The 48,970-nt window shown below is 72.1% G+C and carries 43 protein-coding genes, 2 rRNA genes and 1 riboswitch; of the genes, 17 read left to right on the top strand and 28 right to left on the bottom strand.

The genetic code is table 11. The features are described 5' to 3' along the window. Positions 1-130: 130 nt before the first annotated feature. From ACIRQF_RS12940 to ACIRQF_RS12950, 3 genes are all read right to left on the bottom strand, one after another. Positions 131-877 (bottom strand): arylmalonate decarboxylase, encoded by a 747-nt coding sequence (locus ACIRQF_RS12940; RefSeq protein WP_376631912.1) that lies wholly within the window; start codon positions 875-877, stop codon positions 131-133. Positions 878-950: 73 nt separating this feature from the next. Then, positions 951-1,175 carry a tautomerase family protein gene (locus ACIRQF_RS12945; RefSeq protein WP_376631914.1) on the bottom strand — a complete coding sequence of 75 codons (225 nt, stop codon included), beginning with the start codon at positions 1,173-1,175 and terminating at the stop codon, positions 951-953. Between the two features lie 42 nt (positions 1,176-1,217). Beyond that, positions 1,218-5,129 (bottom strand): amino acid adenylation domain-containing protein, encoded by a 3,912-nt coding sequence (locus tag ACIRQF_RS12950; protein WP_389752749.1) that lies wholly within the window; start codon positions 5,127-5,129, stop codon positions 1,218-1,220. A gap of 273 nt (positions 5,130-5,402) precedes the next feature. Here ACIRQF_RS12950 and ACIRQF_RS12955 point away from each other — a divergent pair, with 273 nt between their 5' ends. Together ACIRQF_RS12955 and ACIRQF_RS12960 are read left to right on the top strand one after the other, a co-directional pair. Next, positions 5,403-5,999 carry a TetR/AcrR family transcriptional regulator gene (locus ACIRQF_RS12955; protein ID WP_404091624.1) on the top strand — a complete coding sequence of 199 codons (597 nt, stop codon included), beginning with the start codon at positions 5,403-5,405 and terminating at the stop codon, positions 5,997-5,999. 102 nt (positions 6,000-6,101) lie between these two features. Further along, positions 6,102-7,310: a Cmx/CmrA family chloramphenicol efflux MFS transporter gene (locus ACIRQF_RS12960; protein ID WP_404091627.1), complete on the top strand. Its 1,209-nt coding sequence runs from the start codon at positions 6,102-6,104 to the stop codon at positions 7,308-7,310. On the opposite strand, the gene ACIRQF_RS12965 is transcribed toward ACIRQF_RS12960, so the two are convergent. Then, positions 7,289-7,618 (bottom strand): ArsR/SmtB family transcription factor, encoded by a 330-nt coding sequence (locus ACIRQF_RS12965; protein ID WP_376631922.1) that lies wholly within the window; start codon positions 7,616-7,618, stop codon positions 7,289-7,291. The genes ACIRQF_RS12960 and ACIRQF_RS12965 overlap by 22 nt on opposite strands. 161 nt (positions 7,619-7,779) lie before the next feature. Here ACIRQF_RS12965 and ACIRQF_RS12970 point away from each other — a divergent pair, with 161 nt between their 5' ends. The 4 genes from ACIRQF_RS12970 to ACIRQF_RS12985 all read left to right on the top strand — a co-directional run bounded on the left by ACIRQF_RS12970 (position 7,780) and on the right by ACIRQF_RS12985 (position 12,592). Then, entirely contained in the window at positions 7,780-8,655 is an 876-nt protein-coding gene (locus ACIRQF_RS12970) for an NAD(P)-dependent oxidoreductase (RefSeq protein WP_404091631.1), read from the top strand. Between the two features lie 25 nt (positions 8,656-8,680). Beyond that, a complete protein-coding gene (locus ACIRQF_RS12975; protein ID WP_404091634.1) occupies positions 8,681-10,219 on the top strand; it encodes an FAD-dependent monooxygenase in 1,539 nt (512 codons plus the stop codon). A gap of 184 nt (positions 10,220-10,403) precedes the next feature. Continuing rightward, entirely contained in the window at positions 10,404-11,786 is a 1,383-nt protein-coding gene (locus ACIRQF_RS12980) for an ROK family protein (RefSeq protein WP_404091637.1), read from the top strand. A 125-nt stretch (positions 11,787-11,911) separates the two neighbouring features. Continuing rightward, positions 11,912-12,592 carry an adenosylcobinamide amidohydrolase gene (locus ACIRQF_RS12985; protein WP_404091640.1) on the top strand — a complete coding sequence of 227 codons (681 nt, stop codon included), beginning with the start codon at positions 11,912-11,914 and terminating at the stop codon, positions 12,590-12,592. 145 nt (positions 12,593-12,737) lie between these two features. On the opposite strand, the gene ACIRQF_RS12990 is transcribed toward ACIRQF_RS12985, so the two are convergent. Then, positions 12,738-14,183, bottom strand: coding sequence for a cryptochrome/photolyase family protein (locus tag ACIRQF_RS12990; protein ID WP_404091643.1), 1,446 nt, complete (start codon positions 14,181-14,183; stop codon positions 12,738-12,740). A 250-nt stretch (positions 14,184-14,433) separates the two neighbouring features. Then, positions 14,434-15,957: an SDR family oxidoreductase gene (locus ACIRQF_RS12995; protein ID WP_404091646.1), complete on the bottom strand. Its 1,524-nt coding sequence runs from the start codon at positions 15,955-15,957 to the stop codon at positions 14,434-14,436. A gap of 167 nt (positions 15,958-16,124) precedes the next feature. Between ACIRQF_RS12995 and ACIRQF_RS13000 the strand changes: the two genes are divergently transcribed. Continuing rightward, on the top strand, positions 16,125-16,583 hold the full coding sequence (locus ACIRQF_RS13000) for a Rieske (2Fe-2S) protein (protein ID WP_404091649.1): 459 nt from the start codon (positions 16,125-16,127) through the stop codon (positions 16,581-16,583). Here ACIRQF_RS13000 and ACIRQF_RS13005 read toward each other — a convergent pair. Next, positions 16,570-17,223 (bottom strand): cysteine hydrolase, encoded by a 654-nt coding sequence (locus tag ACIRQF_RS13005; RefSeq protein ID WP_404091652.1) that lies wholly within the window; start codon positions 17,221-17,223, stop codon positions 16,570-16,572. The two genes, ACIRQF_RS13000 and ACIRQF_RS13005, sit on opposite strands and share 14 nt — an antisense overlap. A 91-nt stretch (positions 17,224-17,314) precedes the next feature. Between ACIRQF_RS13005 and ACIRQF_RS13010 the strand changes: the two genes are divergently transcribed. Next, positions 17,315-17,782, top strand: coding sequence for a pyridoxamine 5'-phosphate oxidase family protein (locus tag ACIRQF_RS13010; protein ID WP_404091655.1), 468 nt, complete (start codon positions 17,315-17,317; stop codon positions 17,780-17,782). 37 nt (positions 17,783-17,819) lie between these two features. Here the strand turns inward: ACIRQF_RS13010 and ACIRQF_RS13015 are convergent, their stop codons facing one another. Continuing rightward, the gene (locus tag ACIRQF_RS13015; RefSeq protein WP_404091658.1) at positions 17,820-18,725 is read right to left on the bottom strand and encodes a LysR family transcriptional regulator; all 906 of its coding nucleotides are present in this window, start codon (positions 18,723-18,725) and stop codon (positions 17,820-17,822) included. 73 nt (positions 18,726-18,798) lie between these two features. Here ACIRQF_RS13015 and ACIRQF_RS13020 point away from each other — a divergent pair, with 73 nt between their 5' ends. Next, positions 18,799-19,926 carry a DMT family transporter gene (locus ACIRQF_RS13020; RefSeq protein ID WP_404091661.1) on the top strand — a complete coding sequence of 376 codons (1,128 nt, stop codon included), beginning with the start codon at positions 18,799-18,801 and terminating at the stop codon, positions 19,924-19,926. On the opposite strand, the gene ACIRQF_RS13025 is transcribed toward ACIRQF_RS13020, so the two are convergent. Beyond that, the gene (locus tag ACIRQF_RS13025; protein ID WP_404091664.1) at positions 19,917-21,248 is read right to left on the bottom strand and encodes an aminotransferase class I/II-fold pyridoxal phosphate-dependent enzyme; all 1,332 of its coding nucleotides are present in this window, start codon (positions 21,246-21,248) and stop codon (positions 19,917-19,919) included. The genes ACIRQF_RS13020 and ACIRQF_RS13025 overlap by 10 nt on opposite strands. 35 nt (positions 21,249-21,283) lie before the next feature. Between ACIRQF_RS13025 and ACIRQF_RS13030 the strand changes: the two genes are divergently transcribed. Together ACIRQF_RS13030 and ACIRQF_RS13035 are read left to right on the top strand one after the other, a co-directional pair. After that, positions 21,284-22,060 (top strand): pyridoxamine 5'-phosphate oxidase family protein, encoded by a 777-nt coding sequence (locus tag ACIRQF_RS13030; protein ID WP_404091667.1) that lies wholly within the window; start codon positions 21,284-21,286, stop codon positions 22,058-22,060. 14 nt (positions 22,061-22,074) lie between these two features. Next, positions 22,075-22,734, top strand: coding sequence for an FMN-binding negative transcriptional regulator (locus ACIRQF_RS13035; RefSeq protein ID WP_404091670.1), 660 nt, complete (start codon positions 22,075-22,077; stop codon positions 22,732-22,734). 221 nt (positions 22,735-22,955) lie between these two features. Here the strand turns inward: ACIRQF_RS13035 and ACIRQF_RS13040 are convergent, their stop codons facing one another. From ACIRQF_RS13040 to ACIRQF_RS13050, 3 genes are all read right to left on the bottom strand, one after another. Further along, positions 22,956-23,924: a DMT family transporter gene (locus ACIRQF_RS13040; protein WP_404091673.1), complete on the bottom strand. Its 969-nt coding sequence runs from the start codon at positions 23,922-23,924 to the stop codon at positions 22,956-22,958. A 176-nt stretch (positions 23,925-24,100) separates the two neighbouring features. Beyond that, on the bottom strand, positions 24,101-25,126 hold the full coding sequence (locus ACIRQF_RS13045; RefSeq protein ID WP_404091676.1) for an EamA family transporter: 1,026 nt from the start codon (positions 25,124-25,126) through the stop codon (positions 24,101-24,103). Positions 25,127-25,167: 41 nt separating this feature from the next. Beyond that, entirely contained in the window at positions 25,168-25,686 is a 519-nt protein-coding gene (locus ACIRQF_RS13050) for a Clp protease N-terminal domain-containing protein (protein ID WP_404091808.1), read from the bottom strand. A gap of 286 nt (positions 25,687-25,972) precedes the next feature. Here ACIRQF_RS13050 and ACIRQF_RS13055 point away from each other — a divergent pair, with 286 nt between their 5' ends. Then, complete coding sequence (locus ACIRQF_RS13055) at positions 25,973-26,194, top strand: hypothetical protein (protein ID WP_404091679.1); 222 nt, start codon at positions 25,973-25,975, stop codon at positions 26,192-26,194. A gap of 70 nt (positions 26,195-26,264) precedes the next feature. Then, positions 26,265-26,693 carry an SRPBCC family protein gene (locus ACIRQF_RS13060; protein ID WP_376631957.1) on the top strand — a complete coding sequence of 143 codons (429 nt, stop codon included), beginning with the start codon at positions 26,265-26,267 and terminating at the stop codon, positions 26,691-26,693. A 76-nt stretch (positions 26,694-26,769) separates the two neighbouring features. On the opposite strand, the gene ACIRQF_RS13065 is transcribed toward ACIRQF_RS13060, so the two are convergent. Next, a complete protein-coding gene (locus ACIRQF_RS13065) occupies positions 26,770-27,390 on the bottom strand; it encodes a PadR family transcriptional regulator (RefSeq protein WP_404091683.1) in 621 nt (206 codons plus the stop codon). 186 nt (positions 27,391-27,576) lie between these two features. Between ACIRQF_RS13065 and ACIRQF_RS13070 the strand changes: the two genes are divergently transcribed. Further along, positions 27,577-28,386, top strand: coding sequence for a PhzF family phenazine biosynthesis protein (locus tag ACIRQF_RS13070; protein WP_404091686.1), 810 nt, complete (start codon positions 27,577-27,579; stop codon positions 28,384-28,386). A gap of 81 nt (positions 28,387-28,467) precedes the next feature. Here ACIRQF_RS13070 and ACIRQF_RS13075 read toward each other — a convergent pair whose 3' ends face one another. Further along, positions 28,468-29,259 carry a CPBP family intramembrane glutamic endopeptidase gene (locus ACIRQF_RS13075; protein WP_404091688.1) on the bottom strand — a complete coding sequence of 264 codons (792 nt, stop codon included), beginning with the start codon at positions 29,257-29,259 and terminating at the stop codon, positions 28,468-28,470. Positions 29,260-29,323: 64 nt separating this feature from the next. Next, positions 29,324-30,841, bottom strand: coding sequence for a glutamate--cysteine ligase (locus tag ACIRQF_RS13080; RefSeq protein WP_404091811.1), 1,518 nt, complete (start codon positions 30,839-30,841; stop codon positions 29,324-29,326). 482 nt (positions 30,842-31,323) lie between these two features. Between ACIRQF_RS13080 and ACIRQF_RS13085 the strand changes: the two genes are divergently transcribed. Further along, positions 31,324-31,944, top strand: a complete 621-nt coding sequence (locus ACIRQF_RS13085; RefSeq protein WP_382487273.1) for a hypothetical protein — start codon at positions 31,324-31,326, stop codon at positions 31,942-31,944. 300 nt (positions 31,945-32,244) lie between these two features. Next, complete coding sequence (locus tag ACIRQF_RS13090) at positions 32,245-32,451, top strand: DUF5999 family protein (protein ID WP_365350442.1); 207 nt, start codon at positions 32,245-32,247, stop codon at positions 32,449-32,451. 83 nt (positions 32,452-32,534) lie between these two features. Here the strand turns inward: ACIRQF_RS13090 and gcvP are convergent, their stop codons facing one another. Next, the gene (gene gcvP / locus ACIRQF_RS13095; protein ID WP_404091691.1) at positions 32,535-35,420 is read right to left on the bottom strand and encodes an aminomethyl-transferring glycine dehydrogenase; all 2,886 of its coding nucleotides are present in this window, start codon (positions 35,418-35,420) and stop codon (positions 32,535-32,537) included. A gap of 178 nt (positions 35,421-35,598) precedes the next feature. Then, positions 35,599-35,698, bottom strand: a riboswitch (glycine riboswitch). A gap of 114 nt (positions 35,699-35,812) precedes the next feature. On the opposite strand from gcvP, the gene ACIRQF_RS13100 reads away from it, so the two are divergent. Then, on the top strand, positions 35,813-36,184 hold the full coding sequence (locus tag ACIRQF_RS13100; RefSeq protein WP_403522621.1) for a PRC-barrel domain-containing protein: 372 nt from the start codon (positions 35,813-35,815) through the stop codon (positions 36,182-36,184). Positions 36,185-36,296: 112 nt separating this feature from the next. Here ACIRQF_RS13100 and ACIRQF_RS13105 read toward each other — a convergent pair whose 3' ends face one another. The 12 genes from ACIRQF_RS13105 to ACIRQF_RS13160 all read right to left on the bottom strand — a co-directional run. Beyond that, positions 36,297-37,688 carry a DNA polymerase IV gene (locus tag ACIRQF_RS13105; protein WP_376631971.1) on the bottom strand — a complete coding sequence of 464 codons (1,392 nt, stop codon included), beginning with the start codon at positions 37,686-37,688 and terminating at the stop codon, positions 36,297-36,299. Between the two features lie 184 nt (positions 37,689-37,872). Further along, a complete protein-coding gene (locus ACIRQF_RS13110; protein ID WP_376631973.1) occupies positions 37,873-38,496 on the bottom strand; it encodes a MerR family transcriptional regulator in 624 nt (207 codons plus the stop codon). A gap of 203 nt (positions 38,497-38,699) precedes the next feature. Then, the gene (locus ACIRQF_RS13115; protein ID WP_365350453.1) at positions 38,700-39,173 is read right to left on the bottom strand and encodes a bifunctional nuclease family protein; all 474 of its coding nucleotides are present in this window, start codon (positions 39,171-39,173) and stop codon (positions 38,700-38,702) included. 53 nt (positions 39,174-39,226) lie between these two features. Continuing rightward, positions 39,227-39,973 (bottom strand): MerR family transcriptional regulator, encoded by a 747-nt coding sequence (locus ACIRQF_RS13120; protein ID WP_404091697.1) that lies wholly within the window; start codon positions 39,971-39,973, stop codon positions 39,227-39,229. A 28-nt stretch (positions 39,974-40,001) separates the two neighbouring features. Beyond that, on the bottom strand, positions 40,002-40,958 hold the full coding sequence (locus ACIRQF_RS13125; RefSeq protein WP_382487257.1) for an FHA domain-containing protein: 957 nt from the start codon (positions 40,956-40,958) through the stop codon (positions 40,002-40,004). A gap of 61 nt (positions 40,959-41,019) precedes the next feature. Next, positions 41,020-41,808, bottom strand: a complete 789-nt coding sequence (locus ACIRQF_RS13130; RefSeq protein ID WP_382487254.1) for a DUF881 domain-containing protein — start codon at positions 41,806-41,808, stop codon at positions 41,020-41,022. Positions 41,809-42,659: 851 nt separating this feature from the next. Continuing rightward, the gene (locus tag ACIRQF_RS13135) at positions 42,660-42,992 is read right to left on the bottom strand and encodes a small basic family protein (protein ID WP_015032176.1); all 333 of its coding nucleotides are present in this window, start codon (positions 42,990-42,992) and stop codon (positions 42,660-42,662) included. Further along, positions 42,989-43,918: a DUF881 domain-containing protein gene (locus ACIRQF_RS13140; protein WP_382487251.1), complete on the bottom strand. Its 930-nt coding sequence runs from the start codon at positions 43,916-43,918 to the stop codon at positions 42,989-42,991. Before ACIRQF_RS13140 ends, ACIRQF_RS13135 begins: the two co-directional genes overlap by 4 nt. 109 nt (positions 43,919-44,027) lie before the next feature. Continuing rightward, positions 44,028-46,523 carry a sugar phosphate nucleotidyltransferase gene (locus ACIRQF_RS13145; RefSeq protein ID WP_376631983.1) on the bottom strand — a complete coding sequence of 832 codons (2,496 nt, stop codon included), beginning with the start codon at positions 46,521-46,523 and terminating at the stop codon, positions 44,028-44,030. 117 nt (positions 46,524-46,640) lie between these two features. Continuing rightward, on the bottom strand, positions 46,641-47,249 hold the full coding sequence (locus ACIRQF_RS13150; RefSeq protein ID WP_376631984.1) for a CDP-alcohol phosphatidyltransferase family protein: 609 nt from the start codon (positions 47,247-47,249) through the stop codon (positions 46,641-46,643). 139 nt (positions 47,250-47,388) lie between these two features. Further along, positions 47,389-47,505 (bottom strand): 5S ribosomal RNA (rrf, locus tag ACIRQF_RS13155). Positions 47,506-47,578: 73 nt separating this feature from the next. Beyond that, positions 47,579-48,970: ribosomal RNA gene (locus ACIRQF_RS13160) — 23S ribosomal RNA — on the bottom strand; the annotation flags it as partial.

Raw genomic sequence — 48,970 nt, forward strand, 5'->3', positions numbered from 1 at the left:
ACGGGGGGGGGGGGGGGGGGGGGGGGGGGGGGGGGGGGGGGGGGGGGGGGGGGGGCGGGGGGCGCGGGGGGGGGGGGGGGGGGGGGGGGGGGGGCCGCCCCCCCCCCCCCCCCGGGCGGGTGGCTGCGGGTCAGTGCTCGGAGAGCAGCGAGCCGTGGCCGTGGACACGGTCCTGGATGCCGTTGCGGCGCAGGGCGTGCCAGTAGAGGACGGTGTTGTTGGAGATGACGGGCTTGCCGATCCAGAACTCGGCGAGGGCGGCGACGCGCGACATGGCGACGTTGGTGCCGACCTGGACGATCGCGTCGATGTCCGGTCCGTCGATCTCCTTGATGACGTCGCGGAGTTCGGCCTCGGAGACGTGCGAGATCTTCGCGGGGCTGGGCATTCCCAGGCCCTGGATGCGGACGACGTCGTAGCCGCTGTCCTTGAAGAAGCGGCTGACGGAGTCGTCGCCGACGGGCAGGTACGGCGTGATGACGGCGACCTTGCGGGCCTCGTAGGCGCCAAGCGCGGCGTTGATCGCGTCCGGGCTCATGATCACGGGCAGGCCCCCGGCGGCCTCGCCCATGGAGGCGAGGACGCGCTCGTGGGAGGCGGGGCCGTCCCAGTAGCTCTCCGGGGAGACGCCGATGACCACGGTGTCGGGGCTGCAGCTCACCACGCTCTTGATCGCCGGGTGGGTGGAGTTGCGGATGCTGTGCATCACGTGGTCGAACCCGGGCTCGTCGACCATCGAGTCGTCACCGATGACCATGCGGCCGATGTGGTTGGTGACCTGGTGCGGCCGCAGGGCCTCCAGCTCGGGCTGGGCCGAGGTGTTGGTGGAGGGGACGACGACGCCGACCTTGAGTCGGGGGCCGAGGGAGTCGGTCATTGCGGGTGCCTCTCAGAAGATCGCGTGGTGCGGTTACGGCCGGGGTCGCGGCCGTCGGGGTGGACGAAGGGGGTTACTCGGACCGGTAGTCGGGCGCCTTGATCAGCCGGTCCTTCTGGCCGGTGATCCGGGGCTCGAAGACCTGCTCGGTCCAGTCCTCCTGGTCCACGGGGTGCAGGGAGACGGAGACGGCTCCGTCGTAGGTCGAGAAGTGCTCGACGACGACGTCGGCGAGGGCGCGGCCCAGCCGCTCCTTCTGCTCGTCGGTGAATTCCCGGTTGTAGTAGGAAATGTCCACGTGCGGCACGATGGGGACTCCAAGTCCTGGTGAAGAAGTGGGTTATGCGGCGAGCCGGGCGCGGATGGCGGCGACCAGTTCGGCGATGCCGCGCTCCTTGAGGACGCTGTAGTGGTCGCCCTCCAGGTCGATGACCGTCACGGGCGCGGCGGAGTAGCCGGAGCTGCCCTCGATGAAGGCGTAGTCGTCGCCGGTCGCCTTGAAGAGGGTGACCGGGGTGTTCAGCTTGCGCTCGCTCAACTCGCGGAAGTTGTACTCGAATTCGTAGGTCTCGCCGACGATGCGGGTGATCCTTCGGATCAACTGCGCGTCCAGGGCGGGTATTCGCTCGTGGACGAAGGCGACGAAGCTGTCCTCGTCCCGGGCGGCCGCCAGGCAGGCCTCGACCTCGGGGCCGCTGATCGAGCCGGCGAAGACCGAGTGGAGGATGGTGACGTAGGCGGGGTTGGCGTAGGAGGCCTCGCGGCCGTGGCGTTCGGCCTCGGCGGCCCGGACCTTGGGGTTGCCGGGGCACAGGAGGAGCAGTTGCTCCACCTTCTGGCCGGCCTGCTCCAGCTGCCAGGCCGCCTCGAAGGCGACGCGGGCGCCGAAGGAGTAGCCCCACAGGAGGTACGGCCCCTCGGGCTGGATGCGCCGGATCTCGGCGACGTCGGCGGCCGCCATCTCCTGGACGGTCGGGTAGGGCTGCTCGCCCTCGTTGATGCCGTGCGCCTGGACCCCGTAGAACGGCCGGCCGAGGCCGGACTCGCGGCCGAGCAGCCGCAGGTTCATCGGGTAGCCGCCGAGACCGGGCCAGCAGAACACCGGACTCGTGATGCCCTCGGCGCCCTTGGGGGTGTCGTCGTGCAGCCGGACCAGACGCGAGACGGGCGCGCCGGAGCCGTCCGCGATCCGGGCGGCGAGGTCGCCCAGCTTCGGCGCCTCGAAGACGATCTGGAGCGGGAGTTCGGTGCCGAACTCGCGGTTGATCCGGTTGACCAGGGCGACGGCGATCAGCGAGTTGCCGCCGGCCGCGAAGAAGTCGTCCTCGGTCGAGACGTCCTCGTACTTGAGGGCGGTGCCCCAGACGTCGGCGAGCCAGCGCTCGTGGGCGGTCGCCGGGGCGACGTAGGGGGCGCCGCTGCCCGCGGCCCGCACCTGCTCGCTCGCGGCGAGGGTCTTGGCGTCGACCTTGCCGTTGGCGGTCAGGGGCAGGTCGTTCATGACCAGGACCCGGTTGGGGATCATGTAGTCGGGCAGGAAGCCGGCCAGCTCCTCCTTGATGATCTCGGCCGGTCCCTTGGTGTGGACGGCGTCCTCGTTCATGCCCTCGCTGAGGGCCTGCTCCTCGCTGATCCGGCCGCCGAGGAAGAAGTACGAGGGACCGGTCGGCGTGCCGATGGACGCGAGGATCTCGTCGATCCGGCGCGCCGCGGGCAGCGGGTTGCCGGACTTGGAGCTGTATCCGGAGGACATGAAGCCGAGCGCGAGGCCGTTGCGCTGGAGGTGGTGGAGCTTGGCCCCCATCGCGACGTACTCCAGCCAGGGCTCCTCGGCGCGGCTGATCGCGGTGATACCGAAGGAGGCCCGGTCGTAGACCGACTGGTTGATGGCGATCACGTGACGGCGCTGGATCAGCGCGTCCGAGACGCGCTCGAACTCGCCGTTGAGATAGCGGTAGTGGCCGCCCGGGAGGTCCGCGATCCGGCCGGGGTGGGCCTGGACGTAGATCTCGGTCGGGTCCTGCCGGGGCTCGCCGTCGTTCGGGTGGATCCCGAAGGTGCCGAGGTAGTGGTCCTCGTCGACGACGTCGAGCCGGTCCTTGACGGCCGGGGTGAAGCCGACGGGCCGGATGGTCAGTCCGTACTCGGGCAGCACCTCCTCGAAGACGCCGAGCATGTGGCCCGTCTCGAACTCCAGGACCTCGAGGATGTTGTTGGCGTAGACGGGCTCGATGGCCCGCCGCTTGCCCAGGAAGTGCACGTTCAGGGCGGGGCCGGCCAGCTCCGTGCCGGCGATCCGCACCAGGGTGTGCTCGACCGGGTGGTGGTAGTAGACGCCCGCCTCGATCCCGGCGACGCCGCTGATCTCCAGGTACATCTGGGTGGCGTAGAGAGCGCCAGGCGAGGCGTAGGAGTACTTCGGAAGGAGGCGCTCCTCGCTGCGGAACTGTCCGAACCAGCGGAGGATTTCCCCCAGCTGGTCGAGGGACAGTTCGTCAAGTCCTCGCGAAAGGCCCGAGACCGGCGGCGGCGCGAGCAGCTGCCGGATGTCCTCCCGGCCGACCTCGCCCCCGTCGTAGAAGCGGTAGGTCTTGCGGGCGAAGGTCTCCCGGCGCTGCCGTGCGGTGGCCACGCGGCCGGGCAGGCCGAGCACCGGCCGGCCGGCCAGCTCGTCGGCGTCGCGCAGGCCGGGGTTGGACAGCTGCGCCTTGACCTGGAGCTTGCTGGCCTTGGACTGGTGGTGGCCGCCGTGGTTGCCCTGGTCCATCAGGGCCGCCTCGCGCGGGTTGAGCTCGATGCAGGCCACCAGGTTCTGGAAGCCGGTGCGCGGGTCGTCGGTGACGACGGCCGCGGCGCGGCGGACCCAGGCGTGCTCCTCGATGGCCAGCGAGATCTCGTCGAGCTCGACGCGGTAGCCGCGCAGCTTGACCTGGTTGTCGGCGCGGCCGACGCAGGTGATGGTGCCGTCCTCGTTCCAGTAGGCGAGGTCGCCGGTCTTGTAGAGGCGCTCGGTCGGGACGAAGGGCGACGGGATGAATCGTTCCGCCGTGAGGTCCTCGCGGTGCAGGTAACCGCGGGCCAGCTGGACGCCGCCGATGTAGAGCTCGCCGGTGGTGCCGATGTCGACCGGTCGCAGCTCCTCGTCGAGGATGAAGCAGGGCGTGTTGTCGACGGGGACGCCGATCGGCACGGAGCCGGCGCCGTCGCCGAGCGCGTCCGGGTCCACCAGGCACGCCGTGGCGTTGATGGTGGTCTCGGTGGGTCCGTACAGGTTGACCAGCGAGATCCACGGCAGCTCGGTGAGGAGCGAGCGGGCCAGCCGCTGCGAGAGCGCCTCGCCGCCGGAGAAGACGCGGCGCAGCGTGGTGCAGGAGCGGAACTCGTCCAGGTCCACCAGGGCCTGGAGCAGGGTGGGCACGCCCTGCAGCGTGGTGATCTCGTGCCGGTTGACGGTGGCGACGATCGCCTCGGGGTCACGGTAGATGCCGGGCGCGCCGACGACGACCTTGGCCCCCGCGGCGGGGGCGAGGATCTCCCACTGCGCCGCGTCGAAGCTCATCGGGGTCTTCTGCAGGACGGTGACGTGGCTGCCGAGGTGGCCGAAGGAGTGCATCCAGCGCAGCTGGGACACGATGCTCCGGTGCTCGATCATCACGCCCTTGGGCTTGCCGGTGCTGCCCGAGGTGTAGATGACGTACGCGAGGGAGTCGGGGCGGGGCCCCATCCCTCTGGGATCGCGCTGCTGCGGGATCGGCGCGGCGGCGCCGGTGCCCCCGACGCCGCAGTGCGGAACGCCGTCGAGCGGGGCCTCCGGCACGTCCGCGAGCGTGACGATCCGGGTGCCGGCCGGGGCGATGGCGGCGAGCCGCTCCCGCAGGTGCTCCTGGGTGACGATCACCCCGGTACGGCTGTTCTCGATCATGTAGCGGAGCCGGTCCTCGGGATACTCCGGGGACAGCGGCAGATACGCGGCGCCGGCGAAGAGGATGCCCCATGCGCCGGTCATCAGGTCCAGCGACGGTTCGGTGTAGAGGCCGACGCAGTCGTCGACCGCCACACCGAGACCGTGGAGGTGGACGGCCAGCCGCCCGCTGGACTCGGCGAGCTGACGGTAGGTGAGGCTGCGGTCGTCGGAGACGACCGCGACGGCCTCGGGCCGCGCCGTGGCCTGCTGCTCCAGCAGGCCCGGCAGGCAAGCCCCGTTTTCCAGGCGTAAGCCGTAAATGGGCGCAACGGACTGAACGGGTGCCAAGGTGATCCCCCATGGAAATGATGTTGGTGCCCTGGTCAGAGGGCTCTCCCCCGCGTCCGCCCGGGTCGTTCGCCGGGCGGACCGGGTCTTCGCGGCGCACCTGCGACGGGGGTGGTCGGACTCCCGTGCCGGATGGGTCTACACGAATGCCCGGGAGGGTTCCCGGGACACTCAGTGCCGCGTCGACGACTTGAGGTAATCACACCTTCGAGGAGGCAGTCACGCCGGTCCATCGAATTTTAACAATCGTTCCAGAACTGCTAACCTGTCGACATGTCACCTCGCCCCCGAGGCTTCGACCTCGACCACGCACTGGACGCGGCGATGGCCACGTTCTGGGACAAGGGGTACGCCGGCACGTCGGCCCAGGACCTCGTGGACAGCACCGGTCTCGGCCGCGGCAGCCTCTACAACACGTTCAGCAGCAAGCGCGGGCTGTTCGAGGCGGCCCTGCGGCGCTACGACAGCGAGTGGACCAGCCGGGTGACGAGACTGCTCGAAGAGGGCGAGGGACCGGCGCGCGAGCGCATCCGCACGGTCCTGCTGAGCGTGGTCGACGAGGAGACCACCGAGACGCCCGAGCACCGGGGCTGCCTCGTGGTCAACACCGCGATGGAGATGGCCGGACAGGATCCGGAGATCACCGAGCACGTCCGCGACACCTTCACCCGGATGCAGACGGCACTGCGTGTCAGCATCGAGCAGGGGCAGCGCGACGGCTCGATGCCGGGCGACCAGGAGCCGCGCACCCTCGCGGTCTTCCTGCTCAACTCGATGTACGGACTGCGGGTGCTCGGCAAGGTCGGCGACCGCGCGACCCTCACCTCGCTCGTGGACCAGATCCTGCCACCCGTCCCCGACGCCCCCTGACCCCTCGACGGCCGGCCGACGCCACCCGCGTCGGCCTTCCTTTCACCCTCGTTCTGGAACGATGATTCAAATTCCGGTACCGGAATCGAAGGAGGAGCGGCGGTGCCCTTCGCCGTGTACGTGCTCGGCCTGAGCGTCTTCTGCATCGGGACCACCGAGTTCATGATCTCCGGGCTGCTGCCCGACCTCTCGCGCGACCTCTCCGTCTCCGTGCCCGCAGTGGGCTGGCTGATCTCCGGCTACGCGCTCGGCGTGGTGGTCGGCGGCCCCGCCCTCACCGTCGCCACCCTCCGCGTCAACCGCAAGAAGGCCCTGGTCTGGCTGCTGTTCCTGTTCGTCCTCGGACAGACCATGGGCGCCCTCGCGCCCGGCTACGGCGTCCTGATGGCCGGCCGGGTCGTCGCCGCCCTCACCCAGGGCGCCTTCTTCGGCATCGGCTCGGTGGTGGCCGTGGAGCTCGCGGGCCCCGAGCGGCGCGGCCGCGCACTGGCGATCATGTTCGCCGGGCTCACCGTGGCCAACGTGTTCGGCGTTCCGGCGGGGACCTACCTCAGCCAGCACGCCGGCTGGCGGGCGAGCTTCTGGGCCGTCGACGCACTGGCGGTGCTCGCGCTGCTCGGCGTCCTGTTCCTGGTGCCTCAGCGCCCGAACGGCCCCTACGCGGGGGTGCGCGCGGAGCTCACCGCCTTCCGCAACCCCCGGGTGTGGGTGGCCCTTTCGACCTCGATGCTCACCCAGGCGGCGATCTTCTGCTGCTTCAGCTACCTGTCCAAGCTCTTCACCGACGTCAGCGGATTCTCCGAGGCGGCCGTACCGCTGTTGCTGACGCTCTTCGGCGTGGGCTGTCTCGCGGGCAGCCTCGTCGGGGGCCGTTTCGCCGACCGCCACCTGCTGCCCAACCTGTACGCGGGGATCGCGGCGATGGCGCTGGTACTGGCGCTCCTGACGGTCACCGCGCACGACAGGACGGCCACGGTGGTCACCGTCCTGGCCTTCGGCGTGGCCGCCTTCTCCATCAACCCGGCGCTCCAGGCCCAGGTGATGCGCGAGGCCGGCGACGCGCCGACGCTCGCCACCACCACCAACACCTCGGCCTTCAACCTGGGCAACACGTTCGGCCCCTGGGTCGGCGGCAGCGTCATCGGCGCCGGCCTCGGCTACACGGCACCCGTGTGGTCCGGGGCGCTGCTCGCGACCGCGGGCCTGGGCACGGCGGCCCTGTCCGGGCTGCTGCTCCGGAAGGCGCCGGCCCCCGCGCCGGCGGCGGGCGCCGGGCAGGCGCCCGCGCGTCAGGGGGTCGGCGCCCCGTGACCGCCCTCCAGACTCAGCAGATTGCCGAGGAGGCCGGGGAAGCGGCGTTCGAAGTCCGGCCGCAGCCGCAGCAGCATCCCCGTGCCGGTGCTGCGCTGGACGATCAGTCCGGCCTCGCGGAGCACCTTCCAGTGGTACGAACGGGTCGACTTCGCGCCCGGCACGTCCAGCGTCGTACAGGCGACCTCGGCGTCCGGGGTGCGAGCCAGCCGGACCACCACACCGCGCCGGTGCCGGTCGGCCAACGCCGCGTACACGGCGTCGAGTTCGACGGCCTCCAGCGAAGGGTGGAACAGCTCGACGGGCATCGCGGGACCTCTCGGACGCGGACAGGTGACAGACACGGCCGGGACGCGTTGTGGGCCCGCCCGCGGCATGCCTAAGGTAGCCCGGTACGAAGATTTTCGAACCGCTGGTGCGCACGGCGCGAGCGGCGCGAACCCCCGAACCACCCTCTAGGAGTCCGGACATGACCTCCGCACAGCCGGTCATCGCAGTCCTCGGCACCGGCATCATCGGCGCCCCCGTCGCCCGCAACCTCGCCGAGAGCGGCTTAACGGTCCGCGCCTGGAACCGCACCCGGGCCAAGGCCGACGCCCTGGCCGCCGACGGAGTCACGGTCGCCGACAGCCCGGCCGAGGCCGTCGACGGCGCCGACGTGGTGCTGACCGTCCTCAACGACGGCCCCCGCGTCCTGGAGGCCGTCCGGGCCGCCGCTCCGAAGCTCGCCCCCGGCACCGTCTGGGTGCAGGTCAGCACCGTCGGAGAGGCCGTGGACGAGCTGGCCGCCTTCGCCGAGGGGGCCGGGCTGGTCTTCGTGGACGCCCCGGTCCAGGGTTCTCGCCAGCCCGCCGAGCTCGGCAAGCTGGTGGTCCTGGCCGCCGCCCCCGAGAGCGTCCGCCCCACCGTCCAGCCGCTGTTCGACATCATCGGCGCGCGCACCGTCTGGGTCGGCGAGGACGGCACCGCCGGCGCCGCCAGCCGCCTCAAACTGGTCCTGAACACCTGGGTGGGCGCCCTCACCCACGGCGTGGGCGAGGCCCTCTCGCTCGCCGACCGGCTCGGCGTCGACCCGCGGCACTTCGTGGACGTCGTCTCCGGCGGCCCCATGGACAGCGGCTTCTTCCAGGGCAAGTCCGCCGCGATCCTGAACGCGGACTGGACCCCGCAGTTCTCCGTGGACAACTCCGAGAAGGACGCCCGGCTCGCCCTGGAGGCCGCCGAGCGGGTCGGCGTACGGCTCGACGCCACCGAGGCCGGTCACCGCCGCTTCCAGCGCGCCGTCGCCCAGGGCCACGGGGACAAGGACATGGCCGCGGGCTGGTTCGCCAGCTTCGACGCGTAGCCCGCACGGACCGGGAAGGCCCGCCATGTTCCCCGAACACACCACCGTCCTCGTCGTCGGCGGCGGCCCCGTGGGGCTGCTGCTCGCCGGCGAGCTGGCGCTGCAGAACGTCGACGCGCTCGTGCTCGAACAGCACGAGCGGGTACGGGACACCCCGCGCGCCGGCACCCTGCACGCGCGCAGCGTGCAGTCCCTGCTGCGCCGCGGCGTCCTGCGGCTGCCCGTACCCGGCCGGCTCGACCTCCGGCAGCGCACCGGCTTCCACTTCGCCGGGCTGCCGCTCCTGACGATCACCAGCCCCACGGCCGAGGGGCCGCCGATCTTCAACCAGCCGCAGTCCTCCCTGGAGCAGGCCTTCGAGCTCCGGGCCCGGACGCTCGGGGCCGACGTACGCCGGGGGTGGGGGGTGCGGCGGCTGACCGAGCACGCCGACCGGGTGGAGGTCGAGGTGGTCACCGACGACGGCGGTGTCCGCACCCTGACGGCCGACTGGGTCGTGGGCTGCGACGGAGCACGCAGCACCGTGCGGGCACAGGCGGGCTTCCCGGTCACCACGACCGAGCCGTCCTTCAGCGGCGTCATCGGTCTGGTGAAACTGATCGATCCGGCCGGCGCACCGGGCGGCTGGGCCCGCGGCCCCGAGGGGTCGACGCTGATCAACGTCAACCCGCGCGGCTACAGCCGGGTCCTGACCCACGACTTCTCCCGCCCCTTCCCCGACCGGGGCCGTCCGGTGACCCTGGAGGAGCTGAGCACCACGGCCGCCCGGGTGCTGGGCCGTGAACTGCCCATGCGGGACCTCGTGTACGGCTCCCGCTTCAGCGACTTCACCCGGATCGCGGACAGCTACCGCTCCCCCGGTCACGGCCGCGTCCTGCTGGCCGGTGACGCGGCACACGTGCACGCGCCGCTGGGCGGCCAGGGCCTCAACACCGGCCTCCAGGACGCCTTCAACCTGGGCTGGAAGCTGGGCCTGGTGGCCCGCGGCGACGCGCCCGCCGAGCTCCTGGACAGCTACACCGACGAGCGGCACGCGGTGGCCCGGACGGTCGTCGCCAACACCCGCGCACAGGCCGCCCTGATGGACCCGCGTCCCCAACAGGAGCCGCTGCGCGCCTACTTCGGGCGCCTCATGGACGTGCCCGAGGCCCGCGCGGCGACCGCGGACGAGATCAGCGGCCAGGGCATCCGCCACCCCCGGCCGGGCACCGACCCGCTGACCGGCACCTTCCTGCCCAACCACACCTTCCTGACTCCCGAGGGCCCGGTCAGCACGGCCGAGCTCCTGGAGGACGCCACCCCCCTGCTGCTCCTCGCCGGGGACGTCGCCGCCGTGCCCGGCGAGCTGCTCGACGGCTGGCCGCGGGACCGCCTGCGGACGGTGCGGGTCGGACGGGCCGACGCGGACGGCACGGCCCTCGGCTGGCGCGCGGTGCTGTGCCGCCCGGACGGCTATCTGGCCTGGGCGGCCGGCGAGACGGACCCGGACCCGGCCGAACTCGCCGGGGAACTGACGCGCTGGCTGGGTCCCGCGAGGTCACCCGCGGGGGTACCGCGGGGATAGGGCACGCCCCGTCGAGGGGCGGCGGCGGTGCGGGCGAGGCGGCGGACTCGGGCGCCGGTGACCTCGGCGCCCCGCCTCCCTCAAGTCTTAACTTACAGCGTGAGCTGAGTTCCGAGGGAAGGGCGGGCCAAGGCTCGGCGTCGGGTGTATGTTGCACAGCAGACGCTGACGAACTGGGGGTACGGTGCGAGCGACGAGTGGCCGCACAGTGCGTGACCTGCGGCGGGAGAACCGCACGGCGGTCCTGCGACGGCTGTATTTCGACGGCCCGACGAGCCGGCTCGCGCTCGGCCCGGCGACCGGCCTGAGCTCAGGATCGGTCAGCAACGTCGTCGGCGAGCTGGTCGCCGAGGGCCTCGTCGAGGAGGCCGGCAGCGTCGACTCGGCGGGCGGACGGCCGCGCACCCTGCTGCGGATCAGCCCGAGCAGCGGCTGCATGATCGGCGTGGACGTCGGCGAGACCCGGCTCAGGGTCGAGCTGTTCGACCTCACCCTCACCGAACTCGCCCGCACCGAACGCCCGTTGGCGGTCGACAGCCGCGCGCCTCATGACCGCTACGAGGTAGGGCTCATCGTCGGGCACATCCGCGAGGGCATCGCCGAGGTGCTGCGCACCGCGGAGATGCCCGCCGAGCGGCTGCTCGGCGTGGGCGTGGGCGTCCCCGGCATCGTCACTCCCGGCCCGGAGGACGGCGACACGGGCCGTGCGGAGGCCGGGAGCGCCGACCGTTCCGCCGCGGGCTCCGGCGACGGGGCCGTCGTGCACGGCCAGACCATCGGCTGGGACGCCGTACCGCTGGAGCGGATGCTGCGCGAAACCGTCGACCTGCCGGCGAGCGTCCCGTACCGGATCGACAACGGCGCCCGCACCCTCGGCCAGGCCGAGCTCTGGTTCGGTGCCGGACGCGGTGCCCACAGCGCCGTCTTCGTGCTCGTCGGCTCCGGCATCGGGGCCTGCGTCGCCACCGACCCGATGGGCCCGGGCCGCGCCCTTGAATGGGGCCACCTGACCGTCCGGGTCCGGGGCCGCCGCTGCCGCTGCGGCGCCCTGGGCTGCCTGGAGGCGTACGCGGGCGCGGAAGCGCTCCTCGAACGCTGGCAGGAGGCCGGCGGGCGACCTCCGGCCGGTGCCGACGAGGAGACCGCCCTCGCCGCGATGCTCGCCGCCGCCTACCCTGCCGACGGCTCCGGGACGACTCCCGACCCGACGGCGCTCGGCGTCCTGGAGGAGACCGCCGAGTATGTCGGCGCGGGCGTCGCGGACCTGATCAACCTCTTCCAGCCCGAGCGCATCCTCGTGGGCGGCTGGGCCGGGCTCCAACTGGGCAACCGCTTCCTCGACACGGTGCGGGGCCACGCCCGGGACTACGCGCTGCGCTACCCGGCCGCCCGGGTCACGATCGGCCTGGGCACCCTGGGCCCGGAGGCGGTGACCATCGGCGCCGCCATCCTCCCGCTGGCCGACTTCTTCGCCCGCGGCGGCCGCCGCGTCGAGACCGCCACGGAACCGGCACAGGAGCAGCAGCCCGCGTGGGCGACGACGGTACGGGACCGGGGGGCCCACTGAGCGGGTGCGGCTGAACGGGCGCGCGGAGCCGGACCCGCGCCGGCGCACACGGGGGCGTGGGCCGGCGGGAGCCTGGCACCGGCAAACGGGGGCGCACGCGGCGCGGGTTAGGGTGCGGGGTGCTTGTGAGAACCGCTGCCGCCTCGCCCGTCCTCGCCGATGCCGTCCTGCTCGACCACGAGGAGGACGGGCGCCGTTGGCCGCTCCTCGTCTGGGCGCCCGGTCCCGGCACCCGGATGGTGTCCAGCGCCGTTCTCGGGGGCGGCATAGGAGAGCGGTCGTGGGTGGTCAACGCCCAGGTGCCCCCGGGTTACGCCCGCCTCGACCCGGTCGCCCATCTGCGCGCCCTGGCCGCCGGCGCCGGACTCGACGGCCCCGGCGTGGGGCTGATGACGGCCGCCCCGGTCGGTGAGCGCCGCTGCGCCGCCGACGGCGGGGTGCAGGCCGTGGTCACGGCGGGCATCGGCGTCCGCGGCTGGGCGGCCGCCCCGGAGGCGCCGAGTGTCTTCCCGCCGCGCCCCGGCACGATCAACATCATCGTGTCGCTCCCGGTGCCGCTCACGGACGCCGCTCTGGTCAACGCCGTGGCCACGGCCACCGAGGCGAAGGTCCAGGCCCTGGTGGAACTGGGCGCGGACGCCTCCGGCACTCCCACGGACGCGGTCTGCGTCGCCTGTCCCGGCCCGGTGGACGCCGGCGCCGAGGCCTTCGCCGGCCCGCGTTCGGTATGGGGGGCCCGGCTGGCCCGCGCGGTGCACCGGGCGACCCGTGAAGCCTGCGCGGAGGCGCTCGCCCGAGGAGTCTGACGGCCGCCGGGCCGTGCGCGGGCGGGCCCGGTCCGCCGTCCGGGAAGGCCTCCTGACGGCGTACCACCGAACGCCCGGGACGGCCCCGTCCCCCAGGGCCAGGTACTCCCCGAAGCGGGTGGTGGGCGCCGTCGGCGCCGCGTCCTCAGCCCCGACCGGCCGAGCCTGCCGCCATCGCGCGCTCGGTGGTGTCGTCGGCCGTCGGCGGCCGCTCCTCCCCTTCGCCCTCCCTCGCCGCCCGGAACCGCGCCAGGCCGTCGGCCAGCCCGATCACCGGGTCCGGGTAGTCGATCGCCGCGCGGTCGAGCCCGGTGAGCCGCCACGGCTCGTGCACCTCCGGTGCGGCGAGCCCGGCGAGCTCCGGGACCCAGCGGCGCACGTAGGCACCGTCGGGGTCGTAACGCCGCGCCTGCAGAAGCGGGTTGAGCACCCGGTTGGGCCGTGTGTCCGTGCCCGTACCGGCCACCCACTGCCAGTTGAGCTGGTTGTTCGCGATGTCGCCGTCGACCAGGAGGTCGAGGAAGTGGCGGGCGCCCTGACGCCAGTCCAGATAGAGCGTCTTGGTGAGGAACGACGCGGCGATCAGCCGCCCCCGGTTGTGCGTCCAGCCCTCGTGGGCGAGCTGGCGCATCGCCGCGTCGACCAGCGGGTAGCCGGTGCGCCCCTCCTTCCAGGCGCGCAGGTCCGCCTCCGCGTCCCGGCCGCGCCGCCAGCGGTCCTGGCGCGGCCGGTAGTCCTCGGTCGCGGTCTCGGGCCGCGCCGCCAGCACCTGGTGGTGGAAGTCCCGCCAGCACAGCTGCCGTACGAACGCCTCGGCCCCGGCGCTGTCGCGCGCCCGCGCCCGGTGCACCGCCTCGACGGCCGAGACGGCGCCGAAGTGCAGGTACGGGGACATCCGCGAGGTGGCGTCGCCGGCGAGGTCGTCGTGGCGTTCCTCGTAGGCGTCGGCGTGCCGGGACAGCCATGCGGTGAGCCGCTTGCGGCCCTCGCTCTCCCCGCCGGGCGCGAGGCCCTCGGACACGCCGTCGACGGCGGACCGCTCCGGGAGCGCGTCGCCCTTCACACCGTTCGGCACCCGTACGGCGCGCGGGGCGGTGAGCGGCGTACGCAGCCGAACGACGTTCCAGCGACGGAAGTACGGCGTGAAGACGGCGAAGTGGTCCGAGCCCTGGGGGGTGATCTCCCCCGGCGGCACGGCGGTGATCACCGCGTCGTGGACGAACAGCCGGCACCCGTCCGCCTCCAGGGCGCGCCGCAGCCGGTCCTCCCGCGCACGGGCGAAGGCCGAGCACCCGGCCGCCATGTGCACCTCGTCGGCCCCGGCCTCCCGGACCACCGCGAGCACCTCCGCCGCCGTGTCGCCGGTGCGCACGACGAGCCGGCCGCCGCGCTCCCGGAGGGCGGTGTCCAGGTCGGCGAGGCAGTCGGCGAGGAAGGCGAGCCGGTTGGGGGCGGCGAAGCCGGCCCGGTCCACGGCGGGGTCCCGGACGAACAGCGGCACGACCTCGCGCCCGCCCGCCGTGGCGGCCCGCAGCGGCGGATGGTCGTGCAGACGCAGGTCGGAGGTGAACAGGACGACGGAGACGTTCATGGCACCACTCCTGGGTAAAGGTCGCCGGCGGTACTCTTCCCGCCGGCGGCACCAGCCGGATGCACGCGTTTCCCGGCGCCCGTCGTACGCCCACGGCCCGGACGCGCCCGGCCGACGGCAGCAGCCCGGCGCACGAGGCCCAGCGGCACCGGGCTCCTCCCGGCCGCCGGACGCACCCGGCTCACGCCGCCCCCGGGCCACGCCCGGGCGCCGCCTCCTCCGGGTGCCCCCGCCGGCTCCGGTCGTGCCCTCACTGCCGCGACGCCTTCTCGGCCGTCCGCGCGATGTTCCTCGCCATGCCGCCGAAGACGACCGAGTGGAAGGGCGCGACGCTCCACCAGTACACCTGTCCCAGGAGCCCGCGCGGGTGGAAGAGCGCGCGCTGCCGGTAGCAGGTGCGGCCCGCCTCGTCGCGTTCGGCACGCAGCTCCAGCCAGGCGAGCCCGGGCAGCCGCATCTCGGCGCGCAGCCGGAGCAGCCGGCCGCGTTCGATCTCCTCGACGCGCCAGAAGTCGAGTGCGTCGCCGACCCGCAGGTGCTCGGCGTCACGGCGCCCCCGGCGCAGTCCGACGCCGCCCACGAGCCGGTCGAGCCAGCCGCGTACCGCCCAGGCCAGCGGGAAGGAGTACCAGCCGTTCTCACCGCCGGTCCCCTCGATGACGCGCCACAGCTCCGCCTCCCCGGCGTCGACGACCCGGGCGCGCTCGTCGGTGTAGAGGCTGCCGCCGGCCCAGTCCGGGTCGGTCGGCAGCGGGTCGCTGGGAGCCCCGGGGAGGGAGGCGGAGGACCAGCGGGTGGAGACCTGGGCGTCACGCACCCGCTGGAGGGCGAGTTCGAGGGCCCGGTCGAAGGAGAGGGGAGCGCCGGGCGGGTCCGGCACGAAGCGGCCGATGTCGTGCTCGGCGCACACCACCTCGTACCGCAGGGATTCGGCGAGCGGCCGGGCGAGGTCCGCGGGCACGGGTGTGACGAGCCCGATCCAGTGGCTTGACAGGCGCGGGGTGAGCACCGGGACCGGCACGATCAGCCGCCTCGGGAGCCGGGCGACGGCCGCGTACCGGATCATCATCTCCCGGTACGTGAGGACGTCCGGCCCGCCGATGTCGAAGCTCCGGTTCACCTCCGGCGGCATTGCGGCGCTGCCGACCAGGTAGCGCAGCACGTCGCGCACACCGATCGGCTGGACGCGGGTGCCCACCCAGCTGGGGGTCACCATGACGGGCAGGCGTTCGGTCAGGTAGCGGAGCATCTCGAAGGACGCCGAGCCGGATCCGATGACGACGGCGGCGCGCAGCACGGTGGTGGGCACGCCGGACTCCAGGAAGATGCGGCCGACCTCGGCGCGCGAGCGCAGATGGCGGGAGAGCCGGTCCTCGGGCAGGTCGCGGGGGGTGAGGCCGCCGAGGTAGACGATGCGCCGCAGACCCGCGCGCCGGGCCTCCTCGGCGAAGGTGCGGGCGGCGCTGCGGTCCGTCTGCTCGAAGTTGCCGCCGGACCGCATGGAGTGGACGAGGTAGTAGCCGACGTCGACGCCTTCGAGGCCGGCCCGCAGGCTCGCAGCGTCGGTGACGTCGCCCCGGACGATCTCGACCCGGTCGGCCCAGGGGTGGTCCTTGAGGTTGGCCGGGGTCCTGGCGAGACACCGCACGCGGTATCCGGCGTCCAGGAGCTCGGGGACGAGGCGTCCGCCGATGTAGCCGCCCGCTCCGGTGACCAGGCAGCGCGCCCCCTCGGGCGCGCGGCGGGGCTGGGGCGTGGGTCCGGGCATGGGCATGGCCGCTCGGCCCCCTTCCGTGTCCGTGGGGTGTCACACCTCCGTCCGATGCTTCCCTGCCGGCGGCTCCGTCGGATGCACCGGCCCCGATCGGGTGACGCGGAGCTGCTCCATCCGCCACCATGGCGCGCAGAGATCAAGAAGCTGGTGTTCCGAAGGGGAGCGGTATGAGTGGTGTGGCGCGCAGGACGGTCGTCGCGGCGGCGGGCGGAGCGGGACTGACGGCGGCCCTGGCCGCCTGCGGGGGGAACGACGGCGGCGACAAGAACGCCACGGGCGGCACGGGCGGCACCGACGGCACGGAGGGAGCGGGCGCGACCGGTGGCACGGGCGGGGGGACCGCGCCGCTGGCGATGACCGGCGACATCCCGGTGGGCGGCGGGAAGGTGCTCGCCGACAAGGGTGTGGTGATCACCCAGCCGAAGGCGGGCGAGTTCAAGGCGTTCTCCTCGCGCTGCACCCACCTGGGCTGCAGCGTGGGCAGCGTGGCCGACGGGGTCATCGTGTGCCCCTGCCACCAGAGCCACTTCGACGCCTCGGACGGCAGCGTGAAGCAGGGCCCGGCGACGCAGCCGCTGGAGCCGACGCCGATCGAGGTGACCGGGAAGGCGATCAGGCTCGGCTGACCGGCCGGGACGCCTTCCAGCAGTCGAGCACCTCGTCGGTGCTCGTGACGGTGGCGACCAGCGCGAGCGTGTTGCGGATCATCGCGGGGGTGTAGTCGGCCGGCACCCCCGCGATGGCGTCGCCCGGCACGACGACGGTGTAGCCGAGGTTGACGGCGTCGAAGACCGCGTTGGGGACGGCCACGTTGGCGGAGACCCCGGTGACGACCAGCGTCCTGCAGCCCAGATTCCTCAGGAGGGCGTCGACGTCGGTGCCCGCGATCGGTGAGAGGCCGTGCAGCCGCCGCACCACGAGGTCCTGCTCGGCCACCTCGATCGGCGCGGCGATCCGTACGGCGGGACTCCCGCTGTGCTGCTGCACGGGGAGCCGGGACGCGGCGCGGAACAGGCGGGCGTTGCGGTTGGCGCCGCGCCCGTCGGGGCGCCGCTCGGCGACGGCGTGCAGGACCTGCACCTCGGCCTCGTGTGCCGCGGCCACGAGCCGGGCGACGTTGCGCAGGGCGCCCGACTCCCGTGCGGCGGCACCGAGTTCGGGAAGGGCGCTGTCCGGCCCGACGACACCTTCCTGGCACTCGACGGTGAGAAGCACGGTGCCGTCCGGGGCGAGCTGTTCCCTGAGCCGTTCCGACTGCTGCCCCACGGTGTCCTCCTCGTGTCGGCCTGCTTGCACCTCGGCGGCGCAGCCCCCACGATGTCTGACACCTCGTCAGAAATCTAGAAGGGTGCGGACGATGACCGTCGCGCAGCGCCGTGGACGCCGGATCATGATGACCCCGGCCGAGCTCGACACCTTCCTCTCCGAACAGCGCACCTGCCGGGTGGCGACCGTGTCGGCCGACGGCCGTCCGCACGTCAGCGCGCTCTGGTTCGCCTGGGACGGCACCTCGCTCTGGCTCTACTCCCTCACCCGCAGCCGCCGTTGGGCCGAGCTGCGTGCCCGGCCGCGCATCGCCGTCGTCATCGACGACGGCGTGGAGTACGGGGAGCTGCGCGGGGTCGAGCTCTCGGGCAGCGTGGAGTTCGTGGGCGAGGCCCCCCGTACCGGCGAGCCGTTCCCGGAACTCGACGCACCGGAACGCCTTTTCGCCGCCAAGAACTTCGGCCTCGACGCCATGCCGCACGACGGCCGGCACGCCTGGATGCGGCTGACCCCGGACGCCGTCGCGTCCTGGGACTTCCGCAAGCTCACAGGACCCTGACGGTGCCCCGCCCCGCCCCACCGAGAGGCGGGCAACCTCAGCTCGCGGCCGGCGCCCCGGCCGCCCGGAGGGCCTCGACCACGGCGCGGATCGACGGCCGGCGCCCGGCATCGGTGCGCCAGGTCGCGTAGATGTGGCGCCGCACCGGCTGCCGGACGGGCACGAAGGAGACCCCGTCCATGGCCGCCGGCCGCCCGAGCCGGGGGGCGACACAGATGCCGAGTCCGGCGGCGACCAGGGCCAGTTGCGTGTGGTGGTCGCCGGCGACATGGGCGATCCGCGGCTCGACGCCCTTGGAGCGCAGCGTGAACATCAGCCAGTCGTGACAGAACTCTCCGGCGGGCCAGGAGACCCACTCCTCCCCGGCGAAGTCCTCCAGCTCCACCTCCGCGCTCCCGGCCAGCGGGTGGTCGGCGGGCAGGGCGACGTCGGCGGAGTCGTCGAGCAGGTGCGCCCGCTCCAACCCGGCCGGCACGGGAGCACGCTTGTTGTTCCAGTCCAGGACGACGGCGAGATCACTGTCCCCGCGCAGCACCTCGCGCATCCCGAAATCGGGTTCCAACTCGGCCGTATGGACGCGCAGTTCGGGATGAGCGGCATGCAGGGAGCGGATCGCGGCCGGGAAGAGGCCCCGCATCGCCGTCGGAAAGGCGGCAATGCGCACCTCTCCCACCACCTGCCCCCGCTGCGCCTCGATGTCCGCCTGGGCGAGCTGCACCTGGGAGAGGATCCGCGCCGCGTGCTCGGCGAGGAGCAGCCCGGCATCGGTCAGCCGGACCCCCCGCCCGCTCTTCGCCAGCAGCTGCTGCCCGATCTCCCGCTCCAGCTTGGACAGCTGCTGCGAGACGGCCGAGGTCGTGACGTGCAGCCCTTCCGCGGCTCCGCTCACCGAGCCGTGCCGCGCGACCGCATCGAGGGTCCGCAGGCGCTCCAGGTTCAACATGTAAGCGATCCTAAGACATCACCTCCATGAATTCTCGCTTGTGCTACATGGTGACCTCGGCGAACCTCGTCTCATGAGCCCCACCACCCCATCCCCCCGCGCCGGGGTCGACTGGCGCGTCCGCTTCGGCATCCTCGCCCTGATCTGGGGATTCAGCTTCCTCTTCATCAAGGTCGGCACGCAGGGCTTCGCCCCGTTCCAGGTGACCTTCGGCCGCCTCCTGTTCGGTACGGCGGTCCTGCTCGTCGCCCTGGTCGTGAAGCGCGACCGCCTGCCGCGCGGCGCCCGGACCTGGGGTCACCTGACGGTGGCGGCCCTCCTCCTCAACGCCCTGCCGTTCTCGCTCTTCTCGTACGCAGAGCTGACGATCCCCTCGACGCTCGCGGGGATCTGCAACGCCACGACCCCGCTGTGGGGCATGGTCCTCTCGCTCGTCGCCCTCTCCGAGGACCGCCCGACCCGGGTGCGGGCGGCGGGCCTGGGCATCGGCTTCGCCGGCGTCCTCACCGTGCTCGGCGCCTGGCAGGGATTCTCGGGCCTGGACGTCACGGGCACGGCCCTCGCCCTGCTCGCCTCGGCCAGTTACGCGGTCGGCTGGATCTACGTGCGCCGCACCCTCTCCGGCACGGGGTCGTCGAACCTCTCCCTCGCCACGGCGCAGGTCGGCCTGGGCACCGTCCAGCTGGCCCTGGTGACACCCCTGTTCACCACCTGGCCGGAGTCCGTCGAGGTCCTCCCCCTGCTCTCCGTCATCGCGCTCGGCGCGCTGGGCACGGGCTGGGCGATGCTGCTCCAGTACGGCGTGGTGGCCGAGGTCGGACCGACGACGGCGTCGATGGTCACGTACTTCATCCCGGTCATCGCCACCGCGGCGGGCGTCGCCCTGCTGGACGAGCACCTCACCTGGAACACCCCGCTCGGCGCCCTGGTGGTCCTCGCCGGCGCGGCCCTCACCCAGACCCGCGCGTCGAGCCGCCGGGAACGGCACCCGGCGACGGCGGGGAGGGGACCGGGGGCTCCGCACGGACAGAAGCCCGTACGGGCCGGCGAGGCTCGGGCCGCCGGGGCTCGGGCCGGCGAAGCGCGGACGGGAGAAGCGCGGACGGGAGAGGCGCGAACGACAGCAGTCCGGCCGGAGGCACCCACGCCCGAGGAAACACCGAAGCCGTCACTAACGGCGGAGGCCGCCCCTCAGCCGTAGCTCCGGGCAGGCGCCGGCCCCGCCGCGAACGCCACCGCATCGGCGAGCGCCTCCAGATCCCCCACGGTGAGCCCGGAGACGGTCAGCCGAACCGCCGGCCCCGCCTCCATCCGGAACCGGGCGCCGGGCGCGACCGCCCACCCCCGCCCGAGGAGCCGCGTGACGGCCCCGGTCTCGTCGGCGACCGGCACCCACACGTTCATCCCGCTGACCCCGTGCGCCTCGACCCCCCGCCGGGCGAGCGCCCGCACCAGGCCGTCGCGCCGCGCCCCGTAGGCTGCCGCGACGGTCTCGGGGTCGACGGCATCCGTCCGCCACAGGTGCACCACGGCCCGCTGCAGGAGCCGGCTGACCCACCCGGGCCCGAGCCGCTGCCGCCCGAGCACCCGGTCGACGGTCTCGGCGTCACCGGTGAACGCGGCGATCCGCAGGTCGGGTCCCCACGCCTTGGCCACCGACCGCACGAACACCCACCGTCCCGCACCCGTGGCGAGCGGGTGCAGCGGCTGGGCGACGATCCCGTGCCCGTGGTCGTCCTCGACGAGCAGTACGTCGGGATGCGCGGCGAGGACCGCGCGGAGTTCCACCGCGCGCCGCTCGGACACGCACGCCCCGGTCGGGTTCTGCGCCCGGTCGGTGATGATCACCGCCCGGGCCCCGCCCCGCAGTGCCCGCGCGACGGCGTCCGGCAGCGGCCCCTCGTCGTCGACGGCGACGGGCACGGGCCGCAGCCCGAGCGCCGGCACGAGGTCGAGGAGGCTGCCCCAGCCGGGGTCCTCGACGGCGACGGCGTCGCCGGGTCTGAGATGCGCGGCGAGCACCCGCTCGACGGCGTCGAGCGACCCGGACGCGGCGCCCACCGGCCCGGCCGGCACCCCGCCCGCGTCGAACGCGGCGCGCGCGAGCCGCGCGAACTCCTCGTCTACGGGCGCCTCGCCGTACATGGGGGGCCGCTCGGCGTACTCGCGGGCGACCGCCGCGAGGACGGTGTCCAGCTGCGGAAGGAGCGCGGGGTCCGGACTGCCGTTGCTCACGTCGCGGACGCCTTCGGGAGCCTCGACGCGGAGGGATCCGCGGGCGGTGGTGGCGGGCGCGGGCCGGACGCGACTGCCGCGCCGCCCGTCGGTCTCGATCACCCCGCGCTCGCGCAGGGTGCGGTACGCGGCGGCGACGGTATTCGGATTCACTCCGAGCGTCGTGGCCAACTCCCGCATGGGCGGCAGCAGTCGACCGGGCGCGAGCTCTCCGGAGGCCACCCCCCGCTCGACGCTGGCGGCGATCTCCGATGCGCGACGACCTTCGATCCGATACTCTCCTAGCACAAAGCCAAGTATGCACTAGTGCAATGGAGAGCGCAATGACGGACGCGACGACCGCAACGGGCGCCGGGGCCACCCCCGGGACCCCGGCCACGACGGCCACGTCCTCAGCGACGACGGCCGCGACCTCGGCGACGACGGCCACTACCTCGGTGCCGCGCCCCTACGAGCCCACCGACCGCACCGTCCCCACCCGCTCCCGCGAGCGTGCCTCGTACGACCGCGAGCTGGTGCACTCGATACTCGACGAGTCCTACCTCTGCCATCTCGGCTTCGTCCGCGACGGCGCCCCTGTGGTCCTGCCCACGCTGTACGGCCGGGTGGGCGAGCGGCTCTACGTGCACGGCTCGACCGGTTCGCGGCCGCTGCGGATGGCGGGGAGGGGCGAGGAGGCGCCCGGCCTGCCGGTCTGCCTCACGGTGACCCACGTGGACGGGCTGGTGCTGGCCAAGTCCGCCTTCCACCACTCGATGAACTACCGCTCGGTGGTGGTGCTCGGCACCGCCCACCAGGTCACCGACCCGGAGGAGCTGCGCACGGCCCTGGACGCCCTGGTCGACCACGTCGTCCCCGGCCGCTCGGCCGACTCCCGGCCCGGCAACGCCAGGGAGCTCGCCGCCACCGCCGTCCTGCGCCTCGACCTGAACGAGGTCTCGGCCAAGGTCCGCACCGGGGGACCCAACGACGAGCCCGAGGACCTGGTGCTCCCCCACTGGTCCGGCGTGGTCCCGGTCCGGCGGACCTACGGCACCCCGGTCCCCGCCGGGGACCTGGACCCGTCGATCGCCCTGCCCGACTACCTCGCCACCCTCTGAGAACGGATCCCGACATGCTGATCCACCCCTGGGACGCCGCCCACGACGAGGGAGAGTGGCGGAGCTGGCTGGCCGCCCACGACTTCGGCCAGCTCGCCGTCAACGGCGCGCCCGGCGAGCCGCCGTGGGTGCAGCCGATGCACTTCCGCTACGAGCCGGACCCCGGCCCGTACGGCCAGGCGATCGCCCATCTCGCCCGCCCCAACCCCCTCTGGCACGACCTGGAGCAGCACCCGGTGGTCCTCCTGAGCGTGGTCGACGACTACGTCTACGTCCCCGGTCACTGGACCGCCCCGGAGGGCTCCCCCAGCACCCACGGCACCCCGACCTCGTACTACGCGGCGGTCCAGCTCCGCTGCACGGCGCATGTCGTCGAGGACCCGGAGGAGAAGGCGGCACTGCTCAACCGCCAGGTCGCCCACTTCCAGCCGGAGGGCGGCACGGCGGAGGTGCGCCCCGCCGAGCCCCCGTTCGGCCGGATGCTCGCGGGCATCCGGGTCCTGCGCCTGGAAGTCACCGACGTCCGGGCGAAGTTCAAGTACGCGGGCAACAAGCCCCAGGACGTCCAGGAGCGGGTCTCCGCCCACCTGGCCGAGCGTGACGGCCCCGGCGACGCGGCGGCCAGGTCCCACCAGACCCGCCGCCGCGCCACCGGGCCCACCGCCGCGGGCTGACCGGGGCCACCGGCCGGCCCGAGGGGAGGGCGGCCCGGCCACGAGTCGAGCCGGGTGGCAGGCAGCCCTCGCGCCAGGCACCGACCCCGGCGGAGAGCGGCCCCTCCGACGGGCCCGACCCGGGCCACGGGCCTCACCGGGCCTACGACGCGACCGCCACGGCCTCCGCCCGTCCGCCTGCCGCCGCGCGGACCGGACCCGGGCCACGGGCCTCACCCGGTCTACGACGCGACCGGCACGGCCTCCGGCCGCCGCCGGCCCGCCGCCGCGCGCGCCTCGGCGAAGGCGAGGCCGGTGACGGCGGTGAGCAGCAGCAGGGTGCCGCCGACGGTCGCGGCGGTGAGGCGTTCGCCGAGCAGCGTGACCGCGACGAGGGCCGCGCTCACCGGCTCCAGGAGCATGATCACGGAGACGGTCGCCGCCCGGACGACGGCGGCCCCGGCGAAGTACAGGGCATAGGCGAGGGCGGTCGGCACGGCCGCCACGTACACGAGCAGTCCGAGCACCTGCGCCGGGGCGTCGGTGTGCGGGACGAGACCTTCCACCGCGGCCATCGGCAGCAGCCCGACCGCTCCGATGGCGAAGGCCCACGTGGTCGTCGACAGCGCGTCCGCGGCACCGCCGTCGCGGCCGAGCCATCGGGTGAGCAGGGTGATCGCCGCGTACCCGGCGGCGGACACCACCGCGAGCCCGATGCCGAGCGGCTTGACCTCGGCGCCGCCGCCCCCGAGGACGAGGACGCCGAGTCCGGCGAGCGCCCCGGCGACGGCCATGGCGCCGCCGGCCCCGATCCGCTCGCCCATGAGGACGCGGGCGCCGACCGCGATGAGCACGGGCCCGGCGCCGAGGGTGACGACGGTGCCGACGGCGAGCCCGGTGGCCTCGACCGCGGCGAAGTAGGCGCTCTGGAAGACGGTCAGGCCGATCCCCGTGCCGAGGATGCGCACGAGCCGCCGACGGCGCGGCTCGGCGGGTGCCGCGGCCCGGGGCCCGCGCCGCAGCGCGAGGGCGCCGAGGAGCAGGACGAGCCCGCCGACGCAGCGCCAGAAGGAGAGGGCGAGCGGGCCCATGTCGCTGGCCCTGAAGACCAGCGAGGCGGCGGCCCCGGCGGTGCCCCAGGCGATTCCGGCGACGATCAGGTAGGTGAGGCTCCGCCCGGCGGACAGGGCGGAGGCAGGGGTGTTCGACACGTGCGTTCTCCGTGTGAAGACAGGGGTGTGGGTGGTCGCTGGGCTCCGCGGGCGGGCAGCGACGAACCGCTCGGGGGCCTGTGTCGGCCGGCCCGAGCCCGGTCTTCGTCAGCGGAAGGTGCCGCCCGCGCTAGGCGGCAGGAGGCGGAAGAACGGTCGCGTGCATGATCCGCACCCTACGGGCCGGTCCGCCCGGCCGCCAGCTCGCCCTCCCCGGTCCCCCGGGGGTCGTGGGCTCCCTCGGTGCCCTCGGTGGCCGGCTCCCGGGACCCGGCCACCGGCTCGTCCGGCGCCGCCTTGGGCGTCGAGGACTGGGCGATGAAGGCGCCGACGAGGACGACCGCGCCACCGATGATCTGCGGCGCCGCCAGGTGCTCGCCGAGCAGCACCCAGGCGAGTACGGTCGCGATGACCGCCTCCAGGCAGGCCACGACGCCGGCTACCTGCGGGGAGAGCCTGCGCACCGAGACGACGCCGGTGACGTACGCGAGGACGGTGGCGATCAGTACGATCCAGCCGAGCAGGAGCCAGGCGGGGGCCGCGGTGCCGTTCAGGTCGGCGGTGCCCCCGAGGACCGCCCAGTCCATGCCCCACGGGCGGGCGACGACGGTGAGGATGAGTGCGCCGACGAGCAGCCCGTAGGCGATGACGCCGATCGGATCGGCGGGTTCGGCCTCGTCGCTGCCCTGGTCGGACAGGACGAAGTAGCCGACCTGGCAGCAGGCGGCGGCGAGCGCGAGCAGCAGCCCGAGCAGGTCGAGGCTGAGGCCGGACCAGACCTGGACGACGCAGGCGAGGCCGCCGACGGCCAGGACGACCCCCACGGCGGCGGCGCGGGTCACCGGGCGCCGCTGGACGAAGCGGACCCAGCCGAGGACGAGGGCGGGCGCGAGGTACTCGATGAGCAGGGCGACGCCGACGGGGATCCGGGAGATCGCGGCGAAGTAGCAGGCCTGCACACCGGCGACGGCGAGCAGGCCGAAGCCCGCGAGCAGGGCGGGCTTGCGCCGCACCAGGTCGCGGTGGCGCCAGGCCACGGGCAGCATGACGAGGGCGGCGCCGGCCACCCGCAGCCACACCACGTGGAGCGGGTCGAGTCCCGCCTCGATGAGCGGCTTGGCCGCCACTCCTGAACCACCGAATGCGAAGGCCGAGGCCAGGGCGAGTCCCAGGCCGGCGCTTCTCCCCTGAGACGCGTGCATCGGGCCATCATGACAGGACCCGGACAGGTGCGTAACCCCCGTTACACCTGTTGAGACGACTCCTCGATCCGGGCGGCCAGGGCGGGCCCGTCGACCCCGGCCCGGCGCAGCACCTCGGCGGCCCGGTTGTCCGGGTCCGCGGCGAGCGCGGCCAGCAGGTCGAGGCCGCGGACCCTTCGGTCGCCGCGCAGCGCGGCCCGTTCGAAGGCGCCCGCGAGGGCGGCCGTGGCCGCCGGGGACCAGCCGGCGGCGTTCTCGGCGCCGCGGACGGCAGGCAGGGCGGAGCCGGTGTCCTCGACGGAGCGCTGCCAGCGGAGCCCGTAGCCGATGGAGCGCTGGACCAGGTAGCCGAGGACCCGGGCGAGCTGCCGGCCGTCCCCGAGAGCGGCGGCGGCCCCGGGGTCGGCCTCGACGAGGGAGTGCAGGAGGTGGGCGGTGTCGACCTGCCGGTCGCCGTCGCGCAGGGCCCGGCGCCGGGCACCGGCGACCGCCGTCACGAGCTCGGCGGTCAGCGCCTCCTCCAGTTCGGCGCGGCGCTCGGCGGGCAACACCCGGGGCACCCGGGGAACGGGGAGAAGGCTCGGCGCGGGCACGGGGCGGCCGGGCTCGGGGTCGAACGGGACGGGCGCCGAAGGGACAGGAGGTTGCACCCTTCCACCTCATCATCCGCTCCGGGCCCGGACATCCCCGGGGAGGAGCATGCGCACATCCCACCGGAGGTGTGCACGGGCGCACGATTCCTCCTCCTTACGGATGAGATCACGTGAGTTCCCTCCAAGGGGCGCGCGCCGCCTTGCCACGCGCCCCGTTCGCAACCACGACCCCGCCCGCTGTCGTCCTTCGGGCATGTTCTGGATGGTGGCCCTGCTCGCGCTCGACGGGCGGCAGTACGTCTACCGCGTGTACGCGCCGCGGGAGGCGCTGCCGGCCGACCTCTTCTGGGCCGCGTTCCACTGTCACGACGAGAGCGGCGGACCGCGCGCCTCGGACCGGTTCGACTCCGCGCAGATCTGGTGGTTCGACGGCGTCGACGGCGAACCCGCAGAACTGACGGTTCATCAGTATTGAATGTTCACGCCGCTACGGCTACGTTCCGCGACACCGAAAGCCCGACTGGTACGCGTGAAGGGGTGGACCCATGGCCGAAGTCAGCGCGGAGGCACGGATCGAGGCACCGGCCGAGAAGGTGTGGGCGCAGCTCACCGACTTCGGCTCCTACGGGGAGTGGAACGCCACCCACACCAACTTCCCGAACGGCGGCCCGGCCACCCTAGAGGCCGGCGCCACCTTCGCGGAGAACATGAAGCTCATGGGCTTCCCCGCCGAGGTGACCTGGACGGTGGAGGAGCTGGAGACCGGCCGCGTCCTCGCGATCCGCGGCAAGGGTCCGATGGGCGTCAACGTCGGCACGCGCTACTCCCTCAGCGCCGACGGCGGGGCCACCACCGTACGGATCGACGGGGAGTTCACGGGTGCGGCCGTCTCCCTGATGGCGGGCAAGCTCAAGGACTCGGCGACGGCGGCGCTGACCGAGTCGCTGCGCAAGCTGGCCGGCCTGGTCGCCTGACCGCGCTCCGTACACCGAGGGGCCCCGCGGCGATCCGCCGCGGGGCCCCTCGGTGCCGGTCCCGGCTCAGCGCTCGTCAGTGCTCGTCGGCCAGGATCAGGTACAGCTTCTTGCGGGCCTCGTTGATGACCTCGACGGCCTTCTGCCGCTGCTCGGCGCTGCCCGTCTTCCAGACCTGACCGAAGGCCTCCATCAGACCGAAGCCGGCCTGCCGGATCTCGTTCACGGCGTCCCAGTCGACGCCGCGCCCGGCCTCCTCCCAGGGGGCCTCCGGCCCCGCCTCGGCCTCTTCGCGCCCGGTGGCGGTGAGCGTGAACAGCTTCTTGCCGCCCTCGCTCTCGCTGACGATCAGCCCCTCGTCCTCCAGCATCTGGAGGGTCGGGTAGACCGATCCGGGGCTGGGCTTCCAGGCCCCGCCGCTGCGCTCGACGATCTCCTGGATCATCTCGTAGCCGTGCATCGGGCGGTCCTTCAGGAGGGCCAGGATCGAGGCGCGCACATCGCCGCGCCGCGCCCGGCCGCGGCCGCCGCCACGCCCCCGGCCGCCGAAGGGGCCACCGCCCCAGGGGCCGCCACCGCCCGGCCCGAAGGGGCCGAAGGCGGCACGCCGCCCTTCGAAGTCACCGCGAGGGCTGGGTCCGCACTGTCCGCGTCCGGCTCCCGGGCCGTGTCCGTACTCGTGTCCGTAGGTACGCATCGCAACGCTCCTTCCATCGGGATTCCATCGTTGAACTGTCGCGATGCCTCAACGATATATCGGAACTGTTCGCCGAGCAACACCCGACTGTCACCCGACCCCCCGCCCGGCCGGGACGCGCAGCGGTCCAGACATCCCGAATTGGCCTTGGCCTGCGCTTTTTCCGTTCGGGTACGGTCCCGTTCCATGCGGATTCGAATCGTCGACGCCTTCACCGACCGGCCCTTCGCCGGCAACCCGGCCGGAGTCCTGCTCCTCGACTCCTTCCCGGAGGACTCCTGGCTCCAGAAGGTGGCCGCGGAGGTGAACCTCTCGGAGACCGCCTTCGCCCACCCCCTGCCGCCCGGCGGCGAGGCGGACTGGGCCCTGCGCTGGCTCACCCCCACCACCGAGGTCGACATGTGCGGCCACGCCACCCTCGCCACCGCCCACGTCCTGCACAGCACGGGCACCGCCACCGGGACCGTGCGTTTCGCCGCCCGCTGCGGGATCCTGGTCGCCACGGCCGAGGAGGACGGCACCATCACCCTCGACTTCCCGACCTCCTCCCTGACCCCGGTTCCCGCGCCCGAGGGCCTGGCCTCGGCACTGGGCGCCGAGCCGGTCGCGGTACACGACACCGCCGCCCACATCGGCGACCTGGTCGTCGAGCTCGCCGACGAGGCGACCGTCCGCGGCCTGACGCCGGACTTCGCCGCCCTGACCACGCTCTCCGACCGGGGGATCATCGCGACCGCCGTCGCCGACGAGCCCGAGGGCGCGTACCAGTTCGTCTCGCGCGGCTTCTTCCCGGCCGTCGGCATCGACGAGGACCCGGTCACCGGCAGCGCCCACACCGCCCTCGCGCCGTACTGGTCCGCCCGCTTCGGCCGGGACGAGCTGACCGGCTTCCAGGGCGGCGCGCGCACCGGCCTGGTCCGTACCCGTCTGCGTGGCGACCGCACCCTCCTCAACGGGCACGCGGTCACCGTCGTCGACGGCGAACTGCACGCCTGAGAGGCACCCGGACGAACGGAAGGGGCGTACGGCCGATGCCGCACGCCCCTTCTCACCGGTGCCGGGCCCGGAGACCCGTGCTCAGACCGTGGGCAGCCAGCCCACCTTCCCCACGAGCAGCCCGTAGCCGACGAAGGCCACGATGTCGAGCAGCGAGTGCGCGACCACCAGCGGCCCCACCCGCCCCCAGCGCCGGTACAACCACACGAACACCACGCCCATGACCATGTTGCCGACGAAGCCGCCGACTCCCTGGTAGAGGTGGTACGAGCCGCGCAGCACGGAACTCGCGGCGAGCGAGGCCTTCGGGGACCAGCCCAGCTGATCGAGCCTGCGCAGCAGATAACCGACCACGATCACCTCCTCCACGACGGCGTTCTGGATCGCCGACAGGATCAGGACCGGGTACTTCCACCACACGTCCGGCAGCGATTCGGGCACCACGGTGAGGTTGAACCCGGACGCCCGCGCCGCCAGGTAGAAGGCCAGGCCGGCGCTGCCGATACCGGCCGCCACCAGTGCCCCGCGCCCCAGGTCCGGCCACGGCCGGGTGCGGTCGAAGCCGATGGCCCGCAGGCCCCGCACCCCGGCGCCCTCGCGCAGCAGCAGGTGCGCGACGAGGGCGACCGGCACGAGGGCGCTCGCGATGCCGAAGAGCTGCCACGCCAGGTCGAGCCAGGGCCGGCCCAGGGCGTAGGAGCCGTTGAGCGTGGCCGCCTGCTCCTTCAGGGACCCCGCCTTGGTCAGCGAGCCGATGAAGCTGATGAGGGACGAGACCCCGCTGGCGCCGAGCGAGAGCGCCAGCACGATCAGGGTCTCGGAGCGCAGGATCCGGCGCGGCAGGCCGTCGGGGGGCAGGGAAGCGTCCCTCACTCGTTGCTCCGACACCACACCTGTCTCCCATTCCCCATCGCTCGCCGGGTAACGGGAACCCTACCTACGCCTTCGGGGAAGTGCCGTCGAGCCCCACGGGCCAGGTGTGCACCGGCTCTCCGGTGAGCATGAGCTCGCGGTAGCGGCGGGTGGTGGCCGCGAGCGCCGCCGGGCGGTCCAGACCCGAGTCGAGGCCGCGGTGGAAGGTGTCGGCCTGCCAGGAGGCCCCGTTCACCCGCCGCCGGCAGCGCTCCTCGATCACGCCCAGGTAGAAGTCCCGGTCACGCGGCTCGACGTGCCAGGCGTCGAGCCCGGCCGCGGCCATCGGGAGCAGCTCGTCGAGGACGAGGCGTACGGCGGGCACGGTCGCCATCCCGCCGGAGCGGCCCGGACGGGGCCAGCGCAGCTCCGCCTCGATGCCGTGGCGGCACGCGGTGTCGAAGTTGTGCTCGGCGTCGGCGAAGTCCATCCGTTTCCAGAGCGGCCGGGACTCCTCGGCAAGCGCCCGGACCAGCCCGTAGTAGAAGGCGGCGTTGGCGACGACGTCGGTGACCGTGGGGCCGGCCGGCAGCACGCGGTTCTCGACCCTGAGGTGCGGGACGCCGTCGACCCAGCCGTACACGGGGCGGTTCCAGCGGTAGACGGTGCCGTTGTGCAGGATCAGCTCCTGCAGCCGGGGCACCCCGCCCTCGTCGAGGACGCGCAGCGGGTCCTCGTCCTCGCAGATCGGCAGCAGGGCGGGGAAGTAGCGCAGGTTCTCCTCGAAGAGGTCGTACGCGGAGTCCACCCAGCGCTCCCCGAACCAGGTGCGCGGCCGCACCCCCTGGGACTGCAGCTCGGGCGGGCGGGTGTCGGTGGCCTGCGTGAACAGCGGCGGCCGGGACTCGCGCCACAGCTCCCGGCCGAACAGGAAGGGCGCGTTGGCGCCCATGGCTATCTGGACCCCGGCGATCGCCTGCGCCGCGTTCCACACGGAGGCGAAGCGCGGCGGCGTCACCTGGAGGTGCAGCTGGACCGAGGTGCAGGCGGCCTCGGGCACGATCGAGGCCGAGGTGCACAGCAGGCGCTCGACGCCGTGGATGTCGAGGGTGAAGTCCTCCCCGCGGGCGGCGAGGATCTGGTTGTTGAGCAGCGTGTAGCGGTCCGCGGCGGACAGGTTCGCGAAGACCGCGTCCTCCTGGGTGAGGGTCGGCAGGATGCCGATCATCACGACGCCGGCGCCCAGTTCGCTCGCCTTGCGGTCGGCATAACCGAGGCCGGTGCGGAGTTCCTCCGCGAGCCGGTCGAATACGTGGCCGCCGAGCCGGTGCGGGGTGATGTTCACTTCCAGGTTGAACATTCCGAGTTCGGTCTGGAAATCGGAGCTCGCGATGCGGTCGAGCACCGGCGCGTTCAGCATCCTGGGCAGCCCGTCCTCGCCCGCGAGATTGAGTTCGATCTCCAGGCCCATGAGATTGCGGGGCCGGTCGAACCGTTTCTCCGCAAGCAGCCGCGCGAGGGCGGCGAGGCATTGCTGGAGCTTTCGGCGGTAGTGCTGCCGGTCGGACGGGCCGAACCCGTCGGCCACGACCTTCTCCCCCATCGAGCGTCCCTCCCAGTGGGCAGCCGCCACGACGGCCGCGAGCGTCACGGACGATGATGCCCACCCGGCTGATCGACAACGCCTGCGAATCCGAGGTGTGAGCGGATAGTCTGGACCGGCTTTCCCCAGGGGCAGTCCCCGTCGGCAAGAGCAATCGACATATACCAAAGTCATATTGTCCTGAGGGACGAGGGCGAGATTCGGCCTACCGGCCCTCCACGGAAAGTGCAGGCAGACGTTCCGCCGGACGCGCACATTCCACAGAATCTCCGGGGAATTCCGACCGGATGACGCCTTGTCAGGAATATAGAGGCCGTCTACCGGAAACACTGTGTGAACACGTGTCGTATAAACTCCGCGCACGAGGCAGAGTGTTGGCGCCCGGCCATGCACCCATGGCCCCCCTCTCTGGCCCCGTCGCTGACAACGCCGTCGTACCTGCCCACGCGTCACCGTGTCTCCTGAGTGAGAGGCGACCCATCATGCTCCGACCCTCCCCGGCCCCCGCGCCGGCTCTCCGCAGTGTCCTCGCGGCTCTCGGCTCGCCCTCGGCGGTCCGTGAACCCCGCACCCCGGCCCTGCGGGCCGCACAGGGACCGCTGAGCCCCGAACTCCCCCTGCCCGTGCACGTTCTCGGGCTGTCCACCGAATCCGGTGCCCCCGGAGCGGCCGCCGCGACGGAGCAGCAGCCACCCCGCACCCGGCTGGCCGGCTGGCGCTTCCTGATCAGGAACGGGGACCGGGCGATCGCCGCCGGCGACACGATGCTCACCCCGGACGGCTGGTCCTTCTCGCACTTCTTCGAAGGCCCCTACGTCACCGCCACCGAACGGGCCCTGATCCAGGCCGAGGCACTGGCCACCCCGTACCAGCCGCGGCTGCTCTCCGTACCGGAGCTGTACATGCTGACCCTGTGGCTGCACACCGACACGGACGCGGACGGCGCCACCACCGAGCCCGGACCGGACGACCTCCTGGTCCCGCTCGCCCCCGCGCCGCCGGGAATCGCGGCCGACCGGCCCTACCGGGTCGCCGACCTGCTCCCCGTGATCGGTCTGCGGCTCACACCGCCGCCGCTGCTCGGTTCCCCGGCACCCGCCTGATCCCGGCACGCAGGTGCGCCCCGGGGCCGCGTGGTCCCGGGGCGCACTGCTGTCCGAGACAGGTCACGTTCGGACTAGCCCACTGGGACCACCCCGAACCCCCCGAAGAGACCGTGCAGTTGACCTGAACCGCCCCTGCGGGTGATGCGTCTTCCCGGGAGAGGACGAGCTGCCGCGAAATACCTGCGGAACGGCGTCCGTAGGGCAAGACTGGGACCGGAACCGAACCGACCGACGGGGGCGGCCATGCCGACGAAGAGCCGCAGGACATCCACCACGACGCAGCGAAAGAACCCACCCATGTGCCAGCACCAGCCCGCCTGTCCCACCGCCGACTCCGCCGACCGGGAGGCCGCCCGACTCGTGGCGCACCACCCGGAGCAGGGCTGGAGCCTGCTGTGCAACGGTGTCCTGCTCTTCGAGGACACCGGTGAGCTGCTGCCGGACGGGCAGATCATCGCCCCGCACCGCCCGCTGACGGCGGCCCGGGTGACGACGGCGGCCTGAAGGGGCCGCCGCCGCGCGGTACGCGCAACGCCGAGGGCCGGCCCGGAGAGATCTCCGAACCGGCCCTTGTGTCATGCCTGGACTCAGTTGTCGTACTCGTCCAGCGGCGGGCAGGAGCAGACCAGGTTGCGGTCACCAAAGGCGCCGTCGATGCGGCGCACCGGCGGCCAGTACTTGTCCGCGGTCGAGACGCCGGCCGGGAAGACCGCTTCCTCGCGGGTGTAGGCGTGGTTCCACTCGCCGCCCAGCGCCGCCGCGGTGTGCGGGGCGTTGCGCAGCGGGTTGTCGTCGGCCGGCCAGGCGCCGGAGCCGACCTTCTCGATCTCGGCACGGATCGCGATCATCGTGTCGCAGAAGCGGTCGAGCTCGACCAGGTCCTCGGACTCGGTGGGCTCGATCATCAGCGTGCCGGCCACCGGGAACGACATCGTCGGCGCGTGGAAGCCGTAGTCGATCAGACGCTTGGCGATGTCGTCGACGCTGACGCCGGTCTCCTTGGAGAGCGGGCGCAGGTCGACGATGCACTCGTGGGCGACCAGGCCGGCCGGGCCGGTGTAGAGCACCGGGTAGTGCGGCTCCAGGCGCTTGGCGATGTAGTTCGCCGCGAGCACGGCCACCTGGGTGGCGCGCTTGAGGCCCTCGCCGCCCATCAGGCGCACGTACGACCAGGAGATCGGCAGGATGCCGGCGGAACCCCACGGAGCGGCCGAGATCGGACCGACACCGGTCTCGGGACCGGCGGTCGGCTGCAGCGGGTGGTTCGGCAGGTACGGGGCGAGGTGCGCGCGCACCGCGACCGGACCGACGCCCGGGCCGCCGCCGCCGTGCGGGATGCAGAAGGTCTTGTGCAGGTTCAGGTGCGAGACGTCGCCGCCGAAGTGACCCGGCTTGGCGAGGCCGACCAGGGCGTTCAGGTTGGCGCCGTCGACGTACACCTGGCCGCCGGCGTCGTGCACGGCCGCGCAGATGTCGGCGACGTGCTCCTCGAACACACCGTGCGTGGACGGGTAGGTGATCATCAGCACGGCGAGCTCGTCGCGGTACTGCTCGATCTTGGCGCGCAGGTCCTCGACGTCGACCTCGCCGTCCTCCGCCGTCTTGACCACGACGACCTTCATGCCGGCCATCACCGCGGAGGCGGCGTTGGTTCCGTGCGCGGAGGACGGGATGAGGCAGATGGTGCGCTGCGCGTCGCCGTTGGCGCGGTGGTAGGCGCGGACGGCGAGCAGACCGGCCAGCTCGCCCTGGGAGCCGGCGTTCGGCTGGATCGACACCTTGTCGTAGCCGGTGACCTCGGCGAGGCGCTCCTCCAGCTCGGTGATGAGCGTGAGGTAGCCCTGCGCCTGCTCGACCGGGGCGAAGGGGTGGATCTGACCGAACTCGGGCCAGGTCACCGACTCCATCTCGGTGGTCGCGTTCAGCTTCATGGTGCAGGAGCCGAGCGGGATCATGCCGCGGTCGAGCGCGTAGTCGCGGTCGGCCAGCTTGCGCAGGTAGCGCAGCATCGAGGTCTCGGAGCGGTGCGCGTGGAAGACCGGGTGGGTCAGGTACGCGTCGCCGCGCAGCGCGTCGCCGGGAAGCGCGTCCTCGGTGACGGCGTCCAGCGCCTCGATGTCGGCGTCGACGCCGAAGGCGGACCAGACCGCGGCCAGCTGGGCGCGGGTGGTCGTCTCGTCACAGGAGGCGGACACGTGGTCGGCGTCGACGCGGTAGAGGTTCACGCCGCCCTCGCGGGCGGCGGCGACGACGGCGTCGGCACGGCCCGGGACGCGGGCGGTGACGGTGTCGAAGAAGGCCCCCTGGGTGAGCTCGACGCCCCCGGCGCGCAGACCGGCGGCGAGGATGGCGGCGTACCGGTGGGTGCGCCGGGCGATCCCCTTGAGCCCCTCGGGGCCGTGGTAGACGGCGTACATGCCGGCCATGACGGCGAGCAGCACCTGAGCGGTACAGATGTTGCTGGTGGCCTTCTCGCGGCGGATGTGCTGCTCGCGGGTCTGCAGGGCCAGGCGGTAGGCCTTGTTGCCGTCGGCGTCGACGGAGACGCCGACGAGGCGGCCCGGCAGGGAGCGGGCGTGCTTGTCCTGCACGGCCATGTAACCGGCGTGCGGACCGCCGAAGCCCATGGGCACGCCGAAGCGCTGGGTGGTGCCGACGGCGATGTCGGCGCCGAGCGAACCGGGCGAGGCGAGGAGCGTCAGGGCGAGCAGGTCGGCGGCGACGGTGACGACGGCGCCGAGCTCGTGGGCCTGGTCGATGACCGGCTTGATGTCACGGATGGCACCGGAGGCGCCCGGGTACTGCAGCAGCACTCCGAAGACGCCGCGCTCGGCGATCTCGGCGGGGATGCCGGAGCTCAGGTCGGCGACGACGACCTCGACCCCGGTCGGCTCGGCGCGGGTCTCGATGACGGCGATGGTCTGCGGCAGCGCGTCCGCGTCGATCAGGTAGACACCGTTCTTGACCTTGCCCACACGGCGGGAGAGCGCCATGGCCTCGGCGGCGGCGGTGCCCTCGTCCAGGAGGGAGGCGCCGGAGGTGGGCAGACCGGTCAGGTCGGCGACCATGGTCTGGAAGTTGAGCAGCGCCTCCAGGCGGCCCTGCGAGATCTCGGGCTGGTACGGCGTGTAGGCCGTGTACCAGGCCGGGTTCTCCATGACGTTCCGCAGGATGACCGGCGGCGTGAAGGTCCCGTAGTAGCCGAGCCCGATCATGGGGGCGAGCACCTGGTTGCGGTCCGCGAGCTCGCGGAGCTCCGCGAGCACCTCGGCCTCGGTGCGGGCCGCCGGAAGCGCGAGGGCCTCGGCGTTCTTGATGACGTCCGGAACGGCGGCGGCCGTGAGCTCGTCGAGGGATCCGTAACCGACCTGGGCGAGCATCTTGGCCCGCGCCTCGGCGTCGGGTCCGATGTGCCGCTGCTCGAAGGGAATGCCCTGCTCGAGCTCGGAGAGCGGAGTGCGGTTGGCGGTCATGTACGGGGGCCTCCTGGTCGTCACGACCTGCGAGGGGCACCACGGCGCGGGTGCCCGGACGGCCTCCCCCTCTGTCATCCAAACCTGAGAGCTTCACCGGCCCGCGTTGCGGTGGGCCGGCTTTCACCGTCGGTGAGAGCGGATCGCCGTCGACGCCCGCCCTGCTTTCCAGAGTGACCTCGTCCGCGCGGTACAGGGGCCTGAGAGATTCCGGGGAGGATTTGCTCCTTCGGCGCCTCCGCGAGTTTTGCTCCGGAGGACTCTCCCGCGCGGGGTCGACAGCCACAGCCAGCCTACCAGCGCCGTTCCTTCTTCCATCGCTCAAGTGGCCGACATCCCAGATGTGCACTTTCGTAGTGCTTGTAGAGCAGTTGCGACCAGTTGGAGGGACCGTGCAGACCGACATCGATCCGCGCAGCCTGATCGGCCGCAAGGCGTTCGACCGGAACGGACACAAGATCGGCACCGTGGACGAGGTGTACCTGGACGACGCGACGGGAGTCCCCGAATGGGCCGCCGTGCGTACCGGCCTGTTCAGCCGGGACGCGTTCGTCCCCCTGGAGCCGAGCGACTTCGTGGACGACACCCTCCGCATCCCCTACGACCGCGCCCTCATCAAGGACGCCCCCGACTTCGGCGTGGGCCGCCACCTCTCCCCCGAACAGGAACTCCAGCTCTACCGCCACTACAGCATGGCCCTCCCTCCCCCGCCCCAGGACGGCCCGAGAGACTTCGGCCGTCTGGCGGGCCAGGAGGACGTGTAGGCACCCGGGGCGCACCCTCCGCCGCCCCGGGCGCCGTCCGGGCCGGACGGCAAGGGCGGCGAGCCCCCTGCGAGGCCCCCGGCCCGGCGGCTCGCGCGGGCCGCGGACAGGCCTAGGCCGCCGCCCCCGTCGCCCCGCCGGGGACCAGCGGCAGCGGTTCCGACGGCTCCAGGTCCGGGTCGTCGACCGGGAAGGTCCGGACGCGGCCCGGCGCCGACGTCGGCTCCTCGAATCGGACGGTCACCCGCCCGACCCCGCTGCCCTGCACCCACCCGGCCCCGTACTCCGCGTGCCGCACGTCGTGCCCGGCGGCCCACCGCCGCTCCGCGGTCTCCGTGGCCGTCGGTGGGGCGGGCGCGGCGCCAGCGCCGGCGGCCGGCTCCTCCGCGCCGGCCGGAAGAGCGGCCTCCCCGGCGAGCGCCGCCTCCCGGGCCTCCGCCTGCGCGAACAGGTCCTCCTGGGTGTAGTCCGCCAGGCCGCTGACCCCGACCCCCAGGAGTCGCACCCCGCCCGTCGTGTCCACCAGTTCGAGCAGCCGCCCCGCGGCCTCCCGCACCACCACCGGATCGTCCGTCGGCCCCCGCAGCGTCTCGGACCGGGTCAGCGTCGAGAAGTCGTAGCGCCGCACCTTCAGGACGATCGTCCGCCCGGAGTGCCCGGAGCCCCGCAGCCGCGCCACGCACCGCTCCGCGAGCCGCTCCACCTCCAGCCGGATCCGCAGCCGGTCGTGCAGGTCCACGTCGAAGGTGTCCTCGACGGACACCGACTTGGCGTCCCTCTCGGCCACCACGGGCCGGTCGTCGTGCCCGAGGGCCATCCGGTACAGGGAGGCCCCGTGCGCGCGCCCCAGGATCCGTACGAGCTCGTCCTCGCCCGCTTCCACCACGTCGGTCACGGTGACGATCCCGGCCCGCCGCAGATGCTCGCCGGTCGCCGGGCCGATGCCGGGGATGATCCGCACCGAACGCGGCCCGAGCAGCTCCCGCTCCGTCCCGGGCTCGATGAGCACGAGCCCGTCCGGCTTGGCCTCCTCGGAAGCGATCTTCGCGAGCATCTTCGAGCCCGCGAGCCCGACCGACCCCGTCAGCCCCGTCGTGGCGAGGATGTCCCTGCGCAGTCTCTCCCCCGCCGCCCGCGCGCTCGCGCGGTCGTCGGCCACTCCGCCGGCCTCCAGGTCGACGAAGGCCTCGTCCAGGCTGAGCGGCTCCACGAGCGGCGAGAGCCGCCCGAGCAGTTCCATGACCTGGACGCTGATCGCCCGGTAGAAGGCGAAGCGCGGCACCAGATACGCCGCGTTCGGCGCGAGGCGGCGCGCCTGGGCCATCGGCATGGCCGAGTGCACCCCGAAGCGGCGCGCCTCGTACGACGCCGTGGCCACCACGCCGCGCGGGCCGAGACCGCCCACGACGACGGGCTTTCCCCGCAGGCTGGGCTTCGACGCCTGCTCGGCGGCGGCGAAGAAGGCATCCATGTCGAGATGCAGGATCGTGGGCGCGGCTCTCACAGGTCCGATGCTGCCCTACGCCACTGACAATCGGCCCGCACGCGAGTACGAGCCGCCCAGCGCGCCCTGGACCCGGGCGACGAGCTCAGGGCCCCCGACCACCGCCCCGACCGCCGGACGCACCCGGGAGCCGCCCCGGACCGTCCCGGCCGAAGCCACTCGGGACCGTCCCGGCAGGCCCGCCTCAGACCGCCCGGTCGCGGCGCCGACGCGCCAGCTCGTCCGCCGGGTTGTGCCCGATCAGCGTCTCGCCGGTGTCCACACGCTCGCCGTGCAGCTGCGACAGGGCCGACTCGACGTCACGCCACACCACCCCCACGGCGATGCCGAAGACCCCCTGGCCGCCCTGGAGCAGGTCGACGACCTCGTCGGGCGACGAGCACTCGTAGACGGTCGCGCCGTCGCTCATGAGCGTCATCCGCTCCAGATCGCGGAAACCACGCGCCCGCAGGTGCTGCACGGCGGCCCGGATGTTCTGGAGCGCGACCCCGGTGTCGAGGAAACGCTTGACGATCTTGAGGACGACGACGTCGCGGAAGCTGTAGAGGCGCTGCGTCCCGGAGCCGTACGCGGGCCGCACGCTCGGCTCGACGAGACCGGTGCGCGCCCAGTAGTCCAGTTGGCGGTAGGTGATGCCGGCCGCGGCGCAGGCCGTGGGTCCGCGGTAGCCGACGGCGTCCGAGTCCACGCCCGTCCCCGCGCCCGCGTCCGTTCCGAGGTCGCCCACCCTGCCGTGAAGCGGATACGGCCCGCTCTCCCCGGGAGCACGCCCCAGGAAGCCCCCTGCCGTACCGTCGCCGCTGCTCATCACGCCGACCCTCCGTCCTTGACCTGCCCACACGAAGGTAGGCAGTCACCAGGGGTGCGTCAACGATCGCCACACTCGGCACGCCGAGTGATAATCACCCTGAGAGTGGTTTCCCGTGCCCCGCCCCGGGGAAAGGCTACTCGAATGCTCCGAGGGCACTGCCCAGTCGCCGCCCGGCCACGGGCGGCCCGGCGACCGCCTGCCTACTGGTTGCTGGTCCCGAAGTCCTCCGGCGAGATCTGGTCGAGGAACTCGCGGAACTTCTCCACCTCGTCCTCCTGCTCGTCCGGAATCGCGATCCCCGCGTCGTCGAGCACACCGTCACTGCCGTAGATCGGCGACCCGGTGCGCAGCGCCAGCGCTATCGCGTCGGACGGCCGGGCGCTCACCTCGACACCGCTGGCGAAGACCAGCTCGGCGTAGAAGACCCCGTCACGCAGATCCGTGATGCGGACTTCGGTGAGCTCCTGCCCCACGGCCTCGAGCACGTCCTTGAACAGGTCGTGCGTCAGCGGCCTGGCCGGGGCCATGCCCTGCTGGGCGAAGGCGATCGCGGTCGCCTCACCCGGTCCGATCCAGATGGGGAGGTACCGGTCGCCTCCCACTTCACGCAGGAGAACGATCGGCTGGTTGGAGGGCATTTCCACCCGGACACCCACAACGTCGAGCTCGTTCACACAGCAACCCTAGGACGTGCCCGACCGGTTTGGGTAGTCGGGCCGTCCGGAGATCACTGCAGACGGAGCCCGAGAGCGGTCTGGACCAGTGCCGCGTGGAGCCGTACGGAGAGTCCGGCGAGCTCCTTGGCCGTCGCCTCCGCATGCGCCCTGGTCTGCGGATTACGGTGCCGGCGGAGCGGCGCCACCATCTGTTCGACCAGTCCCGCCTCCCGCTCGGCGGCGGCCTTGACGGCCCGCAGGTGCCGGGGTTCCAGACCGAATCTCCCCAGATCCGCCACCAGTTTGGCGACGGTCACGGTCTCGGCGTCGTAGCCCCCGCCGTCGGCCTGGGCGATCAGCCCGTACGACTCCCACTCGGCGAGCTCGGCCTCGGTCACCTCGGCCGCGGCGAGCAGCTCGGCGCGGCCGAGCCGCACCGCCGTGGGCCGGTCTGCGCCATCCGTGTCCCAGGCCCCGTCGAGCAGGTCCCGCTGGGGGCTCGGCGAGGGCAGTCTGACCTGCTCACCGCGTTCGAGGGCGTCCAGATGCTCCCGGATGACCTTGAGCGGGAGATAGTGGTCCCGTTGCATCCGCAGGATCTGGGCGAGCCGCTCCACGTCCTGCGCGCTGAACTTCCGGTACCCGGAGGCCGTGCGCCGGGGCTCCACGAGCCCCTCGGCCTCCAGGAAGCGGATCTTCGAGATGGTCACTTCGGGAAATTCGTCGCGCAGCCGGCTCAGCACCGTACCGATGCTGACCAGTCCGTCGCCCGCGGCGGCGGTGCCGAGGCCGGCACCGCCCGTCGGTGTACGCAGCATGGACCTTCCCTGAAGGTTCTCCGGGGCGTCACGCGCCCCGCAGGCTCGCGAAGAACACGAGCCGGTACTTGCCGATCTGCACCTCGTCACCGTTGGAGAGCACGACCGAGTCGATCGGCTCGCGGTTGACGTAGGTGCCGTTGAGGCTGCCGACGTCCGACACCGTGAAGGTGCCGTCCGGCTGGCGCCGGAAGTCCACGTGACGGCGCGACACGGTCACGTCGTCCAGGAAGATGTCGCTCTGCGGGTGGCGGCCGGCCGTGGTCAGCTCGCCGTCCAGCAGGAAGCGGCTGCCCGAGTTCGGACCGCGGCGCACGATGAGCAGCGCGGCACCGACCGGAAGCGCCTCCACGGCCGCGAGGGCCTCGGGCGAGAGCGACGGGATCTGACCGGTGGCCTCCGAGTCGTAGGCCTCGAGCCCCGAGATGGAGATGGTCGAGGTCGTCTCGGAAGCACGCTCCGGCACCACCCCGGCGCGCAGCGGCGCGCCGCAGTGGGAACAGAACCGGCTGTCCGCCGCATTACGGTGACCGCACCTCGTACACACCGGCATGGACGCGTCCTCCTGCCGCGGCTGCCCCGCGGAGGTCTGGGTCGCGTACGGGTCGGGGGTAAACCCTCCACCCGTACTTGAGGTTGATGGTTCTCCGAAACCTATGCGCGCGGCACCGGTGGGGTCAACAGAAGACGCGCCCTGTGCGCCCGGAATGTCGCCACCCTGGCCGCCGACCTCGTCACGGAAGAGCGGGCGCTCCGCGCCCTGTTCCTCACTCTGGGTGTGCCGCGGCGCGCGATGCCTGGCGTTGCCGCCGTCCTCGCGTCCGCTCTTGCCGAACCACTTCGAAAACAACTTCACGGGCGATTCCCCTTGACCGAAACAGACCCGCCCGTGGGGCAGGACGAACCCTGACTGAACACACCTGCCGACCCGGACATCTTCACAACGTCCGTAGCCACTCGACAGTTTCCACCACGCACCACCCATGTGGTGCGGCGACCCCCCGCAAGGTCATGCCCTTGCCGCGCGACCGTCATCCAGCCCCGCCTCACTGCGACGACGACTGAGCGTAGTCAGGCCGCTTCGCAGGCCGCAAGGCGTCGACGACGATCTTCGAAGAACGCTGCACCGTGGCCGTGGCCTGCTCCTTCTCCAACGTCTGGACGACACCGCCGGGGATGTTGAGCGCGGGCTCGAGATCCTCCGGCTTGCCGATGACCTTGAAGACGTACGGAGCGGCCACTTGCGTTCCATCGATTCGCATATCGCGTCCGCTGCCCGAGAAATAGCTGTCCGCCACGACCCGCACATCGTTCACCTGGATCGCCTCGGCCCCGGCGGCCCGCAGCTCCTGGATGGCGTCGAGCAGCATGTCGGACTCGATGGCACCGGACGGATCCGCGATCGTGAGCGTGATCCCGGGCCCCTCGGCGGCGACCGTACCGGCCAGGATGCCGAGCTGCCGCTCCTTCTCCTGGGTCTGCTTGCGCGCCTCCTCGGCCTGGTCGGAGCTGGACTCCAGCTCCGACTGCTGCTTCTCCAGACGGGTCTTCTCGTCCTCCAGACGCTGCGTGCGGTCGTCGAGCTCGTCGAGGATCCGCACCAGGTCCTCCTGGCGCGCGCCGCGCAGCGCGCTGTTGTCGCTCGTCGACCGCACCTGGATCGCGAGTCCCAGTCCGAGCACGAACAGCAGCAGTGCGACGACGAGTTGGGCCCTGCTCACCCGCGGCGGCCACAGGCTCGCGGCCAGCCGCCGCCGCCCGGACTCGCCGGCGTCGGGCTTCGGCGCGGCGGCGGCCTCGGGCGCGGGCTGAGCCTGCGGCGCCGGCTGGGGCACGGGGTGCGGCTGGGGCCGCCCATGAGCCTGCGGCCGACCCGGCTGCGGCTGCCCTTGCGGGTGACCGGGACCCGGCTGTCCCTGCGGCCGGGGCTGGGGCTGACCCGGACCCTGGGGCTGCTGCCCCTGCGGACGCGACTGCGGCTGACCCGGACCCTGGGGCTGCTGCCCCTGCGGACGCGACTGCGGCTGACCCGGACCCTGGGGCTGCTGCCCCTGCGGACGCGACTGCGGCTGACCCGGACCCGGAGGCTGCTGCCCCTCCGGACGCGACTGCGGCTGACCCGGCCCCGGAGGCTGCTGCCCCTGCGGGCGGGCCTGGGGCTGCGGCAGGCCCTGAGGCCGAGGCTGCGGACGGCCCTGGCCCTGCGGCCCGGGCTGGGGCTGACCGGCCTGGCCCGGACCCTGCGGGCGGGGCTGGGGCGGCTGCCCCTGCGGGCGGGGCTGCGACGGCCGCTGCGGGTCGGGCTGCGGCCGATTCGGACCCGGAGGCTGCTCCCCCTGCTGCGGCTGCGGACGGCCCGGGCCCTGGGGCCGGGGCTGACCGGGCCCCTCCGTAGCCTGCGCGCCGGGCTGGGACCGGGGCTGACCGGGTCCGCCGGGGCCCTGGGGCCGAGGCTGCGCCGGGCCGGGGCCCTGAGGTGCGCCCTCCGGACCGGGCCGCGGCGGCTCCTGCGCCCGCAGGGGAGGCTGGTCCTCCGGCCGAGCCTGCGGCTGCCGCGGCTCGGGGCCCGGCTCCGGGCGCTCGGCCGGCCGACCCGTACCGGTCCCGCCCGGCTCCCGCGCCGGGTCGTTCTCGCCGGCGCTCTCGTTCCGGTTCTCGTTCCGGTTCTCGTTCTCGCTCATCTGCCTCACGCCCGGAACACGTGCCGCCGGATGGCGGCGGCGTTGGAGAAGATCCGGATGCCCAGGACGACGACCACACCGGTCGACAGCTGCGCGCCCACGCCCAGCTTGTCGCCGAGGAAGACGATCAGCGCGGCCACGACCACGTTCGACAGGAAGGACACCACGAAGACCTTGTCGACGAAGATCCCGTCGAGCATGGCACGCAGGCCGCCGAACACCGCGTCGAGGGCGGCGACCACGGCGATCGGAAGGTAGGGCTCCACCACCGCCGGAACCTCGGGCCGGACCAACAGTCCGACCACGACTCCGACGATCAGGCCCAGTACGGCGATCAAGATGTGCCCTTCCCTGTGTCGGCCGTGGCCTGCCCGGTGGCCTTGGCCGCCCCGGCTCCCCTCGGCTCTGCTGTACGTACGGTCAGGCTCGGCGCGGCCGGCAGACGCACGTCGCCCTCCGCCGAGATGCTCGTACGGATCCCGAAGTTCTCCTGCAGCGCGTGCAGATACTGCCCGTCGGCGCTGTCCTGGAACGCCGTGCTCAGCCGCTGTCCGTCGCCGACGGCGAGGATCGTGTACGGCGGCACCAGCGGCTTGTTGTCGACCAGTATGGCGTCGCCCGCGGCGCGGATCGCCGACAGAGCCGTCAGGCGCTGCCCGTTGATCGCGACGGCCTCGGCGCCCGACTCCCACAGACCGTTGACCACGCGCTGCATGTCGCGGTCGCGCACCCGGCCGGTGTCCGAGAAGCCGGTGCTCTCGCGGGGACCGCCACCGCCCGTGTCGGTGCCCTTGGCGTCGTCGACGACCAGCTTCACGCCCGGCCCGTGCACGGGGGTCGCCCCCGAGAGCACCGCCACCAGCTCGGCCTGGTCGCCGCCGTGCTCCTCCAGCACCTTGCGCTGCCGTTCACCGACCTCGTCGCGGATCCGCTCGACGTCCTGCTCCAGCTTGTCGGCCTCGGAGGTCTCCGTGTCGATCCGGTTGATCAGGTCCTGCCGCTCCTTGGCCACGACCGGCGCGGACACCCGCGCCTCGGCCGCTCCGAGCGTCACCACGGCCGCCGCGAGCACCAGACCGGCCGCGAGACCGAGCTTCGCCCGGACCGTACGGGGCATCCCGCCGCCCTCGGCCGCGCGCCGGGCCGAGGCCTCCGCGTATCCGTCGTCCAGGGCGTGGTCGATCACGTTGTTCAGCAGCGACATGGACGCGTCCGGGCGCGGAGGTGGTGTTCCTGTGCTCCGAACGGGGGGCTGCTGCGACATGCCGCACATCGTCGCACGTCGCACGCCGTACCGCCGAATGGCCCCACCGAAGAGCCGGGAGGCGCACACCGCCGCCTCCCGGCTCACCTGCCCGGACGGGCCCTGCCGACTACTGACCTGCGCTGTCCACCACGGCCGCCCACTCGTCGAGCAGGGCCTGCGCGGATGCGTCGTCCGGCCCTTCCGCCCACAGATGGGTGACGGCCTCCGCGGGGTCGGGCAACACCATCACCCAGCGGCCGTCGGCCTCCACCACCCGCACACCGTCGGTGGTGTCGACGGACCGGTCCCCGGCCGCCTCCACCACCCGGCGCATCACGAGCCCCTTGACCGCCCACGGCGTCGCGATGTCCCGCCGCAGCACATGGGCCCGCGGAATCCGCGCGTCGATCTGGCTCAGAGTGAGCTGGGTCCGCGCCACGAGGCCGATCAGCCGCACGAACGCCGCCGCTCCGTCGAAGACGCTGCTGAACTCCGGCACGATGAACCCACCGCGCCCGTCACCGCCGAAGATCGTCGACTCCTCCCGGCCGACCCGGGTCAGGTCGTCGGGCGAGGTCGTCGTCCACTCGACCTGGGTGCCGTGGTACGCCGCCACCTGCTCGGCGATCCGGGTTGTCGTCACCGGCAGCGCCACCCGGCCCGAGCGGCGCTCGGCCGCGACGAGGTCGAGCAGCACGAGCAGCGCCCGGTCGTCCTCGATGATGCGGCCCCTCTCGTCGACGAGCGAGAGGCGCTCGCCCACCGGGTCGAAGCGCACACCGAACGCGGCCCGCGCCGACGCCACGATCTCCCCGAGGCGTACGAGCCCGGCCCGCCGGCTCTCGGCCGACTCGGTCGGCCGCGCCTCGTCGAGACCCGGGTTGATGGTCAGCGCGTCCACCTGGAGCCGTCCGAGGAGGCTGGGCAGGACGAGGCCCGCGCTGCCGTTCGACGCGTCGACGACCACCTTCAGACCTGCCTCGGCGATCCCCGAGGTGTCGACGTTCCGCAGCAGCGAACCGGTGTACGAGTCGAAGACGCTGGCCGGGAAGGAGAGGTCGCCGATCTCGCCGGGGAACGCCCGCCGGTACTCCTGACGTGCGAAGACGCGGTCGAGCTTGCGCTGTCCGGCCTGCGACAGGTCGGCGCCCCGCTCGTCGAAGAACATGATGTCCACGGAGTCCGGCACACCCGGCGAGGTCCGCACCATGATGCCGCCGGCGCTGCCCCGCGCGGTCTGCTGCCGCGCCACCGGTAGCGGTACGTTCTCCAGATCGCGCACGTCGATGGCGCTGGCCTGCAGAGCGGAGATCACCGCCCGCTTCAGTGCCCGCGCGCCACGTGAGTGGTCGCGCGCGGTGGTGACGGTCGCGCCCTTCTTCAGCGTGGTCGCATAGGCGCCGGCCAGGCGCACGGCCAGTTCGGGCGTGATCTCCACGTTGAGGATGCCGGACACCCCGCGCGCCCCGAAGAGGTGGGCCTGTCCGCGGGACTCCCAGATCACGGAGGTGTTGACGAAGGCACCGGCCTCGATCGTCTTGAACGGGTAGACCCGCACATTGCCCTGCACGATCGATTCTTCGCCGATCAGGCACTCGTCCCCGATGACGGCCCCGTCCTCGATCCGGGCCGCCCGCATCACATCGGTGTTCTTGCCGATGACGCAGCCGCGCAGATTGCTCTGCTGCCCGATGTAGACGTTGTCGTGGATGACGGCCTTGTGCAGGAAGGCACCGCTCTTGACCACGACGTTGGAGCCGATCACGGTGTGCTCGCGAATCTCCGCGTCCGCTTCCACCTTGGCGTAGTCGCCGATGTACAGCGGCCCGCGCAGCACGGCGTCGGGATGCACCTCGGCACCTTCGGCCACCCAGACGCCCTCGGAGATCTCGAAGCCGTCGATGTCGACCTGGACCTTGCCCTCCAGCACGTCGGCCTGGGCCTTGACGTAGCTCTCGTGCGTGCCCACGTCCTCCCAGTAGCCCTCGGCGACATAGCCGTAGATGGGCTTGCCGTCCTTCATCAGCCGCGGGAAGACGTCACCCGACCAGTCGACCGAGACGTCCGCCTCGACGTAGTCGAAGACCTCGGGCTCCATGACGTAGATGCCCGTGTTCACCGTGTCCGAGAAGACCTGCCCCCAGGTCGGCTTCTCCAGGAATCGTTCGACCTTGCCTTCCTCGTCGACGATCGTGATGCCGAATTCGAGGGGATTCGGTACCCGGGTCAGGCAGACCGTGACGAGGGCGCCCTTCTCCTTGTGGAAGCGGATCAGATCGGTGAGGTCGAAGTCGGTGAGCGCGTCTCCCGAGATGACGAGAAAGGCGTCGTCCTTCAACGCCTCCTCGGCATTCTTCACACTCCCCGCGGTTCCGAGCGGCTTCTCCTCGTTCGCGTAGGTGAGCTCCATTCCGAGCTCTTCCCCGTCCCCGAAGTAATTCCTGACGAGGGAAGCGAGAAACTGCACGGTGACGACGGTCTCGTTGAGACCGTGCCTCTTGAGCAATCGCAGGACATGCTCCATGATCGGCCGGTTCACTACCGGCAGAAGAGGCTTGGGCATGCTCGAGGTCATGGGACGAAGGCGGGTACCCTCGCCACCAGCCATCACGACGGCCTTCATGTCGGAAGCGTCCTCCTTGAAGAGACGACGGTCCTGCCGACTTCACCCATCCGGTCAATGGCCCTCGGGCGTCCTCGTTCCTGCCGGCGTCGTTGCTCGGCGAACGGAGGGACGGGCTCAATCGGCCGCGGTATCCGCCTTCACGAGTCGACGGACCTGGACCACGTAGAGGATCCCTGCCCACCAATACAGAGTTGTACCCCATCCGGCGAAGGCCCACCCGAAAACTTCGGCGAGTGACGCAAGCCACCCGTTTCCGTCACTGAGCAGCAGCAACGGGAACGCGTACATCAGGTTGAAAGTGGCAGCTTTCCCGAGGAAGTTCACCTGCGGCGGCGGATACCCGTGCCGGCGGAGGATTGCCACGGCCACCAGGAGCATGAGCTCACGGGCCAAAAGCACGGCGGTCAGCCACAGCGGCAGGATCTCGCGCCAGGTGAGGCCGACGAGCGTGGAAAGGATGTACAGCCGGTCGGCGGCGGGGTCGAGCAGCCGGCCGAGGTTGCTGATCTGATTCCAGCGCCGGGCGAGCTTCCCGTCGAGGTAGTCGCTGACACCGCTCAGGGCCAGCACGAGCAGAGCCCAGCCGTCACTGTTGGGCCCACCGAACACGGGTCGGAGGATCAGCCACAGGAAGAGCGGCACGCCGACCAGGCGGGCCATGCTGAGGATGTTGGGGATGGTGAGTACCCGGTCCGTCTGAACGCGGGTCTCCTGGACCTCCACCCGGGGGCCTCCTGTGGGAAACGAGCTGACAATGCCCCATGACCTTACCCTCAGCCACGCCCGCGGGATGCACAGGGGTCTCCTGAACGCAAAAATGCCTCAACCCCCGGACAAGGTCCGGGGGTTGAGGCTAAAAATTGTTCGGCGGCGTCCTACTCTCCCACAGGGTCCCCCCTGCAGTACCATCGGCGCTGAAAGGCTTAGCTTCCGGGTTCGGAATGTAACCGGGCGTTTCCCTAACGCTATGACCACCGAAACACTATGAAGTTGAACTCGACCGGAAAAGGGAGTTCGTTACTTCAGAACTAACACAGTGGACGCGAGCAACTGAGGACAAGCCCTCGGCCTATTAGTACCGGTCAGCTCCACCCATTACTGGGCTTCCACATCCGGCCTATCAACCCAGTCGTCTACTGGGAGCCTTACCCTCTCAAGGAGGTGGGAATACTCATCTCGAAGCAGGCTTCCCGCTTAGATGCTTTCAGCGGTTATCCCTCCCGAACGTAGCCAACCAGCCATGCCCTTGGCAGGACAACTGGCACACCAGAGGTTCGTCCGTCCCGGTCCTCTCGTACTAGGGACAGCCCTTCTCAATATTCCTACGCGCACAGCGGATAGGGACCGAACTGTCTCACGACGTTCTAAACCCAGCTCGCGTACCGCTTTAATGGGCGAACAGCCCAACCCTTGGGACCGACTCCAGCCCCAGGATGCGACGAGCCGACATCGAGGTGCCAAACCATCCCGTCGATATGGACTCTTGGGGAAGATCAGCCTGTTATCCCCGGGGTACCTTTTATCCGTTGAGCGACGGCGCTTCCACAAGCCACCGCCGGATCACTAGTCCCGACTTTCGTCCCTGCTCGACCCGTCGGTCTCACAGTCAAGCTCCCTTGTGCACTTACACTCAACACCTGATTGCCAACCAGGCTGAGGGAACCTTTGGGCGCCTCCGTTACCCTTTGGGAGGCAACCGCCCCAGTTAAACTACCCATCAGACACTGTCCCTGATCCGGATCACGGACCGAGGTTAGACATCCAGCACGACCAGAGTGGTATTTCAACGGCGACTCCACAACCACTGGCGTGGCTGCTTCAAAGTCTCCCACCTATCCTACACAAGCCGAACCGAACACCAATATCAAACTGTAGTAAAGGTCCCGGGGTCTTTCCGTCCTGCTGCGCGAAACGAGCATCTTTACTCGTAGTGCAATTTCACCGGGCCTATGGTTGAGACAGTCGAGAAGTCGTTACGCCATTCGTGCAGGTCGGAACTTACCCGACAAGGAATTTCGCTACCTTAGGATGGTTATAGTTACCACCGCCGTTTACTGGCGCTTAAGTTCTCAGCTTCGCCCTGTCGAAACAGAGCTAACCGGTCCCCTTAACGTTCCAGCACCGGGCAGGCGTCAGTCCGTATACATCGCCTTACGGCTTCGCACGGACCTGTGTTTTTAGTAAACAGTCGCTTCTCGCTGGTCTCTGCGGCCACCCCCAGCTCACGGAGTAAATCCGATCACCAGTGATGGCCCCCCTTCTCCCGAAGTTACGGGGGCATTTTGCCGAGTTCCTTAACCATAGTTCACCCGAACGCCTCGGTATTCTCTACCTGACCACCTGAGTCGGTTTAGGGTACGGGCCGCCATGAAACTCGCTAGAGGCTTTTCTCGACAGCATAGGATCATCCACTTCACCACAATCGGCTCGGCATCAGGTCTCAG

The organism is Streptomyces sp. NPDC101191 (genome assembly GCF_044767915.1).
In the GTDB taxonomy this organism is placed as follows: Bacteria; Actinomycetota; Actinomycetes; order Streptomycetales; family Streptomycetaceae; genus Streptomyces.

Bases quoted from the DNA above. Each gene is read 5' to 3' on its own strand.
- ACIRQF_RS12940 (WP_376631912.1), bottom strand. From the start codon at position 877: ATGACCGACTCCCTCGGCCCCCGACTCAAGGTCGGCGTCGTCGTCCCC.
- ACIRQF_RS12955 (WP_404091624.1), top strand. From the start codon at position 5,403: ATGTCACCTCGCCCCCGAGGCTTCGACCTCGACCACGCACTGGACGCG.
- ACIRQF_RS12965 (WP_376631922.1), bottom strand. From the start codon at position 7,618: ATGCCCGTCGAGCTGTTCCACCCTTCGCTGGAGGCCGTCGAACTCGAC.
- ACIRQF_RS12970 (WP_404091631.1), top strand. From the start codon at position 7,780: ATGACCTCCGCACAGCCGGTCATCGCAGTCCTCGGCACCGGCATCATC.
- ACIRQF_RS12975 (WP_404091634.1), top strand. From the start codon at position 8,681: ATGTTCCCCGAACACACCACCGTCCTCGTCGTCGGCGGCGGCCCCGTG.
- ACIRQF_RS12990 (WP_404091643.1), bottom strand. From the start codon at position 14,183: ATGAACGTCTCCGTCGTCCTGTTCACCTCCGACCTGCGTCTGCACGAC.
- ACIRQF_RS12995 (WP_404091646.1), bottom strand. From the start codon at position 15,957: ATGCCCATGCCCGGACCCACGCCCCAGCCCCGCCGCGCGCCCGAGGGG.
- ACIRQF_RS13000 (WP_404091649.1), top strand. From the start codon at position 16,125: ATGAGTGGTGTGGCGCGCAGGACGGTCGTCGCGGCGGCGGGCGGAGCG.
- ACIRQF_RS13010 (WP_404091655.1), top strand. From the start codon at position 17,315: ATGACCGTCGCGCAGCGCCGTGGACGCCGGATCATGATGACCCCGGCC.
- ACIRQF_RS13015 (WP_404091658.1), bottom strand. From the start codon at position 18,725: ATGTTGAACCTGGAGCGCCTGCGGACCCTCGATGCGGTCGCGCGGCAC.
- ACIRQF_RS13020 (WP_404091661.1), top strand. From the start codon at position 18,799: ATGAGCCCCACCACCCCATCCCCCCGCGCCGGGGTCGACTGGCGCGTC.
- ACIRQF_RS13030 (WP_404091667.1), top strand. From the start codon at position 21,284: ATGACGGACGCGACGACCGCAACGGGCGCCGGGGCCACCCCCGGGACC.
- ACIRQF_RS13035 (WP_404091670.1), top strand. From the start codon at position 22,075: ATGCTGATCCACCCCTGGGACGCCGCCCACGACGAGGGAGAGTGGCGG.
- ACIRQF_RS13045 (WP_404091676.1), bottom strand. From the start codon at position 25,126: ATGCACGCGTCTCAGGGGAGAAGCGCCGGCCTGGGACTCGCCCTGGCC.
- ACIRQF_RS13055 (WP_404091679.1), top strand. From the start codon at position 25,973: ATGTTCTGGATGGTGGCCCTGCTCGCGCTCGACGGGCGGCAGTACGTC.
- ACIRQF_RS13060 (WP_376631957.1), top strand. From the start codon at position 26,265: ATGGCCGAAGTCAGCGCGGAGGCACGGATCGAGGCACCGGCCGAGAAG.
- ACIRQF_RS13065 (WP_404091683.1), bottom strand. From the start codon at position 27,390: ATGCGTACCTACGGACACGAGTACGGACACGGCCCGGGAGCCGGACGC.
- ACIRQF_RS13070 (WP_404091686.1), top strand. From the start codon at position 27,577: ATGCGGATTCGAATCGTCGACGCCTTCACCGACCGGCCCTTCGCCGGC.
- ACIRQF_RS13080 (WP_404091811.1), bottom strand. From the start codon at position 30,841: ATGGGGGAGAAGGTCGTGGCCGACGGGTTCGGCCCGTCCGACCGGCAG.
- ACIRQF_RS13085 (WP_382487273.1), top strand. From the start codon at position 31,324: ATGCTCCGACCCTCCCCGGCCCCCGCGCCGGCTCTCCGCAGTGTCCTC.
- ACIRQF_RS13090 (WP_365350442.1), top strand. From the start codon at position 32,245: ATGTGCCAGCACCAGCCCGCCTGTCCCACCGCCGACTCCGCCGACCGG.
- gcvP (WP_404091691.1), bottom strand. From the start codon at position 35,420: ATGACCGCCAACCGCACTCCGCTCTCCGAGCTCGAGCAGGGCATTCCC.
- ACIRQF_RS13110 (WP_376631973.1), bottom strand. From the start codon at position 38,496: ATGAGCAGCGGCGACGGTACGGCAGGGGGCTTCCTGGGGCGTGCTCCC.
- ACIRQF_RS13120 (WP_404091697.1), bottom strand. From the start codon at position 39,973: ATGCTGCGTACACCGACGGGCGGTGCCGGCCTCGGCACCGCCGCCGCG.
- ACIRQF_RS13125 (WP_382487257.1), bottom strand. From the start codon at position 40,958: ATGGGTGGTGCGTGGTGGAAACTGTCGAGTGGCTACGGACGTTGTGAA.
- ACIRQF_RS13140 (WP_382487251.1), bottom strand. From the start codon at position 43,918: ATGTCGCAGCAGCCCCCCGTTCGGAGCACAGGAACACCACCTCCGCGC.
- ACIRQF_RS13145 (WP_376631983.1), bottom strand. From the start codon at position 46,523: ATGAAGGCCGTCGTGATGGCTGGTGGCGAGGGTACCCGCCTTCGTCCC.